Annotated in this window: 59 protein-coding genes and 1 tRNA gene (1 of these 60 cut by a window edge); 24 read left to right on the plus strand and 36 right to left on the minus strand. The window is 63.4% G+C overall.

The features are described from left to right. The 10 genes from ACP150_RS09715 to ACP150_RS09760 form a co-directional block, all read right to left on the minus strand. Window positions 1-923: the 5' portion of a c-type cytochrome gene (locus ACP150_RS09715; protein WP_424966408.1), read on the minus strand. 379 nt of this gene lie to the left of the window's left edge; only the first 923 of its 1,302 coding nucleotides appear in the window; its start codon is at window positions 921-923; its stop codon lies beyond the left edge, outside the window. Between the two features lie 4 nt (window positions 924-927). Next, window positions 928-2,136: a formate dehydrogenase subunit gamma gene (locus ACP150_RS09720; protein ID WP_424966573.1), complete on the minus strand. Its 1,209-nt coding sequence runs from the start codon at window positions 2,134-2,136 to the stop codon at window positions 928-930. A 162-nt stretch (window positions 2,137-2,298) separates the two neighbouring features. Then, window positions 2,299-3,192, minus strand: coding sequence for a hypothetical protein (locus ACP150_RS09725; RefSeq protein WP_424966409.1), 894 nt, complete (start codon window positions 3,190-3,192; stop codon window positions 2,299-2,301). Between the two features lie 208 nt (window positions 3,193-3,400). Further along, window positions 3,401-4,339, minus strand: a complete 939-nt coding sequence (locus tag ACP150_RS09730) for a hypothetical protein (RefSeq protein WP_424966410.1) — start codon at window positions 4,337-4,339, stop codon at window positions 3,401-3,403. Between the two features lie 134 nt (window positions 4,340-4,473). Next, window positions 4,474-5,067, minus strand: coding sequence for a formate dehydrogenase FDH3 subunit beta (gene fdh3B, locus ACP150_RS09735; protein ID WP_424966411.1), 594 nt, complete (start codon window positions 5,065-5,067; stop codon window positions 4,474-4,476). Between the two features lie 12 nt (window positions 5,068-5,079). Continuing rightward, window positions 5,080-8,055 (minus strand): formate dehydrogenase subunit alpha, encoded by a 2,976-nt coding sequence (locus ACP150_RS09740; protein ID WP_424966412.1) that lies wholly within the window; start codon window positions 8,053-8,055, stop codon window positions 5,080-5,082. Window positions 8,056-8,203: 148 nt separating this feature from the next. Then, the gene (locus ACP150_RS09745; RefSeq protein ID WP_424966413.1) at window positions 8,204-8,401 is read right to left on the minus strand and encodes a ubiquinol-cytochrome c reductase iron-sulfur subunit N-terminal domain-containing protein; all 198 of its coding nucleotides are present in this window, start codon (window positions 8,399-8,401) and stop codon (window positions 8,204-8,206) included. Between the two features lie 83 nt (window positions 8,402-8,484). Continuing rightward, the gene (locus tag ACP150_RS09750) at window positions 8,485-9,093 is read right to left on the minus strand and encodes a TorD/DmsD family molecular chaperone (RefSeq protein ID WP_424966574.1); all 609 of its coding nucleotides are present in this window, start codon (window positions 9,091-9,093) and stop codon (window positions 8,485-8,487) included. Window positions 9,094-9,136: 43 nt separating this feature from the next. Further along, a complete protein-coding gene (locus ACP150_RS09755; RefSeq protein WP_424966414.1) occupies window positions 9,137-9,790 on the minus strand; it encodes a DUF3306 domain-containing protein in 654 nt (217 codons plus the stop codon). Next, window positions 9,787-10,353, minus strand: coding sequence for a DUF3305 domain-containing protein (locus ACP150_RS09760; RefSeq protein ID WP_424966415.1), 567 nt, complete (start codon window positions 10,351-10,353; stop codon window positions 9,787-9,789). The genes ACP150_RS09755 and ACP150_RS09760 overlap by 4 nt, the downstream gene beginning before the upstream one ends. A 354-nt stretch (window positions 10,354-10,707) precedes the next feature. Here ACP150_RS09760 and ACP150_RS09765 point away from each other — a divergent pair, with 354 nt between their 5' ends. Next, window positions 10,708-12,669, plus strand: a complete 1,962-nt coding sequence (locus ACP150_RS09765) for a 4Fe-4S binding protein (RefSeq protein WP_424966416.1) — start codon at window positions 10,708-10,710, stop codon at window positions 12,667-12,669. Here the strand turns inward: ACP150_RS09765 and ACP150_RS09770 are convergent. Further along, window positions 12,663-13,430, minus strand: a complete 768-nt coding sequence (locus ACP150_RS09770) for a hypothetical protein (protein WP_424966417.1) — start codon at window positions 13,428-13,430, stop codon at window positions 12,663-12,665. The genes ACP150_RS09765 and ACP150_RS09770 overlap by 7 nt on opposite strands. A 102-nt stretch (window positions 13,431-13,532) precedes the next feature. On the opposite strand from ACP150_RS09770, the gene ACP150_RS09775 reads away from it, so the two are divergent. The 6 genes from ACP150_RS09775 (at window position 13,533) to ACP150_RS09800 (ending at window position 17,994) form a co-directional block, all read left to right on the plus strand. Further along, window positions 13,533-13,730 (plus strand): DUF6494 family protein, encoded by a 198-nt coding sequence (locus tag ACP150_RS09775; RefSeq protein ID WP_424966418.1) that lies wholly within the window; start codon window positions 13,533-13,535, stop codon window positions 13,728-13,730. Further along, window positions 13,727-14,803: an Mrp/NBP35 family ATP-binding protein gene (locus ACP150_RS09780; RefSeq protein WP_424966419.1), complete on the plus strand. Its 1,077-nt coding sequence runs from the start codon at window positions 13,727-13,729 to the stop codon at window positions 14,801-14,803. Before ACP150_RS09775 ends, ACP150_RS09780 begins: the two co-directional genes overlap by 4 nt. Continuing rightward, entirely contained in the window at window positions 14,800-15,534 is a 735-nt protein-coding gene (locus ACP150_RS09785) for a DUF4444 domain-containing protein (protein WP_424966420.1), read from the plus strand. The genes ACP150_RS09780 and ACP150_RS09785 overlap by 4 nt, the downstream gene beginning before the upstream one ends. After that, window positions 15,531-16,010, plus strand: coding sequence for a DUF6505 family protein (locus ACP150_RS09790; RefSeq protein WP_424966421.1), 480 nt, complete (start codon window positions 15,531-15,533; stop codon window positions 16,008-16,010). The genes ACP150_RS09785 and ACP150_RS09790 overlap by 4 nt, the downstream gene beginning before the upstream one ends. Before the next feature lie 191 nt (window positions 16,011-16,201). Further along, window positions 16,202-16,831, plus strand: a complete 630-nt coding sequence (locus tag ACP150_RS09795) for a Crp/Fnr family transcriptional regulator (RefSeq protein WP_424966422.1) — start codon at window positions 16,202-16,204, stop codon at window positions 16,829-16,831. A gap of 56 nt (window positions 16,832-16,887) precedes the next feature. Further along, window positions 16,888-17,994: a CaiB/BaiF CoA transferase family protein gene (locus ACP150_RS09800; RefSeq protein WP_424966423.1), complete on the plus strand. Its 1,107-nt coding sequence runs from the start codon at window positions 16,888-16,890 to the stop codon at window positions 17,992-17,994. Here the strand turns inward: ACP150_RS09800 and ACP150_RS09805 are convergent. The 5 genes from ACP150_RS09805 to fliF all read right to left on the minus strand — a co-directional run bounded on the left by ACP150_RS09805 (window position 17,991) and on the right by fliF (window position 22,585). After that, window positions 17,991-19,220, minus strand: coding sequence for a Coenzyme F420 hydrogenase/dehydrogenase, beta subunit C-terminal domain (locus tag ACP150_RS09805; RefSeq protein ID WP_424966424.1), 1,230 nt, complete (start codon window positions 19,218-19,220; stop codon window positions 17,991-17,993). The genes ACP150_RS09800 and ACP150_RS09805 overlap by 4 nt on opposite strands. Before the next feature lie 76 nt (window positions 19,221-19,296). Continuing rightward, entirely contained in the window at window positions 19,297-20,031 is a 735-nt protein-coding gene (fliP, locus tag ACP150_RS09810; protein WP_424966425.1) for a flagellar type III secretion system pore protein FliP, read from the minus strand. A gap of 2 nt (window positions 20,032-20,033) precedes the next feature. Beyond that, window positions 20,034-20,303, minus strand: a complete 270-nt coding sequence (locus ACP150_RS09815; RefSeq protein ID WP_424966426.1) for a FliM/FliN family flagellar motor switch protein — start codon at window positions 20,301-20,303, stop codon at window positions 20,034-20,036. Then, complete coding sequence (locus ACP150_RS09820; protein ID WP_424966427.1) at window positions 20,296-20,904, minus strand: hypothetical protein; 609 nt, start codon at window positions 20,902-20,904, stop codon at window positions 20,296-20,298. The genes ACP150_RS09815 and ACP150_RS09820 overlap by 8 nt, the downstream gene beginning before the upstream one ends. A 1-nt stretch (window position 20,905) precedes the next feature. Further along, window positions 20,906-22,585 carry a flagellar basal-body MS-ring/collar protein FliF gene (gene fliF / locus ACP150_RS09825; RefSeq protein WP_424966428.1) on the minus strand — a complete coding sequence of 560 codons (1,680 nt, stop codon included), beginning with the start codon at window positions 22,583-22,585 and terminating at the stop codon, window positions 20,906-20,908. Window positions 22,586-22,705: 120 nt separating this feature from the next. On the opposite strand from fliF, the gene ACP150_RS09830 reads away from it, so the two are divergent. From ACP150_RS09830 to ACP150_RS09870, 9 genes are read left to right on the plus strand one after another with little or no spacing between them, the layout of a single operon-like run. Then, a complete protein-coding gene (locus ACP150_RS09830; protein ID WP_424966429.1) occupies window positions 22,706-23,206 on the plus strand; it encodes a flagellar basal body-associated FliL family protein in 501 nt (166 codons plus the stop codon). A gap of 9 nt (window positions 23,207-23,215) precedes the next feature. Next, window positions 23,216-23,665: a hypothetical protein gene (locus ACP150_RS09835; RefSeq protein ID WP_424966430.1), complete on the plus strand. Its 450-nt coding sequence runs from the start codon at window positions 23,216-23,218 to the stop codon at window positions 23,663-23,665. Further along, entirely contained in the window at window positions 23,665-24,270 is a 606-nt protein-coding gene (locus ACP150_RS09840; RefSeq protein ID WP_424966431.1) for a MotE family protein, read from the plus strand. Before ACP150_RS09835 ends, ACP150_RS09840 begins: the two co-directional genes overlap by 1 nt. Before the next feature lie 44 nt (window positions 24,271-24,314). Then, window positions 24,315-25,184, plus strand: coding sequence for a flagellar motor stator protein MotA (motA, locus tag ACP150_RS09845; protein WP_424966432.1), 870 nt, complete (start codon window positions 24,315-24,317; stop codon window positions 25,182-25,184). Next, window positions 25,181-27,037, plus strand: a complete 1,857-nt coding sequence (locus ACP150_RS09850) for a hypothetical protein (RefSeq protein ID WP_424966433.1) — start codon at window positions 25,181-25,183, stop codon at window positions 27,035-27,037. Before motA ends, ACP150_RS09850 begins: the two co-directional genes overlap by 4 nt. 11 nt (window positions 27,038-27,048) lie before the next feature. After that, window positions 27,049-29,157: a flagellar biosynthesis protein FlhA gene (gene flhA, locus ACP150_RS09855; RefSeq protein ID WP_424966434.1), complete on the plus strand. Its 2,109-nt coding sequence runs from the start codon at window positions 27,049-27,051 to the stop codon at window positions 29,155-29,157. Beyond that, window positions 29,154-29,927 carry a flagellar biosynthetic protein FliR gene (locus tag ACP150_RS09860; RefSeq protein WP_424966435.1) on the plus strand — a complete coding sequence of 258 codons (774 nt, stop codon included), beginning with the start codon at window positions 29,154-29,156 and terminating at the stop codon, window positions 29,925-29,927. Before flhA ends, ACP150_RS09860 begins: the two co-directional genes overlap by 4 nt. Further along, entirely contained in the window at window positions 29,924-31,009 is a 1,086-nt protein-coding gene (flhB, locus tag ACP150_RS09865) for a flagellar type III secretion system protein FlhB (RefSeq protein WP_424966436.1), read from the plus strand. The genes ACP150_RS09860 and flhB overlap by 4 nt, the downstream gene beginning before the upstream one ends. Further along, window positions 31,006-31,401, plus strand: a complete 396-nt coding sequence (locus ACP150_RS09870) for a hypothetical protein (RefSeq protein WP_424966437.1) — start codon at window positions 31,006-31,008, stop codon at window positions 31,399-31,401. Before flhB ends, ACP150_RS09870 begins: the two co-directional genes overlap by 4 nt. On the opposite strand, the gene ACP150_RS09875 is transcribed toward ACP150_RS09870, so the two are convergent. Genes ACP150_RS09875 through ACP150_RS09915 form a run of 9 tightly spaced genes read right to left on the minus strand, consistent with a single transcriptional unit; the run spans window position 31,386 to window position 35,930 of the window. Continuing rightward, window positions 31,386-31,880, minus strand: coding sequence for a flagellar basal body-associated FliL family protein (locus ACP150_RS09875; protein ID WP_424966438.1), 495 nt, complete (start codon window positions 31,878-31,880; stop codon window positions 31,386-31,388). The genes ACP150_RS09870 and ACP150_RS09875 overlap by 16 nt on opposite strands. Window positions 31,881-31,888: 8 nt before the next feature. Continuing rightward, window positions 31,889-32,617: a flagellar basal body L-ring protein FlgH gene (flgH, locus tag ACP150_RS09880; protein WP_424966439.1), complete on the minus strand. Its 729-nt coding sequence runs from the start codon at window positions 32,615-32,617 to the stop codon at window positions 31,889-31,891. Window positions 32,618-32,633: 16 nt separating this feature from the next. Continuing rightward, entirely contained in the window at window positions 32,634-33,059 is a 426-nt protein-coding gene (gene flgA / locus ACP150_RS09885) for a flagellar basal body P-ring formation chaperone FlgA (RefSeq protein ID WP_424966440.1), read from the minus strand. Beyond that, a complete protein-coding gene (gene flgG, locus ACP150_RS09890; RefSeq protein ID WP_424966441.1) occupies window positions 33,056-33,841 on the minus strand; it encodes a flagellar basal-body rod protein FlgG in 786 nt (261 codons plus the stop codon). The genes flgA and flgG overlap by 4 nt, the downstream gene beginning before the upstream one ends. Window positions 33,842-33,862: 21 nt before the next feature. Beyond that, window positions 33,863-34,579 carry a flagellar hook-basal body complex protein gene (locus ACP150_RS09895; protein WP_424966442.1) on the minus strand — a complete coding sequence of 239 codons (717 nt, stop codon included), beginning with the start codon at window positions 34,577-34,579 and terminating at the stop codon, window positions 33,863-33,865. A gap of 9 nt (window positions 34,580-34,588) precedes the next feature. Next, a complete protein-coding gene (locus ACP150_RS09900; RefSeq protein ID WP_424966444.1) occupies window positions 34,589-34,855 on the minus strand; it encodes a flagellar biosynthetic protein FliQ in 267 nt (88 codons plus the stop codon). Beyond that, on the minus strand, window positions 34,855-35,133 hold the full coding sequence (gene fliE, locus ACP150_RS09905) for a flagellar hook-basal body complex protein FliE (RefSeq protein ID WP_424966445.1): 279 nt from the start codon (window positions 35,131-35,133) through the stop codon (window positions 34,855-34,857). The genes ACP150_RS09900 and fliE overlap by 1 nt, the downstream gene beginning before the upstream one ends. Before the next feature lie 14 nt (window positions 35,134-35,147). Continuing rightward, a complete protein-coding gene (gene flgC, locus ACP150_RS09910) occupies window positions 35,148-35,540 on the minus strand; it encodes a flagellar basal body rod protein FlgC (RefSeq protein ID WP_424966446.1) in 393 nt (130 codons plus the stop codon). Window positions 35,541-35,546: 6 nt separating this feature from the next. Beyond that, on the minus strand, window positions 35,547-35,930 hold the full coding sequence (locus ACP150_RS09915) for a FlgB family protein (protein WP_424966447.1): 384 nt from the start codon (window positions 35,928-35,930) through the stop codon (window positions 35,547-35,549). A 94-nt stretch (window positions 35,931-36,024) separates the two neighbouring features. Between ACP150_RS09915 and ACP150_RS09920 the strand changes: the two genes are divergently transcribed. Beyond that, window positions 36,025-37,362, plus strand: a complete 1,338-nt coding sequence (locus ACP150_RS09920) for a FliI/YscN family ATPase (RefSeq protein ID WP_424966448.1) — start codon at window positions 36,025-36,027, stop codon at window positions 37,360-37,362. On the opposite strand, the gene ACP150_RS09925 is transcribed toward ACP150_RS09920, so the two are convergent. The 4 genes from ACP150_RS09925 to ACP150_RS09940 all read right to left on the minus strand — a co-directional run bounded on the left by ACP150_RS09925 (window position 37,359) and on the right by ACP150_RS09940 (window position 41,462). After that, window positions 37,359-38,108 (minus strand): peptidase, encoded by a 750-nt coding sequence (locus tag ACP150_RS09925; protein WP_424966449.1) that lies wholly within the window; start codon window positions 38,106-38,108, stop codon window positions 37,359-37,361. The two genes, ACP150_RS09920 and ACP150_RS09925, sit on opposite strands and share 4 nt — an antisense overlap. A 127-nt stretch (window positions 38,109-38,235) precedes the next feature. Then, window positions 38,236-39,084 carry a transglutaminase family protein gene (locus ACP150_RS09930; protein ID WP_424966450.1) on the minus strand — a complete coding sequence of 283 codons (849 nt, stop codon included), beginning with the start codon at window positions 39,082-39,084 and terminating at the stop codon, window positions 38,236-38,238. A gap of 4 nt (window positions 39,085-39,088) precedes the next feature. Beyond that, complete coding sequence (locus ACP150_RS09935; protein WP_424966451.1) at window positions 39,089-40,030, minus strand: alpha-E domain-containing protein; 942 nt, start codon at window positions 40,028-40,030, stop codon at window positions 39,089-39,091. 4 nt (window positions 40,031-40,034) lie between these two features. After that, the gene (locus ACP150_RS09940; RefSeq protein ID WP_424966452.1) at window positions 40,035-41,462 is read right to left on the minus strand and encodes a circularly permuted type 2 ATP-grasp protein; all 1,428 of its coding nucleotides are present in this window, start codon (window positions 41,460-41,462) and stop codon (window positions 40,035-40,037) included. Between the two features lie 166 nt (window positions 41,463-41,628). Between ACP150_RS09940 and ACP150_RS09945 the strand changes: the two genes are divergently transcribed. Both ACP150_RS09945 and ACP150_RS09950 read left to right on the plus strand, forming a co-directional pair. Continuing rightward, window positions 41,629-42,678: a glycosyltransferase family 4 protein gene (locus tag ACP150_RS09945; RefSeq protein ID WP_424966453.1), complete on the plus strand. Its 1,050-nt coding sequence runs from the start codon at window positions 41,629-41,631 to the stop codon at window positions 42,676-42,678. A 75-nt stretch (window positions 42,679-42,753) separates the two neighbouring features. After that, window positions 42,754-43,776, plus strand: coding sequence for an aspartate-semialdehyde dehydrogenase (locus tag ACP150_RS09950; protein WP_424966454.1), 1,023 nt, complete (start codon window positions 42,754-42,756; stop codon window positions 43,774-43,776). 91 nt (window positions 43,777-43,867) lie between these two features. On the opposite strand, the gene ACP150_RS09955 is transcribed toward ACP150_RS09950, so the two are convergent. The 3 genes from ACP150_RS09955 to ACP150_RS09965 form a co-directional block, all read right to left on the minus strand. Next, complete coding sequence (locus tag ACP150_RS09955; RefSeq protein ID WP_424966455.1) at window positions 43,868-44,179, minus strand: P-II family nitrogen regulator; 312 nt, start codon at window positions 44,177-44,179, stop codon at window positions 43,868-43,870. Between the two features lie 4 nt (window positions 44,180-44,183). Next, entirely contained in the window at window positions 44,184-45,173 is a 990-nt protein-coding gene (locus ACP150_RS09960; protein WP_424966456.1) for a sodium-dependent bicarbonate transport family permease, read from the minus strand. A 146-nt stretch (window positions 45,174-45,319) separates the two neighbouring features. Continuing rightward, window positions 45,320-45,970: a carbonic anhydrase gene (locus tag ACP150_RS09965; protein ID WP_424966457.1), complete on the minus strand. Its 651-nt coding sequence runs from the start codon at window positions 45,968-45,970 to the stop codon at window positions 45,320-45,322. A 145-nt stretch (window positions 45,971-46,115) separates the two neighbouring features. Between ACP150_RS09965 and ACP150_RS09970 the strand changes: the two genes are divergently transcribed. From ACP150_RS09970 to ACP150_RS09980, 3 genes are all read left to right on the plus strand, one after another. Further along, complete coding sequence (locus ACP150_RS09970) at window positions 46,116-46,538, plus strand: hypothetical protein (RefSeq protein WP_424966458.1); 423 nt, start codon at window positions 46,116-46,118, stop codon at window positions 46,536-46,538. Between the two features lie 192 nt (window positions 46,539-46,730). After that, the gene (locus tag ACP150_RS09975) at window positions 46,731-48,122 is read left to right on the plus strand and encodes a leucyl aminopeptidase family protein (RefSeq protein ID WP_424966459.1); all 1,392 of its coding nucleotides are present in this window, start codon (window positions 46,731-46,733) and stop codon (window positions 48,120-48,122) included. Continuing rightward, window positions 48,119-48,967 carry a C40 family peptidase gene (locus ACP150_RS09980; protein WP_424966460.1) on the plus strand — a complete coding sequence of 283 codons (849 nt, stop codon included), beginning with the start codon at window positions 48,119-48,121 and terminating at the stop codon, window positions 48,965-48,967. The genes ACP150_RS09975 and ACP150_RS09980 overlap by 4 nt, the downstream gene beginning before the upstream one ends. 10 nt (window positions 48,968-48,977) lie before the next feature. On the opposite strand, the gene ACP150_RS09985 is transcribed toward ACP150_RS09980, so the two are convergent. Then, window positions 48,978-49,325 (minus strand): DUF2794 domain-containing protein, encoded by a 348-nt coding sequence (locus ACP150_RS09985; protein WP_424966461.1) that lies wholly within the window; start codon window positions 49,323-49,325, stop codon window positions 48,978-48,980. Window positions 49,326-49,717: 392 nt separating this feature from the next. Between ACP150_RS09985 and paaI the strand changes: the two genes are divergently transcribed. Beyond that, window positions 49,718-50,158 (plus strand): hydroxyphenylacetyl-CoA thioesterase PaaI, encoded by a 441-nt coding sequence (gene paaI / locus ACP150_RS09990; protein ID WP_424966462.1) that lies wholly within the window; start codon window positions 49,718-49,720, stop codon window positions 50,156-50,158. Between the two features lie 114 nt (window positions 50,159-50,272). Here the strand turns inward: paaI and ACP150_RS09995 are convergent, their stop codons facing one another. The 3 genes from ACP150_RS09995 to dapF all read right to left on the minus strand — a co-directional run bounded on the left by ACP150_RS09995 (window position 50,273) and on the right by dapF (window position 54,200). Then, window positions 50,273-51,937 (minus strand): Y-family DNA polymerase, encoded by a 1,665-nt coding sequence (locus tag ACP150_RS09995; RefSeq protein WP_424966463.1) that lies wholly within the window; start codon window positions 51,935-51,937, stop codon window positions 50,273-50,275. A 170-nt stretch (window positions 51,938-52,107) separates the two neighbouring features. Then, complete coding sequence (gene mtaB / locus ACP150_RS10000) at window positions 52,108-53,361, minus strand: tRNA (N(6)-L-threonylcarbamoyladenosine(37)-C(2))-methylthiotransferase MtaB (protein WP_424966464.1); 1,254 nt, start codon at window positions 53,359-53,361, stop codon at window positions 52,108-52,110. Next, the gene (dapF, locus tag ACP150_RS10005) at window positions 53,358-54,200 is read right to left on the minus strand and encodes a diaminopimelate epimerase (RefSeq protein WP_424966465.1); all 843 of its coding nucleotides are present in this window, start codon (window positions 54,198-54,200) and stop codon (window positions 53,358-53,360) included. Before dapF ends, mtaB begins: the two co-directional genes overlap by 4 nt. A gap of 96 nt (window positions 54,201-54,296) precedes the next feature. Between dapF and ACP150_RS10010 the strand changes: the two genes are divergently transcribed. Continuing rightward, window positions 54,297-54,372, plus strand: a tRNA-Lys gene (locus tag ACP150_RS10010). The last annotated feature ends 193 nt before the right edge of the window (window positions 54,373-54,565 follow it).

Genomic DNA, 54,565 nt, shown 5'->3' on the forward strand with positions numbered 1-54,565 from the left:
TCCGAGGGGCGGTCCGTGGGCCAGCTGTAAAGCGCCTCGTCGAGCCCGCCCGCCAGAAGGTTCTCGCCATCGGGCGAGAAGCTCAGCGCCCAGATCGGACCGCGCGTCGTGGCGCGAAAGTCCGAGCCGATGGACCAGTCTGCCGTGTTCAGCAGCGAGATGTAGCCTTCGCCATCGCCCATCGCCAGCAGGCTGCCATCGCGTGATTGCGCCAATGCAAGGATCGGACGGCGGCCCAGGGTGATATCGGCGATCTCGGTCCCGCTGGCCAGATCGAGGACCCGGGTGACCCCATCGACGGAGCCATAGGCGAGCCAGCCCGCCGCCTCGTTCACGACCATCCGATTGATCCCGAAGCCGTGGCGCAGCAGGATCCGTTTCTCGGTTCCCTCGACCACGTCCCAGGCGCGCAAGGTCCCGTCGATAGAGGCCGAGAGCAGCGTCGCGCCCCCCTCGATCCAGGCCACGGCGTTTACTCCGGCATCATGCCCGCTCAGCACGCGGGGTGCGGCCCCGTCGCGGGACCAAAGCGTGATTGTCCCGTCCCAGCTCGCCGAGGCGATGACGCGCCCGTCCGGGCTGACCGCCAGGTCCGACACCTTGCCCAGATGACGCCCGAGCTCTTCGGTCGTGCCCGTCTCGAGATCCCAGAGCAGCACGGCGAAATCGTCCCCCGCAGAGACCAGGGTCTGATCATCGACAAAGGCCACGGTTTTGACCGCCGCCTCATGGCCATCCAGCCAACGCGGCTCGCGCGCCTGCCAGAGCCCGACCGCGTTGTCGAAGCTGGCCGTGGCAACCGTCCCGGAGGGGGACACCGCCACCCCCATGATCGGGCCGCCATGCCCCTTGAGCGTATAGAATTCCCCAGCCGGGGCGAGGCCCGGCCAGAGTGCGCAACACAGCGCGATCCACAGCCGCATCGGGCTACTCGGCAGGGGCCGCCGACGGGGATTTTGGCGCGGCCGCTTCCTTGGCCTTCACCTCGTCCACCCAGAGGGAGTGGTGCTCGCGCGCCCACTGCTCTTCGACCTGGCCGGAGCCCATGGCGTCATAGGCGCCCTCCATCCCGACGGACCCGATATAGATATGGGCGAGGATGATCGCCATCATCACGAAGGCGACGATGGAGTGCCAGAGCTGCGCGTATTGCATCTCTTCATGGGGTGCGAGCTGCTCCGGCAGGATGCCGAACCCGAGCATTTCCGGGACGCCCGTGCTGTTCAGCACCGCGAAGGTCTTGGCGAACATCGGCATCTCGAAGGGAAAGAGCAGCGACAGACCAGAGATCGAGATCGATCCACCCAGCAGGATCACGGACCAGAAGATCACCTTCTGGCCGGCATTGAACTTCTTGGCGGGCGGGTGAACGCCCTTCTTGAAGATCCCGCCGCCCACGGCGATCCATTTCAGGTCGGTCTTGTTGGGGATGTTCTCTTTGATCCAGAGCACGAGGATCATCAGGATCGCCAGCATGAAGGCCCATGAGATGTTGTTATGTACCCATTTCGAGGCCCCGGCGAGCACGGCAAAGCTGTCCTTGCCGAAGACCGGGATCAGGTAGAGCCGCCCGAATAGCGAGACGAGGCCGGTGATCCCCAGCACGATGAAGCTGCCCGCGAGGAGCCAGTGGGCAAAGCGCTCGATCGATGCAAAGCGCTGGATCGTTCGCCCGGTCTTGGTCCCGTCGATGGTGATCCGACCGCGCAGTAGAAAGAAGAGGGCGAGCGCGCCAAGGGTCCCCAGGAGCAGGTAGCCGCCATATTTCAGCAGAGGGCCCTGACGGAACTCCAGCCACCACATGCCGCGATCCTGGATCAGGACGCCCGTGGCCGGGCCCCGGGCCGAAACGGTCACATCCGCCGTGCCGTAGCGCAGGGCGAGATACACATCGCTATCCGACGCCCCGCCCAGCGTGCCCAGCTGCGTGGCCATGTCGGCGGCATTGTTGCCCGTACTGTCCAATCGGTAGGAAAGGTCGACATTCTCGCCGCGTTGCCGGGCCAGAATGTCTTCCAGCGTGGGGGCTCCGCCCGTGGAGGAGCGGTCCGGCTCGGTTGCGGTTGGGGTGTCCTGGGCTGGTGCCATGCTAACAAGGGTCAGCGACAGCACGAGCGCAAGCAAGCTGCGTAAAATCATCGTGGCCTCCCATTTTGATGCGGTTCTGAGCCGCAAATATGTACTGAAGAGTAGGTTTTTTGAGCCGACTGTCCATCGAATTCCGGTCGCGACTATAGGCGCTCGGGCTGGGGGGCGTTAGGGGGCAGCCGCCGCGAAAGACGCGACTTTGGTGCCGGGTCAGTCGCGCATGGAATCCTTGATCCGCACGACTTCCTTGTAGGCGGTGGCGGCCTTCTGGAATTCACCGCGGGCCTCGTGAAACTGGGCGAGAGCCTCGGTGAAGCGCGCGACCCAGATCGGATAGCCGATGCTTTGCGCGATACGCTGACCCTCGGTGAGGGCCGCGCTGGCGTAGTCCATCTCGCCGCGCTTGTGCTGTGCGATGCCAAGCTGGTGCAAAAGCTGACAGATGGCACGCTGATCGCCGTCGGTCCGCGCAACATCGAGCCCCTCTTCCAGATGGGGCAGCGCCTCCACCGGGCGATCCAGGGCGATATAGGCGGCGCTCAGGACCTCATGGGTATAGGGCAGGATCACGCGGCTCTTGAACTGCCTGGCAAGGGCAAGCGCCTGCTCGGCACGGGCGGCGGCCTCGTCGTATTGCGTTTCGTAATGCAGGGCGCGGGCGTAGTTATGCTCCACCCGGGCGCGCTCGGCGCCCTTGGCAAGGTTCAGGGCATTCTCCAGCGCATGCCGGGATTCCTCGACCCGCCCGCGATAGCGTTGAATGGTCGATTGCGTAATGTAGAGATCCACCATGGTTTCGTCCGGGATCGTGTCATCCACGAGCTCGAACCCCCTGCGGACCATCCGGCTCGCGAAATCCCTGCGCCCGGCGCTGTAATGCACGACGCCGAGCAGAGAGAAGACATCCACCAGGAGATGCTTGGCGATCTGCCGGTCCATTCCCTGCTTGGCCTGCAGGCAGTAGGAGGCGGTCTTCTCGAAATCACCGCGCCACTTGGCCTGCCATGCCAGCGTGCGCAACGCGCTGCACCGGGCAAGCAGGTCACCGCTCGTCTGTTGCTCAACGAGCGCCAGCGCCTGACGCGCCAGCTCCTCGCTGCGCACGCGGTCTGTCCATCTGCATTCCCAGGCGAGCCGGGTCAGCAATCTGGGATCGGGTACGCGTGCCTCAGAGGGCACACGATCGGTGCGTTGCATAGGGACCTATTTTCGGTACGGTGTTCTCCTATGACAATAATGAAGCAATCCGCGAAAAATCCATTGAAAAAATCAAATACTGCCAGAGATTTTTTTCATGAATGCGATCGGCATTTTAGGAATCCGACGCTGCGGCGGCTTTGAGAACCCGCGTCCACTGCTTGTCATACAGGAAAAGCCAGTCCTGCGGTGAGCTGCGCAGGAAGGCTTCGAGCCCGGATGCGATATCCTGTGTCGTGGTCTCGATGCTTTGCGGCGTGAGGGGGGCCGCAAGCTCCAGCGAGATGGTGGTCTCGGTCTGCACGGCCATGGCCGGGAGGATCGGGCTCTTGAGCTTGCCGGCAAACCGCGCAGGCCACCCTGCCATGCTTACGGGCTGGCCGAAAACCTCCACGCGCACGCGATCGCGGGTCTTGTCATAGGACACCCCGTCCGGGGGTGGGCGCTGGATCCGGTCGACGACACCGACCACAAGCATCCCTGATTTCAATGCCTTGAGGACCGCCCGCGCGACGGAGGCCTCGGGCGTGCGGCGCACGTCGATGCAGTCGCATCCCAGATGGACATAGTAGCTGTGCTGGGTCTCGGCGCGCGCGTCCTTCTTGCTCTCGCGTACGAGCATCAGGGTGGGATAGCGTGCCGCGAGCCCTCGGACCATCGCGATCGAGGCCTGACAATGGGGCATGACCAGCACCGCGCCCCGCCCTTTGCCGAGGGCAGCGTCCAGCTTGGCGGCCTCGGGGATCTCGAGCATCGCGTCGAGCGCCTCGGTCTCGCCATTGCGCAGCATCTCCATCCGTTCGAGACCCAGCTGCATGCGGTTGACCCAGGCGTGGTGCATCGCGGTGGGGTTCGGATTGCCGAGGATCCGGGCCAACGCGGTGTTGGTGGGTTTCATCGGGGCCCCGGGCAGGTGGTAGGCGATCCGCAACATCAACCCGAACCCGCCATAGCCCGCCCGTTCGACCCAATGGGGCGCGTTGCGCATCCGGCGCAATCCGCCATCGAAGAGAAACCAGATCCGGTCTTTGAAACGGGTAAAACTCAGTGCCACGGAGAAAGTCCTGCGTCGGGGGCCGCTCTAGATGTGGCCTGCCGCGCGCGGGCTGTAAAGCCCCGCATTGGCCAAAGAAAAACGCCCCGCGCGGTGAGCCCGGGGCGTTTCATCAGATCGTGATCAGAGGAGCGTCAGCCGCCCTTCTGCTCATAGGCCGTGCCCCAGCCCCATGCGCCGGAGCCGAAGCCACGGGCCACCACGCGCTCGCGGTAGATGCCCGAGACGACGTCGCCGTCACCGGCCAGCAGCGCCTTGGTGGAGCACATCTCGGCGCAGATCGGCAGCTTGCCTTCCGCGACGCGGTTGCGCCCATACTTGGCGAACTCGGCGGTGGAGTGGGTTTCTTCCGGGCCACCGGCGCAGAAGGTGCACTTGTCCATCTTGCCGCGGGATCCGAAATTGCCCGCTTGCGGGTACTGCGGCGCGCCAAAGGGGCACGCGTAGAAACAGTAGCCGCAGCCGATGCACAGATCCTTGGAGTGCAGCACCACACCGTCATCGGTCTGGTAGAAGCAGTCCACAGGGCACACGGCCATGCAGGGCGCGTCGGAACAATGCATGCAGGCCACGGAGATCGACCGTTCGCCGGGCTGACCATCATTGATGGTCACCACGCGGCGACGATTGATGCCCCAGGGCACCTCGTGCTCGTTCTTACACGCTGTGACGCAGGCATTACACTCAATGCAGCGTTCAGCGTCGCAAAGGAACTTTGCTCTTGCCATAGGTCGCTCTCCTTACGCCGACCAGATTTTGCAGAGAGTGGCTTTCGTCTCTTGCATCTGGGTTACGCTGTCATAGCCATAGGTTTGGGCGGTGTTGGTGCTTTCCCCAAGGACATAGGGGTCCGCGCCATCGGGGTATTTGGACCGCAGGTCCTCGCCCTCGAGATGCCCGCCGAAGTGGAAGGGCATGAACGCCACACCGGAGCCGACCCGTTCGGTGACCATGGCCATAACCTTGACCTTGCCGCCCTCGGGGCCTTCGACCCAGACCTGTGCCCCGTCCCGAATGCCGAGATTGTTGGCATCGCGCGGGTTGATCTCGACGAACATGTCCTGCTGAAGCTCTGCAAGCCAGGGGTTCGACCGGGTCTCGTCACCGCCACCCTCATACTCGACCAGACGGCCGGAGGTGAGGATGATCGGATAGTCCTTGGAGTAGTCGTTCTTCTGGATCGACGCGTACATGGTGGGCAGACGGTAGAATTTCCGGTCCTCATAGGTCGGATAATCCGCCACCAGGTCACGACGGTTGGTGTAGAGCGGCTCGCGGTGAACCGGCACCGGATCCGGGAAGGTCCAGACGACCGCACGGGCTTTGGCGTTCCCGAAGGGCGCACACTCATGCTTGATCGCGACCCGCTGGATGCCGCCCGACAGGTCGGTTTTCCAGTTCACCTTGGCCACCTTGTCGTCGTAGTCGGACGGGAAGGGCGACATGCCCGCCTCGCCGACTTCGGCGGTGTAGTCGGCAAAGCCTTCGACGCCCGCAGCCTTGGCGATATACGCCCGCTCGTTGGGTGTCAGGTCACCATCCCAGCCCAGATCCTTGAGCATCTGATAGGTGAACTCGGGATATCCGTCCTGGATCTCCGAGCCCGCCGAGTAGACGCCTTCGGCCAGCAGGTTGTCGCCATCCCGCTCGACGCCGAACCGGGCGCGGAAGGTCAGACCCCCCTCGGAAACCGGCTTGGACATGTCATAGAGGTTCGGGGTGCCCGGATGCTTCATCTCCGGCGTGCCCCAGCATGGCCACGGCATACCGTAGTAATCGCCATCCGCGGGACCACCCACAGCCTGCAGCGTCGTCTTGTCGAACGTATGCTGGTTGGCCATGTGCAGCTTGATCCGCTCCGGCGACTGGCCCGTGTAGCCCACGGTCCACATGCCTGCGTTGAACTCGCGCGTGACACTCTCGATGTTCGGCGTGTTCTCGTCGTCCATCTCGATATTGCGGAAGAACCGGTCGGCGAAGCCGAACTTGTTCGCGAAGAGGCCGATGATCTCGTGATCGGTCTTGGACTCGAAGAGCGGGTCCATGATCTTGTCACGCCACTGGATCGACCGGTTGGATGCGGTGACCGAGCCATAGGTCTCGAACTGCGTGGCTGCCGGCAGCAGGTACACGCCATCCTCGCGATCATGCAGAACCGCAGAGACCGTCGGGAACGGGTCCACCACGACAAGCATGTCGAGTTTCTCCATCGCCGTCTTCATCTCTTTCATACGGGTCTGGGAGTTCGGGGCGTGGCCCCAGAGCACCATGGCCCGCACGTTGTTCGGCTGATCCATGTTCTCGGGATCTTCAAGGATACCGTCGATCCAGCGGGACACCGGAATGCCCGTCAGGTTCATCAGGTTCTTGTCCTTGCCATCGGCCGCCTTGACCGTCTGGAACTGACCCTTGAGCCAATCGATATCCTCGCCCCAGACCCGTGCCCAATGGGCCCAGGAGCCGGCTGCAAGGCCGTAATAGCCCGGCAGGGTGTGGCTGAGAACGCCGAGATCCGTCGCGCCCTGCACGTTGTCATGGCCGCGGAAGATGTTGGTGCCGCCACCGGAGGTGCCCATGTTGCCCAGCGCAAGCTGGAGCACGCAATAGGCACGGGTGTTGTTGTTACCCGTGGTGTGCTGGGTGCCCCCCATGCACCAGATCACGGTGCCGGGACGGTTATTGGCGAGGGTCCGGGCCACGCGCTGCAGCTGGCTGCCGGGCACGTCAGTGACACGCTCGACTTCCTCGGGCGTCCACTTGGCCACTTCTTCCTTGATCTGGTCCATCCCCCAGACGCGGGTGCGGATGAACTCCTTGTCCTCCCAGCCGTTCTCGAAGATGTGCCACAGGATACCCCAGACGAGCGCCACGTCCGAACCGGGACGCATGCGGACATACTCGTCGGCATGGGCCGCGGTGCGCGTGAAGCGCGGGTCGCAGACGATGACGGGGGCGTTGTTCTGCTCCTTGGCCTTCAAAAGGTGCAACAGCGAGACGGGGTGCGCCTCGGCAGGGTTGCCGCCGATGATGAAGATGGCCTTGGACTTGTGGATGTCGTTGTAGCTGTTGGTCATGGCGCCGTAGCCCCATGTGTTCGCAACACCCGCAACGGTGGTGGAGTGACAGATCCGCGCCTGGTGATCCACGTTGTTCGTGCCCCAGTAGGCCGCGAACTTGCGGAACAGGTACGCCTGTTCGTTGTTATGCTTGGCCGAGCCGAGCCAGTAGACGCTGTCCGGACCGCTTTCGTCCCGGATCTGCATCATGCCGTCGCCGATCTCGTTGATCGCCTGTTCCCAGCTGATGCGCTTCCACTCACCACCCTCTTTTTTCATCGGGTACTTGAGGCGGCGCTCGCCATGGGCGTGCTCGCGCACCGCGGCGCCCTTGGCGCAGTGGGCCCCGAGGTTGAACGGGCTGTCCCATCCGGGTTCCTGACCCGTCCAGACACCGTTCTGCACTTCGGCGATCACGGTACAGCCGACCGAGCAGTGGGTGCAGACGGACTTGACGGTCTCGACGGCCCCTTTCACGGCGGTAGCTGCATCTGCTTTCGTTACTGTCCCTCCGGTTGCGCCGATCGCAGCGAGGCCACCAATGGCCAGGCCGGATGTGCGCAGGAAGCTACGTCTGTCGACGGTCTTCTCCGCGAGGTTTGACAGGAGCGTCGTCCGCTGGGGGCGTCGCGCAACCCCGTTGGTCTTTTTCCTGAGCATTTTCGTTCTCCTTGCTCGCGCCACGCGGTCTGCACGTGAGCTTGCTTGGGTTGGCTTTGGCTCCAGTCAGTCGGGCGTCACGCAACCAGTCGCTGGAACGGTTTTTGGCCTCCGACCGAGAAACCCCGGGCGGCAGCAGATGTCGCGCCTAGAAGCGCGCGCTGTCGAGATAGGCGCGGGTATGCGCCGTATCGCGCAGGCCTTCGCCAGCAGCGTCGGGCGTTGCCGCCTCGGCGGCATCGGGCGCGAGCGCCACGGCAGCCGCAGCAGCGGGAACCGAGGTCGACGCGAGCTTCAGGAAGTCGCGGCGGCTGGCGGTTTCGCCGGCTTTGCTTTGCTTGGACATGTGTCTCCTCCGTGTGTCCTGGCTGGGGTGACGGCCCCGGCTGGGTGGTCTGGCTTGGGCAAACGCCCTGGCTGGGAGCCTTGTCAGTCGCTTGTCATGCGAAAGGCTTCGGATTCGATGGCCATGAAGGCCTTGCCGGTGGCGCCGACGGCGGCATAGAGCACCGAGTTCTTGGCAGCCTCGAGATCGGCAAAGAAATGACCGGCCCAGAGGCCGATATGCTTGTTGTAAAACTCTTTCTGTTTCGCCACCGGGGCCGGTTCGCCGAAACGCCCGGTGATCAGCCCGGCCATGATCTCCATCATGGAGGCGATGTTGTCCTCGGGTTCGTAAACATTCGGTGCACGGGTGATCTGCAGCGCCGCCATGTCCCCGCGCAGGGTCGCCAGCGGCTTTTCATTCAGGAACCCGGTCAGGTAGTAGCTCGCATAGGGCAAAAGCTCGCCGCGCCCGAGCCCGATGAACAGGGCGTTGAACTCGCTCTCGACCGCGCGGGCCGAGGTGACCTTGGCGATCCGCGACAGGGCCCCGATCGCCTGACCGAGCTCGCTGTCATCCCCCGACAGGCTCGCGGCCTGCTTGAGCAGCGCGGCATTGGGCGGACCCGCCAGCAACACTCCGAGAAAGTCGTAGAGATCCGCGCGCAGCTTGTCTTCTTCGGCAATCTGCAGGCTCTGGGCAGTGGCGGTCATCGGTGTCCTCTCGGCGTCATCTGTCATGTCTTGCTCTCTGCGCTCACGTATCAAACTGAAAACGCAGACGCCGCCGCGAGGGCGGTGTTTCTGTCGATGAAGTCACGCCGGGATCCGTGTCTGTCCCGGCAACTGTATCAGCAGGTTCCGAAGGGGCCTCTGCGACGAAGGTCGTAGATCCGGGCGTTTCGGTCTCGGAATCAGGGGTTTCCGCAGGGATCGCCTGCGACATTTCCACCGGTGGGGGCGCGTCGGCCTCTGCCTCCGGGTCGATCTCGCCATTGGCGATGGCCTCTTTGCGGGCCATTTCCTCGACATGTCTCAGCATGCCCTTGCCGACCTGATAGGCGGTCTGCATGTTTTCGACGACCATCGCGCTATCGGTGAAATCCTCACCGTAATCCAGCAGCCCGTCCACATTGGCCAGAAGCGGGTTGCTCAGCCAAAGCTTGCGCAGGGCGCGGCGGCGGATCCGGTCCGGCACGGCCGACTGCATGAAGGCCGAGAAGTCATCGCCGGGCTGCAGGGTGTCCGGATCCGGCAGGCCAAGCTCTTGCAGGACGACCTCATCGGGCTGCTCTTCCATCGCGGCCTTTTCGGCGGCGCGCTCGGAGCGGAGTTCCTCCGCGACCTCGGCCTCGGTCTCGGCGGCAACGCGGGCCTTGCGCCGCGACCAGAAATCCCCGGTATCGCTCAATGGACCCGCCCGGCCCGGCGGGGCGCGCGGTAGACATCCGAGAGCTGCTGGATCCGGGAATCGCCCTTGCCATCCTCGCTCAGGTCGATGCGCTTCTTGTCCCGGCGGCGCTTCACGAAGACCTCGTCCTCGTGATGGGCGCTGATAAAGTCGCGGATCATGGCGATCAGGGCAGGCGGGGTCGGAACCCGCTCGACAATCTCTTCGCCGCTATCGGTGTAATCCTGAGCCTCGTAGGGCGAGGCGGTCACGAGCAGCAGGTCAAGCTCATGCTCGGCCTCGGGATCCTCGGTCGCGCGCATGATCACATAAATCGACGGCTCGTCCACATTCAGGCCGGTCTGATACGCTTCGGTGTCCGTGCGCCACAGCTCAAGCGGCAGGGTGGCGGCATGATACTCGACACTCTCGCCTTCGCGGCGCATCTCGCGCCAGTCGGCCTCCGGCGCACCGGGCAGCACGGCAACAGCGCGCCAGGACCACTTGGCCCACCGGGTGACCCCCGGCACTCGCCGTACAACCACTCCGAGGGGAATGGTGAGCGATCGCTCCGATGTGTCCATGAGTCCTCCCGACTCCGAGGGCGTTTTCTTGTTGCGGTTTTTCTGCGCCCTCGCCTCTAGGATGAAACGATTTCGGGGTAACTGCAAAGCAAAAAACCGGCATCGCGACCTCGCGGAGGTCAGGGCGCGCAGGACTTTGGTCGATGTTTTTGCGCAAGAAACTGGTTTTGCTGGAAAAGATGATTGTTGTATATGGGTTTAGCGCGCGACGCCGACAGCGGCCTGGCTGCGTGCTGTTTGCATTGTGCAAAGGTCTCGGTCTGATTCGCCTTTACCATCCCGGGAATTCGTGACTTTGTGAGGCCGTTCGAGCCGCCAAACCGGGCGCGTTCGCGGGAGGAGGGGGAAGGCGGCATGCCCAAGACGCTGTTATTATGCGATTGTCTCGGCACGCAAACGGTGGATGCCGATGCGCTCTCCGAGGCGACCGGGATGGCCTGCAGCAAGGTGCATACCGGGCTCTGCATGCATCAGACGGAGGCTCTGGCCACCGCGATTGCCACCGGTGAGACGGCTGTGGCCTGCGCCCAGGAGACCCAGCTTTTCGAGGAACTGGCCGAGGATCTCGGGGTCGAGGCCCCTCTGACCTTCGATTTGCGGGACCGTGCAGGCTGGTCTGAGCAGGGCGCGGAGGCTGGCCCCAAGATGGCCGCGCTGGTCGCGGATGCGTTGATCGAAGCCCCGGCGACCCCGGCAGTGGACATCTCCAGTGCGGGCCAATGTCTGATCCTCGGTCGCCCGGAGGTTGCGCTGGCCGCAGCTGAGCAATTGGCCGAGCATCTGAGTGTCACGGTCCTGCTGGAGACGGCTGAGGATCTGCCGCTGCATCGGGGCTTTGATGTTGTCGTTGGCAAGCTGCGCAGTGCGACGGGCTCGCTGGGTCAGTTCGCGATCACGCTGGATGCCCTTCAACAGGTGCAGCCGGGCGGGCGCGGGGCCTTTGCCCTGACGCCACCGCAAGACGGGGCGCGCACCGAGTGCGATCTGGTCCTCGATTTGCGCGGCGGCGCGTCGCTCTTTCCTGCACCGGAAAAGCGCGACGGCTATCTGCGCGCGGATCCGGGTGCGCCGAACCTGGTGGCGGGGGCCGTGCTGGCCGCAAGCCACATGGTCGGAACCTACGAAAAGCCGCTCCATGTCGGGCTGAGCCAACCGCTCTGCGCCCATTCCCGTGCCGGGCAGGAGGCGTGCCGCAACTGTCTCGACATTTGCCCCACGGGCGCAATCAGCCCGGATGGCGATCACGTCACCATTGATCCGATGATCTGCGCGGGCTGCGGGGCCTGTGCCGCGCTCTGCCCCTCCGGCGCGATCACGGCGCAGGATCCGCCGGTGCCGTACCTAATGCGGCGCGTGGGGGCGATGGTGCAGGCCTATACCAAAGCGGGCGGAACCGCGCCGCGGCTTCTGGTCCATGATGCCGGGCACGGGGCCGAGATGATCGCGCTCTCGGCGCGGTTCGGACGCGGGTTGCCTGCGGATGTGATCCCGATGTCGCTGGAAAAGGTGTCAGGCTTTGGCCATGCCGAAGCGCTCGGTGCGCTGGCCAGCGGTTTTGCGGCGGTCGATGTCCTGATCGCGCCGACGACCGAGCGCGAGGCGCTGGATCGCGAGGTGGCGCTGGCCAATGCGCTGAGCGACACCTCGCGGATGGGGCTGATCGATGTGGCCGATCCCGATGCGTTGTCCGATCACCTCTATGGCGCCGATGTCGCCCCCAACGCGGTCCAGCCGGTGCTGCCCATGGGCGACCGGCGGCAGATCACGCGGCTCGCAGCCAAGGCCCTGCATGGATCCGAGAGTGATGCGGTCCTGTCCCTGCCGGAAAACGCACCTTACGGGGCCGTGCTGGTCGATACCAACAGCTGCACCCTGTGCCTGTCTTGTGTCTCGCTCTGCCCCTCGGGGGCGCTGACGGACAATCCGGACATGCCGCAGCTCAAGTTTCAGGAGGATGCCTGCCTGCAATGCGGTCTCTGCGCCGATATCTGTCCGGAAAAGGCGATCGCGTTGGAGCCGCAGTTCAATCTGGGCGACAGCGCCCTGAGCGAAGTGGTCAAGCATGAAGAAGAGCCCGCCGCCTGCATCGAATGCGGTGCGCTGTTCGGGGTGAAATCGACCATCGAGAAGATCGTCGAAAAGCTCGAGGGCAAGCACCACATGTTCGCCAATTCAGACGCCGCAAAGATGATCCGGATGTGCGACGACTGCCGGGTCAATGCCCAGTTCCACAGTCAGAACAATCCCTTCGCGGGCAATGAACGCCCCAAGCCCCGGACCACGGCGGACTATTACAGCGACCGCAAGGATCACTGATGCCGGATCGGAGCCCCCAGATCGGCTGGCGCCATGGTGGCGACATAAGCCAGGATCTCGTCGAGTTCCTCGAGGGTCATGCTCAGCGGGTGGATCGGCGAGGGCAGGCCCGGATCGAAGGGCGCGGTGACCTCCGCGATCTGGGTGAAGGCCGGGTGCGGGTTGAGGACGTAGAAGGTCTCGAACCGCTCCTGCCAGTTGGGGAAGCTCCGCAGGAGGCCGAAGGACGGCGTGGAGCCGATGCTGTTATGGCGGTTTTGCGGCCCGATCACGTGGCAGCGCCCGCAATGGACCAGCGACAGGCTGATCCCCTCGGTGGTGTCGCGGCTCAGATCACGGGCCACGGCCTCGACCGGGCGGTCCGCGGCGGCGGTGAACCCCGCGCGCCCCTCGGGCGCAAAGCTCGCAATCGTGCGCTTGCCGACATCGGAGGTCAGCCAATCCGCGAACCGCGCCGCATGGGCGTCGCCTTCGGGGACCGTCAGCGACCAGGTCTCATCGCCCGAGGCGATCACGTCCTGCGCGCCCGCCGCCCCGCCGGGCACAAGCTGCGCTGCGCCCGTCTCGGCGGTCTCGGACAGGGTCACGCGGGTGTTGGTTTTCATGGAAAACCGCGGCAGCAGAAACTTGATCAGACCGGCCTCGACCAGTGCCGGATCCGCATGGAGCGTGAACCGCTTCTCTTGGGCGCTGGCGCTTGCCGCCGCCCCAACTATCCAGAACAAAAGCACAAAACACCGTGCTTGTGTGCGGGTCAGCATCCGGAACCTCCCGTTATGGCTGCGCGGAGTGCCAGCCTAGACGGGCACTGAGCGATCCGTCAACAACAGGGCCGTCACCGGCCAAAGCAAAGGACCGAAGCCATGAGCGATGACTTCAACATGACGATGCGCAAGTTTCTCAAACAGGTGGGCGTGACCTCGCAGCAGGCCATCGAGGAGGCGATGCGCAACGCCGAAGACACCGCTGGCAAAAGCTTCGAGGCCAAGATGGTCCTGACGATCGAAGGCGTTGACCTAGAACATACGGTGACGGGCACAATCGAAGGACCGAGCACATGACACTGACACGGGATGATGTTCTGGACACGCTCAAGCAGGTCAAGGATCCGCTGGGCGGTGGCGATCTGGTCTCGGCCGGCATGGTGCGCGCGCTGACCGTGGACAGCGGGGCGGTCCGCTTCGTGATCGAGGTGGATCCCAAACGCGCCGCCGAGATCGAACCCGCACGGCTCGAGGCGGAAGAAAAGCTCAAGGCGCTGGCCGGGGTTGCCAGTGTCTCGGCGGTGATGACGGCTCATTCCGCGCCCGCTGCGCCGCCGGACCTCAAGCCGCGCAATGCGGCCAAGACCTCCGAGCCGAAGGGCCCGCAGAAGATCCCCGGGATCGACCGGATTGTCGCCATCGCGAGCGGCAAGGGCGGGGTGGGCAAATCCACCGTGGCTGCCAATCTCGCCACGGCGCTGGCCGCCGAAGGGCGCCGGGTCGGGTTGCTGGATGCCGATGTCTACGGACCCAGCCAGCCGCGTATGCTGGGGGTCTCCGGCCGCCCGGCAAGCCCGGATGGCAAGACGATCCTGCCCATGCGGAACCATGGCGTCACGATGATGTCGCTGGGTCTGATGATGGGCGAGGACGAGGCCGTGGTTTGGCGCGGACCGATGTTGATGGGGGCGCTGCAGCAGATGCTGAGCCAGGTGCAGTGGGGCGCGCTCGACGTGCTTCTGGTGGATCTGCCGCCCGGGACCGGCGATGTGCAGATGACCCTGGCCCAGAAGGCCGATGTCACCGGGGCAATCGTCGTCTCGACGCCGCAGGACATCGCCCTGCTCGACGCCCGCAAGGGGATCGATATGTTCAACAAGCTGGGCACGCCGATCCTCGGGATGATCGAGAACATGAGCACACATATCTGCTCGAAATGCGGCCATGAAGAGCACGTCTTCGGCCATGGCGGTGTCGGTGCCGAGGCTGCCAAGCTGGGCGTGCCGGTCATGGCAGAGATCCCGCTGGATATGTCGATCCGCATGGCTGCCGATGGCGGCGCGCCGATCGTTGTTTCGACCCCCCACGGGCCCCAGGCCGAAGCCTTTCGCAAGGTGGCACGCCAGTTGATCGCAGACGGAAACGCATGAACGCGCCGACGCCCAGCTTCCCGCCGCTCTTTGTCGGCATGCCTGTCGCCGCGCAGGCCGACCCGTTTGCCAAGGCGATTGCCGAGGCGACCTTGGGCTGCGACTCCGGCCTTATCGTCTATGCCGAGGGCAGTGACCGGCTGCGGGCGGCGATCGTCTTTGCACCTGAGAGCTCGCTGGATCAGGCGATGGCGATCCTTCCGGCCTGCGGGGTCGGGTTCCAGAACGCGCTGGGGGCCCTCGCTCCCCCCGAGGTCGCGGTCCACTTGGATTGGGATGGCCGCGTTTTCGTAAATGGCGCGCGCTGCGGCGGGTTGCAGGTGGCCGCGTCCCATCAGGAGGGCGATGCGGAACCCGACTGGATCGTGGTCGGCCTCGAGATCCCCTTTCTGCCTGAGAACCCGGATTCGCCCGGCGCCACGCCGGATTCCACCTCGCTCTATGAGGAAGGCTGCGCCGAGGTCGATCAGACCCTCTTGCTGGAGGCGTGGGCCCGGCACACGTTGGTCTGGATCAGCCGCCTTGAGGAGGATGGCGTGCGCGCCCTGCATGGGGAATGGCGGGGGCTTGCGCGCAATCTCGGCGAGGATGTGACCGTCCACTTGGGCGATGACACCCATGAGGGCACCTTTCTGGGTGTCGATGAGCATTTCGGAATGCTGCTGCGGGTCGGGGATGTCACCACATCTCTGCCTTTGCGCAGCGTCCTTTCCACAGGAGACGCCCCGTGAAACTGGCCAGAGCGATCCACTTCGATGAGAGCGACCAGCGTGTCTATCACTCCCCCGCGCGCACCGGCGAATGGTGTCTGAGCGGGGGGTTCGAATTCTCGAACTGGGGTGAGGCGGATCTGGTGGGCAAGGCGCGGCAGGCCTTTGCCAATGGCTGGCTGGGGCTCGAGACCTTTGGGCGGGTGACCTTCGTGGCCGTCACACAGGTCGAGCAGGCCGAGATCGACGGGCTCGAGACGGCGCTCGCCCAGCACTTCGTGGACCTCTATGGCGCGCCTTCTCTCGAAGCAGCGCGCAGCGTTGCGGCCGAAGAGATCGCGCAAATGATCGAGCTCTGCGAAGATCACGACCCCAACACGTTGTTGACCGTGGCGCGGGACCTCAGCGAGAGCGGCGTGCGCGAAGCCTATCGGGTGATCAAACCGGATGCGGCCGGTCTCGATCAGTTTGCAATCCACGGATCTCTCGACGATTGATTATGCTGCGGCGCGGCATGCTGTCTCACGACCAATGTCGTGGTTCGACAAATCCACAAAATTGATACAGGTCAAGGGAACTTTGCACATGCAGCATTTATAATGTTGCTGTCCCCAATAGAGGCCTGTCCATGTCCTTCGTATCTGCTCTGCAACTTGCCCGCTTCCTTCCAGGGGCGGAATGGCAAGGATTGACGGATGCATGTCTGCAGGACCTTGCCCAACTCGCCTCGATCCAGAGTTTCGCACAAGATGACGTTCTGGGTGATGGAACTTATATTGTTTCCGAAGGGCTTATCGGTGTCATGCGTGGCGCGGATGCGGATCGGAGCGCGGTCACAGCACTTTATCTGGTCGGCGATCTGGTCGATCTGCACCCCGGGCCTTTCGATGCGATGGACCGTCTGGTCGCGCTGCGGCCCACCCGCGCGGTGGTGTTCTCCGCTCAGGGCTTTGATGCTGCGATGCAGCGTCACAAGGAGCTGGCCCTGATTGCCTGTGCCAATCTCAAGCGGCAGTCCTTCAACCTGCGGGAGCACGCCGCCGAGCTCTATATCAAGGCGCCGGACCAACGGCTTGCGGCGTTCCTTCTCTGGCTCGAAGAGGTGACTGGGGCCAGCGAGGCCAGCCTTGGCTTCGATCTGCCCATGCGGCGCTACGATCTGGCACGCTATCTGGGCATGCAGCCGGAAACTCTCAGCCGCAAGATCAAGGCGCTGGTCTCCGAGGGGGCCATTTCGCAGCGCTCGCCGAGCCGTCTGGTGATCGAAAGCCGATCCGCCCTGGAAACGCTCGCAGCAGGCCTGCGCCGGGTCGCCTGACAGACGCGCTTGCGCTCGGGCAGGCCTGCGCTACCCTCGGATGTGAGGGGGCCATCATGACACCATTGAACGGTTTGAAAGTCGTTGAGCTTGCACGGATTCTGGCGGGGCCCTGGATCGGGCAGAGCCTTGCGGATCTCGGCGCCGATGTCACCAAGGTCGAGGCACCGTCGGGGGATGACACCCGCCAATGGGGGCCACCCTTTGTCGAGCGGGATGGGGACCGGAGTGCCGCTTATTTCTACAGTGCGAATCGGGGCAAACGGAGCGTCGTCGCTGATTTTCGGACGCCCGAGGGGCTCGCGAAGGTGCGGGCGCTGGTGGCGGAGGCGGATATCCTGATCGAGAACTTCAAGGTCGGAGGTCTCGCGAAATACCAGCTCGATTACGCGTCCTTGGCCGAGTTGAACCCGCGACTGATCTATTGCTCCATCACCGGGTTTGGGCAGGACGGGCCCTATGCGCACCGTGCGGGCTACGACTTCATGATCCAGGGCATGAGCGGTCTGATGTCGATCACCGGCGAGGCCAACGGGATGCCGCAAAAGGTCGGCGTGGCAGTGACGGATATTGTGACTGGGCTTTACGGGACCATCGGGGTTTTGGCGGCGGTGGAACAACGGCACCGCACCGGGCGCGGGCAGCATGTGGATATGTCCCTGCTCGATTGCGCGACGGCGCTTCTGGCCAATCAGGCAATGAACCAGCTTGTAACCGGTCAGCCGCCGGTGCGGCAGGGCAATGCCCATCCGAATATCACACCGTATCAGGTTTTTGCGACTTCGGATGGCCATGTGATCATTGCCGTGGGCAATGATGGCCAGTTCGAAAGGCTCTGCACGGTGCTCGATCTGCCGGGGACGGCTGCGGACCCGCGCTTTGCATCAAATGCGGCGCGGGTGGCCCACCGGGAGGTCTTGACCGAGCTTCTGTCCGGTCGGATTGCGCGGTGGGGCTCCGATCCGCTGCTGACAGCGCTGGAGGCGCAGGGCGTTCCCGCCGGCCCCATCAATCGATTGGATCAGGTGTTCGCGGATCCACAGGTTCTGGCGCGCGGTTTGGAAATCTCCCCCGAAGGAGTTCCCGGCGTGCGCGGGCCGTGGCGGTTCTCGGACGCGGATCTGGCACTCGACCGTTCCGCGCCGGTCTTGCCCTGCGGCTAGTCCTTGTGGGTTTCGCCGGTTTCGGGTGTCAGGTCATAGGGGGCGGCGAGGTCCCACACATGTTTCGGGATCATGTAGCGCATGCGTTTTCGGTGGGCGCGCCGGAGATGAAGGATGCTCTCGACCGCTTTCATCTCGACTCGGGCGCGGGCGAATTCGAGCCCTTTGGGGCCGATCCGGGGCATGAGCCAGCCGACAATCCCGCGCGCCCAATCTGGCATCTTGCGCAAGGGCAATCCGCCTGCGGCTCGGGCCGTGTTCTGCGCGAACCCTTTCACAGAGCCTGCACGCTTACCAGACGACCCGGGTTCCGCCAGTCGCACCTCATCGCCTAGGGCGGCAAGCAACTCCTCGCCCCGTTTGTTGCGCGCGATAACCCATTGGTCGCCCTCGCCCCCCATATACCCGACCGTGATGTCCGCGAGCGAATTGGTGTAATCGACGCATGTGCGGCAGGTCATCGGAAAGAAGTTCGATGGCAGATCAGAAAGTGGCAGTTTCAGAAACGGGATGTCCCGCTCGGTGCCATCGTCGAAGCGCAGCTCCACATGGTAATCTGCGCGGAACTCGAGATATGTGATCCGCTCAGGTTGGTCCGAAAGCCGTGCGAGAAATTCGTGGAAGTTCTCGGTCGTCGTGTTGTCGGAGCATGGGGTGCCGATGACGTAAAGAGCATCGAGGCCCAGGTCCCGCTCTATCGACCTGAGGGCGTAGACCTGACACGGGATGCCGACGACTGCGAGCCGGGTCAGGCCCTGCTCCGCGGCGGGTTCCAGAAGTGACAATAAGGGCGCGTAGCCCATGCGCATCCCGCGAAGATGGTGGACCTCCGCCGGGTCTGTGACGATTACGGGTTGCGGGCGCCATGTGTCGTCCGGGTGCGGGCCGACCCCGAGGATCGCATCCACCTTGCCGGTCTCCAACAGTTTTTGAGCCAGCCGCGTGGTGAGCCCCGTCCATTGGGCTCCGGGTTTGGGGTCCCTCAACGCGGCTCTGTACATGGCGCGGAACGGACCGAAGAAGGCTTCATCCGCGCGCTTTGCATCGCGGGCCCGTCCGTGGACCTGAAGTTCCATGGTCGGGTAGTCGGGTTTGATGAATTGGCAGGCGGCACCGCATTGGCCCGCGCGTTTGCCACGGGACAAACCGCAATCCGTGCAGAGGCTCCGGGGCAGCGCCGGGCCCGGAGTAGGCGCCCAAATGGCGGGAGGCGTGGAATCGAGCATGTAAGATCCGTGTCTGTCTGAGAGTTCAGACTGCCGGAACGACAATGAATGTCAACCTAAGTTTACACTTGGCGCGTCACATATAGCTGCGCAGTAAGGCCTCTGAGATCAAGGTCCACCCATCTGCCACAACGAAGAAGGCCAGTTTGAAAGGCAGAGAGACGATGGCCGGAGGGACCATCATCATGCCCATGGACATCAGGATCGCGGCCACGATCAGATCGATGATCAGGAAGGGCAGGAAGATGAGGAAGCCGATCTGAAATGCTTTCTCGATCTCGCTCAGCAGGAACGAGGGCACTAGAACAGACAGGGGAGGCTCGCTGGGGTCAAAGGGCGCGACACCGGGCGTCTCCATCCTCAGATTTCCGAGACGTTCCAGTGTCTCCACTTCGGTACGGGCTTGCATGAAGCGGACAAAGGGCTCGATCCCGCGCTGAAACCCGGTCTCCCAATCGAGCTCCCCATCCACCAGAGGCTGGATCCCGACATTCCAGGCTTCGCGAAAAACCGGGTCCATCACGAAATAGGTCAGAAACAGCGCCAGACTGATGATCAGCATGTTGGGCGGAGACTGTTGCAGCCCGATGCCTTGCCGCAAGATGGACAAGACCGTGACCATGAAGGGAAAGCAGGTGATCATGATTGCGAGCCCCGGCGCGATGCTGAGCACCGTGATCAGGGCAATGATCTGGAATGTGCGCGCCGAAAGGGACGTCTCATCCCCGAGATTGATCGCCAGTTCCTGCGCGGAGGCACCGGTTGCCAGGCCCAGCACCGCCAGGACGCTCAGGATCAGGCAAAACCGCATGGTCAGACGACGCGCTCCGGGGAGATCACCTCGGTCAGGCGCACGGAGAGACGATGGCTTTCGGTATCCTCTTCGAGGACCCCGCGCGCGATCAGGTGCGAGCCGACATAAAGCTCCACCGGATCTTCGATTTTCTTGTCGAGCAAAAGCACCGCGTCCTTTTCGAGCGCGAGAAGCTCCCGAACGGTTGGGTGGGCCTGCCCCACCGAAACGCTCAGAGCGATCGGAACGCCTACCAGCGGGCTGTCGGCGCGTGCGGGAAGATCATCCATGGGCCTGCTCCGTTTCCAGGTTGGCATAGAAGGCGCTTGCCGCGTTTTTGATCTGGGTCAGCAGACCCGAGGCATCCACATCATGGATCTCATGCCCGAGACAGAACCGAACCTGCCCCTGACTGAAGGACGACTCCGTCCGCAGCACAACCGGCAAGCGGTCCTGGCCCGCGAGGAGGCGCTTCATCATGTCCTCGTCCTCGGGCGCGCATATCAGATCGACGGTTGCTTGGCTTTGCGCTTCGATGATGGGCAACAGAAGTTCTTCAAGCAATTCCTTATAGTTGGACTGCATCAACTCCGGAACGACCTGCCGTACGAGTGTTTCGACGAGAGGCTTCAGCGAGAGGCAAACCTGCCGCCGGGCCTCGAGGAATGTGAAGGACAGTTCCTCGAGATTTCGCGCAAACTCAGCGGAGATATGCGTGTGCTCCATCTCGCTGGACTTCAGGGCATCATCCCAACCGGCCTGATACCCGGATTCGTAGCCCGCAAGCCGGGAGCTTTCCAGGTCGCCATTCTGAGCGGCTTGGCTCGCAGCCGCCGTGTGATGGGTCGATTGGGGCGTGTCGAGGAAGTCCTCGAGAGACAAGACATTCATGTTAGCGTACCTCCTCGCTGTCATTGATCCACGAGCTTAGGATTTCGATCGTTTCGCTTTCGCGATCCTTGATGAGTTGGCGCAGCCGGGTCACCGGATCGAGCTCCTGTTCCGGCGCGGCCAGAGCGGCGGCGTTGGTCGACTGGAGGTCCGGACTGTCGCTGACCTCCCCCGTCAGGACCCGGGGCGCCTCCGCGCTTGCGGTCGAGGCGGGGGCTGCGATTGCGGGTGCGGCCGTATAGGTCGGGCCACCGGCAGCGCGCGCAGCTGCGCGGCTTTCCGGAGCCGGGGCAGGGAGCCCTGTTTCAGGAGTAGCGGCGAGTTGCGCGGGTGCGTTTGCAGGTCGCAGGATGGGGCGGATTACAAAAAGCCCGAGAAACAGGGTGACCAGAGCCAGTGCCCCCATCTGCACCAAGGACATGATGTCGAGCTGCGGAGGCGCGAACCACGCAGGCTGTTCCAGAGGTGGCCCCACGGGAGCCCCCGGCATCTCCATGGATTTGATCGTGATCACATCGCCGCGGGTTTCGTCGAACCCTACGGTCGACTTGACCAGATCCTCAAGCGCGATCAATTCAGCCTCAGGGCGCGGCGCGAACGAAACCTCTCCATCCTCGCCGACGGTCTGCATGCCGTTGACGAGCACGGCGACCGTCACGCGTTTGACGGCACCGGGATTGCGCTCAATCTCGCGCTTTGTCTCCGAAACCTCGTAGTTCACGCGCTCGCGCGTTTCGGTTTCGTTCTGGGAATCATTCGCCGAATTTGAAGTAGCGTCCCCATCGGGGAGGTTGCTGGACACGGACACGGCACCCTCGGCATCTCGACTGCTTTGCAGAAGGCTTTCAGTAACTTCCGTGCTCACCGCAACAGCGCCATCAGGATCAACGGTGCGTTCGAAGATGCGTTCCCGGTCCAGTTCCGTGTCGAGATTGACCTCGACAATCGCGTTGCCGGGGCCGACTCGCGCTTCGAGCAGCCGTTCAATCCGCAGTTTCAACGCGTCTGATCGCGTCGCCTGCTCAGCCGCGGCGGAAACCGGACCGTCACCGGTCAGCATCGTGCCACTGACCGCGTCGATGATGGACACGTTTTCAGGTGTCATTCCGGCCACCGCCGAGGAGACAAGATACCGAAGCGCGTCCGCTTGCCCGGCGCTGAGGGCGCCGCGCGCGGGGGTCAGGAAGACCGAGGCGGTTGGCGCCTTGCGGGCCTCGAACGGGCGCGCGCTCGCTGCAGAGACATGGACTCGCGCGGTGCGGATTGACGGGCTGGATGCGATGGTCCGCGCAAGCTCGCCTTCTTTGGCGCGCCAATATGTTGCGTCGAACATCTGGGATGTCGTTCCGAACCCGCTGATATTGTCGAGCAACTCGTATCCGCCGCCTCCAGCCGCGGGGAGTCCTTCATTCGCAAGCGCGATTCGCAGCAGGTCCTGCTGGGCGCGATCCACGTAGATTCCATTGCCGCGCACCTCGAATGGTACGCCGCGTTGCTCGAGATTCGCGACGACTTCTCCCGCCGCCGCAGGCTCAAGCCCCGAATAAAGAAGCGCGTAATCTGGGGCCATAGCTGTTCTTGACAGGGCAATAAGCGCCCCGAACACACCAATAACCGCAGCCGCAGCAATCATCTGGTTCCGCAAACCGATCCCGGTCCAGGTTGCGCGCAATTGCTCCATGACTGTTCTTTCCCTTCTGACCTTCTGGTCGTCGCTGAACTCAAGCTAGAGCAGTCGGTCTTAATAATCGGTTAGTGCTGTTGGGCTAATCCAAAAGGAGAACGAAGCGGGAAAGGTTCCATGGCGGACGAGGCACAGACAGACACGGAAGAGACAGAAGACGCCCCCAAGAAAAAGGGCGGAAAGCTGTTTCTGATCATAGGGTTGGTTCTATTGCTTGCGGGCGGTGGCGGCGCGTTCTTTGCGGTGTATTCGGGAATGATTCTCGCACCGGCTGAACATGCGGAGGATGCGGCTCCGGAAGTGAAGGATGACGCGCCGGATGTCGCCTTTGTTCCGCTGGATCCGCTCGTCGTGTCGCTTGGCGCGGATGGGAGCAACTCGTATCTGCGGTTCACAGCCGAGCTCGAAGTCGAAAGTCGCTACGAGTCCGAGGTCTCGCATCTGCGTCCGCGCGTGCTCGACGTGCTGAATGGCTACCTTCGTGCGCTGCAGGCTCAGGACATCGAAGCGCCGGCCGCGTTGATGCGCTTGCGGTCGCAGATGCTGCATCGGGTTCAGATCGTGACCGGTGAAGGCCGCGTGCGGGATCTTCTCGTCACTGAATTTGTACTGAACTGAGGGGCCGCAATGACTTTGATCGCCGATATTTTCCTTGCTGCCGGAGCTCTTGGCGCAGCGATCTACTGCCTCGTGCTGTCGCGGAGGCTTGCGCGCTTCTCTGATCTCGAGAAAGGCATGGGCGGTGCCATTGCCGTGTTGTCGGTTCAGGTCGACGACATGACGAAGGCCTTGTCCAAAGCGCAAGGCACCGCAAGTACCGCGCAAACGGATCTTGATGCGGTCTCTGCACGGGCGGAGGCGGCGGCTCAACGGCTCGAGCTCTTATTGGCATCCATGCACGATCTTCCAGCACCAGTTCCGCCGGCTCCTGCTGCGAGCGCGCCCGCGGCCCCGACCGCCCAGGCTCAGGTTACCGCGCCCCCCGTGTCAGCGACGCAGGCGCCAGAATCTGGCTCTGAACCTGCGGATGCGGCGATCCAGTGGCGCACGCGTCGCCCCGTTGGAGGCGCAATGTGATGACGAAAACACCCCCCTCACGCCGTACCCTCAGCCGGCCTTTGATCGTTGTGGCTTTGATGCTCGTTGGCTCGGCGGCAATTCGTATCACCGAAGGGATCGGCCCGGTCATGGCAGACTCCAAAACGGCCATGGCAGCGGAAGACTATGAAATCGCCAGTTGCCCGACTGAGCCTGAACTGGACCTTCTGCAAAAATCGCTTCTGTCGCGTGAAGCCGAGCTTATGGAGCAGGCCAAAACAGTTGTCGCGCGAGAGGCGGCCGTCCGTGCCGCTGAGGAAGACATGGCTAAGCTACGTGCCGAACTTGATGCTGGCCAATCTGCCCTTGCTCAGGCCGAAGCGGACTTTGCGGCGCGCGTGAAGAAGGTCGAGAAGGCCAGCGAGACCGACATATTGCAGCTGATCGCGGTCTATGAGGCGATGAAGCCGAAAGACGCGGCCAAAGTCTTCGAGGCCATGTCGCCTGAATTTGCATCAGGCTTCCTACGCGAGATGCCGCCTGACACGGCTGCCTCCATCCTCGCAGGTCTGTCTCCAGATTTCGCCTATTCCGTCAGTGTTCTCATGGCCGGTCATAGCGCCGGGATGAGCGCGTCCAACTAACCTGAGCGCCGCATAGCGGCATCCGACCTGAAAAGGGTAAGACTGTGATTGGTATTATCGGTATCGTTGTCATCTTCGTCATGGTCTTTGGCGGGTATCTCGCCGCGGGCGGGAAAATGGGGATCATCCTAAAGTCGCTGCCCTTCGAGATGACGATGATCGGCGGTGCCGCGGTCGGCGCCTTTGTCATCAGCAACGATATGGGAGGGATCAAGCACACCCTGAAAGACCTCAAGAAAGTCTTCAAGGGACCGCGCTGGGCACCGGAAGACTATCGCGACCTTTTGTGTTTGCTGTTCGAGTTGATTCGCCTTGCGCGGCAAAACCCTGTGGGGTTGGAAGAACACATCGAGAACCCGCCGGAATCCAATATTTTTTCGAAGTACCCGAAAATCTTGGAAGATCGTGAAGCCATCGATCTGATCGCAGATACCATGCGCAGCGCATCGATGAACTATGACGATCCCCATCAAGTCGAAGAAGTGCTCGACAAGAGAATTGACGCAAATCTCGAGCATGCGCTGCACTCGAGCCATGCACTTCAGACTGTGGCTGACGGGCTGCCTGCCCTCGGGATCGTTGCGGCGGTTCTCGGCGTGATCAAAACGATGGGATCCATTGATCAACCCCCTGAGATTCTCGGCAAGCTGATCGGCGGCGCCCTCGTCGGTACATTCCTTGGGGTGTTTCTTGCCTATGGCCTAGTGGGGCCGTTCTCTACCAAGGTGAAAACGGTTGTTGAGGAAGATTCCCATTTCTACCTTCTCATTCGAGAGGTGCTCGTGGCGAACCTCCATAAACACGCCGTCAACAACTGTATCGAAGTCGGGCGCCAAAACACTCCGAGCCACATCCGACCTTCGTTCAGCGATCTTGAAGAAGCGCTCAAGCAGTTGAAGCAGGAGGCGGCATGATCCGCTTCGTCGCAGTTCTTCTGGCGACGACGCTCGCCACGCCGTTGCTGGCCGCGAACATCCGGTCAGGAGAGCACGCGGATTTTTCTCGTCTGGTTATTCAGTTTGATGAAGCGACCGACTGGGAGTTGGGGCGCTCAGATACAGGATATGTCATGCGATCAGCGGGGCTTGGGACCCCGATGGATTTGACGGAGGTGTTCAGGCTCATTCCGCGCACGCGGATCTCTCGTGTGCGGCACGACCCCTCGGCATCACAGTTTTGGCTTGATCTGGCATGTGATTGCCATGCGGATGCTTTCGAGCTCCGCGAGGGGCGCGTTGTGATCGACGTGAAAGCCGGGGCCGCGCCGGACACAGCAAGATTTGAAGAACCGCTCAAATCCCGCACGATTGCGGAGAAAATGGACGCAAAGCCACCCGTTTCGGAGGTCCCCTCACCTGCTCCCAAGGCTGAGATACCTCCGCCTCTGCCCGTCAACCTTGATCGCGATCTGTTCCGTTCCGAACTTGTTGAAGGGCTGTCGAAGGCCATGACGCAAGGGTTGATTTCGCCGGGGTTCTCTTTGGAGGAAGCTGCCAAGAAACCAGTAGATGAGCCAAATCCGGAGTCTACCGCAAGTTCCGATCCCGAAGAGGAGGTTGCGCCAAACTCGGTTGGCCGCACGACGCTGACGCAGGTTGAACTTGATCGCTTACGGCGGTTTTTGTCGGATCCCGAGCGCAACACGTCGCAATGCGCCAAGTTCCAGGATTTGGAGTTTACGCTCGACAACATCGATCCCCTCAGCGGTGTGCGTACAGAACGCGCGCGCCTCTACGATCCCATGGGCCGCCTGTCACAGAGGTCGGCGTTTGATCTGGCTATTGCATATCTCTCTCTCGGTTTCGGTGCCGAAGCTCTCGAGATTCTCGAGCTTGTGGACCAGCAGGACACCCGTACGCCGGCGTTCAAAGCGATCGGTGCCATCCTCGAACAACAACCCATCACCTCTGCGAACCCGTTCTGGGGCCAGATCGAATGCCGTGGCGGCTACGTGATCTGGGAAGTGCTGTCCCGCGAAACCGCCAGCCGGCTTGACGAAGAGCATCTTCGCGGGATCCAGCTGCACTTTCTGGAGTTACCAAAACAGCTACGTCGACGGATCGGGCCAGAACTCGGCGTCAAACTTGCCGAAGCGGGCTATGTGGAAGTGGCTCAGGTTATTCGAAACAGTCTCGTGCGTGCAGAGACCAATGAGTTCGCGGCGCTCCGAAGCATTGATGCTTCCATGGCTCTGGAAATCAAAGAAACCCAGCATGGTGTTCAACATCTAGAAGAACTGGTTCTTCAAGACACGGCCGACGCGCCAACAGCTCTTCTGAGGTTGTTCGATGCCTATAGCCGCAATGGATTGGAACCTCCTGAGAAGTTCATGGCGTTGATCTCCAGCTACAGTTTCGAGCTTCAGGGAACCTCTACCGGTGCTCAACTCGCACTGCGCGAGATTGAGTTTCTTATCCGTGCGGGCCAGCTCAACGATGCCTTGGATGTCATGGACCGGTTTCAAAACAGCGAGAGGAAGCTGAGTGACCAGGAGCTGGATCTTTTTCTGGATCTTGCATCCGAGACCGGAACCGAAATCGCATTCGGTCGCTTTGCACTTGCCCTTGCAAACCGGCTGGAAGCACGCACCGCAAGCGCTGAGGTTTTTGGGGCCGTCGTTACAAGGCTCATAGATAGCGGGCTTCTCGAAGTCGCCGAAACACTGCTGGATCGCAGCAGTTTGCGCGACCGCACTGTCGTGGACGAACTTAGAACCCGTCTGTCAGATCGAAAAACCGGGGTGCTCGTCACACTCGACGCCGGGTAGGAGGAATTCCTGTGAGTGCAGAAAGCCTTGCAGCGCAAAAAGGAGAAGGACGAAAGATCGTACAACCGACGATCTTCTTTGTCGTTCTTCTGATGGGCATCATCATCATGATGATCCTCCCAATGCCATCTTTCGTCCTTGATGTCGGGCTGGCGCTCTCCTTCGCTCTCGCCATTCTGATCTTCACGGTGACGCTTTTCATCCAGAGACCTTTGGACTTCTCTGCGTTTCCCACCGTTTTGCTCGCATCACTGATGCTACGCCTTTCGCTGAACGTGTCCTCCACCAAGCTGATTATCGGCAACGGTCATGAAGGGACCGGTGCCGCAGGTGGCGTGATCGAAGGTTTCGCCAATTTCGTTATGGGCGGCAGTGTTTTCCTCGGCCTCGTCGTCTTCCTGGTCCTGCTGATCGTGAATTTCATCGTCATCACGAAGGGCGCGTCCCGGATGGCCGAAGTGGGTGCGCGATTTGCTTTGGACGGGATGCCCGGCAAACAACTTGCGATCGACGCGGATATGTCCGCCGGGGCGATCGATCATGCGGAGGCCAAGCAAAGGCGCGAAACCGAGCAGGCCGAAACGACGTTCTTCGGATCGCTGGACGGGGCGTCAAAATTCGTAAAAGGGGACGCGATCGCGGGTCTCCTGATCACAGCTCTCAACCTTGTCATGGGCCTGATCATCGGGACGACCCTGCATGATATGCCCTTTGGTGAAGCGTTCCGGAGCTATTCGATCCTGACGGTCGGCGATGGCTTGGTGACGCAGATACCGGCTGTTATCATTTCTATCGCAGCCGCGCTCCTACTGGCGAAAGGGGGGTCATCGGAAAAGGCCGACATTGCGATCACGGCGCAGTTTGGCAAGCATCCCGCAGCCCTGGCAACTGTCGCCTTCATGATGTTTCTGTTTGCACTTGTCCCTGGCCTGCCATTTGTGCCGTTCATGCTTGGGGCCGTCCTTCTGGGGGTGGCAGCGCTTCTGCTCTATCGCTCCGAGGATGCGGCGGAACCCGAGAACGCTCTCGAAGCCCCGGCCGAAGACTCGGTCAAGCCGGAGACCATGGGGGATGTGCTCGACGTGGATGATATCCATGTCACCTTCTCGACCGATCTCGTCTCGGCAATTCTGGATTCAGCCGGGGGACTGGACAGCCGTATTCAAAGCATGCGGAACCATATTGCGACCGAGTTTGGTGTCATTCTGCCGGAGATCCGGTTGACAGATGATCCGACGCTTCCGGCCTCTTCCTATGCGATCCACATGCATGGCGTAGAGGAGGCACAAGGCGTTCTGCACCCGGGACGCATTCTTCTGCTTCTCCCCGAGGAAGGGTTCGGCGAGCCGACCGAGATGGATGTCAAAGAGCCGGTCTATGGGGCGCCTGCGCGCTGGATCGACGAAAAAGACAGGGAGGAGATGTCGCTTCTCGGAATGACCACAGTGGCGGCAACCGAGGTCCTGGCAACCCACCTGCTCGAAGTGATGAAGGCGAACCTCGCACGATTGATGAGCCTGAAGGCGTTGCGCCGTTTGATCTCGGAATTGACCAATACCGCGGATCCGGCCCGGAACGAAGGCAATCGCATGCTCATCGAAGAGCTCATTCCGGAGCGGGTGACGAATGACACTCTGATCGCGATCCTGCGGCTCCTCTTGGAAGAGCGGGTGTCCATCCGCAACCTTCCGCTCATCCTCGAGGCCATTGCCGAAGCCAAGCAAATCAGCAGCTCAATCGACGGCATTCATGAGTATGTTCGCCAGCGTCTGGCCTTTCAGATCGTCGCGGGGATCAAGCGGCCGGATGGCTCTATTCCCCTGATCCAGCTGGCCCCGGACTGGGAACCGATATTCGCCGCGAACTCGGTGGGGCGTGAGGATGGAGCATCCGATGTCGCGCTTCCCCCTGATCTTTTCCAGACGCTTGTCCAGAACGCGACCGAGAAGGTTCTGAAAGCCAGCGAAACTGGCGTCAGCCCGGCCATCGTCACCTCGGTGCGCCGCAGGCGGTTCCTGTCCACCGTTCTTGCGAGCAAAAGTGTTCAGGTCCCGGTGCTGTCTTTCGAGGAACTTGGCAAAACCAGCCGCCCGGCGCTCGTGGGCGTGATTGGCGTATGACAGCCGCTCTGTTGGATCTGGTCGGAGAGGCCTTCCCGATCCTCGTCCTTGCCGTTCTGAGGATCGGGGCCGCGATGGCGTTCCTGCCGGCATTCGGAGAGCGCGCTGTACCGGTGCGCATCAAGCTGGTGCTGACATTGGCGTTAGTGACCCTTGTCTTCCCGGTCTTGCTGGCGACCCCGTTTGAGCCCATCTCGGGGCCAGGAGACTGGGTCACCCGCGGCAGCGCCGAAGTTCTGAGCGGGATTTTCCTCGGGTTCACGTTCCGGTTGATGGTCTTTGCTTTGCAGGTTGCTGGCTCCATTGCGGCCCAATCGACCTCCCTTGCGCAGGTATTCGGTGGGGGGGTCACACCGGATCCGCAGCCGGCCCTTGGCAATATCTTCCTGATGTCCGGCCTCGCTCTGGCGGCACTTTCGGGGTTCCACGTCCACCTCACCGAGGCGTTCTTGCTGTCATTCTCGCTTTTGCCTCTGGGGACCCTACCGAACCCGACGACCCTAAGCGCCTGGGCGATCTCCGATGTCAGTCGCATGTTCGTGATCGGATTCTCGCTCTCGGCGCCCTTCGTTGCCGCGGCAATGCTCTACAATCTCGCTCTGGGCGCCATCAATCGTGCCATGCCGCAACTCATGGTGGCATTCGTGGGCGCACCGGCACTTACGGCTGGGGGCCTCGCCCTCGCCGCCTTGAGCGTGCCATTCCTGTTGGCCCATTGGTGGGAGCTGTTTGAAGCATCGCTCTTTGCGCCCTTTGGACCGGTGAGATGAGCGAAGAGGATCCCGATGACAAGCCGTTCGAGGCCTCTGAGAAGAAGCTCCTCGATGCGCGCAAGAAAGGGGAGCTGGTCAAGTCCACCGACTTGATCGCAGCCGGAAGCTATGGCGGGCTGACCCTTGGGCTTCTGGCCATCGGTGCGGGGACACTGTCCCAGGCCGCAGGGACAATGCAGGCGCTTTTGCGCAACGCGGATACTCTGTCGACAGAGCTTTTCTCAGGAGGGGGCACGACCGTCTCGCTGTCGCTGATTATTGGCACGGTTGGTGCCCTCGGTCTGTGGTTTCTCATCCCCATGGCGGGTGCGCTTATGAGCATATTGTTGCAGCGCGCGCTCGTTTTCGCCCCAACCAAGCTCGAGCCAAAGCTGAACCGGATCTCCATCCTGTCGAATGCCAAGAACAAGTTCGGGCGCGACGGTTTGTTCGAGTTCCTGAAAAGCGCGATCAAGCTGGTCATCTTCACCATCTTGCTCAGCCTTCTTCTCCTCTGGGAACTTGACGAGATCGTCGCGCTCGCCGCGCAACCCATCAGCGCGATCATCGTGTTCATCTTCTTTCTTTTGCTGGAGTTTCTCGCCCTCACTCTGGTCGTCACAGCGGTGATCGGGGCTGTCGATTACCTCTGGCAGCGCGCGTCGCATCTCAGAAAGAACCGCATGTCCCGGCAGGAGATGATGGACGAAGCGAAAGCGTCCGAGGGTGACCCCCAATCCAAGCAATACAGGCGACAGCGCGCGGTCGAGATTGCGACGCAGCAGATGTTGGCGGATGTGCCAGACTCTAGTGTCGTGGTCGTTAACCCGACCCATTATGCAGTGGCCCTGAAATGGGACCGGTTCTCTCCGCATGCCCCGATTGTCGTGGCTTCGGGGGTGGACCATGTCGCGGCCGCCATTCGCGAGCGCGCACAGGAGGCGGGTGTCCCGATCCATCGCGATCCACCGACAGCGCGCGCGCTTCATGCAACCTGCAAGCTCGGCGACGAAATCCCGCGCGAGCAATTCAAGGCCGTGGCGGCAGCCATCCGATTTGCCGAGGCCATGCGCAAGAAAGCCAAAGGACGGCCCCAATGACCCCGGACGAGTTGCGTGATCTTGCAAAGCTTGCAGAGCTGAAAAAGCAGATAGAGCTTGGTCGGATGCAGCCGGAATTGAGCCTGCGTCAGGCCATCTCTCGCGATATCGCGAGCCTTCGGGAGCGGCTCTCTGCTCCGCCCGCGGATCCCTCGGACCCTGTTCTCATGCTGCAGGATACGGCCCATAAAGACCTGCTGGAGCAGAAGCTCAAGCAGCGCCTTGTGCATCTCAGCCAGGTGGAGGCCAGGATCGCACAAATCTCACCGGCCCTGGCACAGGCGAGCGCCCGCAAGGATGTCGCTGAAACACTGTTGGATCGGGCCGAGAAGGATCAGCGCAAATCCCGGGAGGACGCCCGGATTGCGCTCTCCAATCAGATGACGTCCTGACGCACGATGTCCATCACGAGGACATCCTTGATGTCTTCGCCGATCATTGACCGGGCCGCTTCGCGCAAGGCGACGCGCAGTGTCTTGAGTGTGAAGCTCTCGGTGAAAACACCGTCGAAGCCGCCGGAATTCGAATGGTCGAACAGAACCGCCAGCAGCGCGTCGCGGATCCGGGGCTCGCGTGCATAGATGTCCGCACGGACGCCATTTGTGACCTCCAGCGTGATCGACATCACGACCAGCGACGCCACTCGTCCATCCCGCACAACCGGTACGACGAACTGGTTGTTCAGCTTGACGTATTCGTAATTGGCGTTCTGGTCGTAGGTTTCCTCGGTCGTGAGCTTGGGCAGCTCTTCCTCGACCTCAGCCGTGTCCGGTTCTGGCGGAGGGGGCGGCGGCGGACGGAGGAAATAGCCAGCCGCACCCCCTCCAGCGAGGCCGATGATCAACAGGATAACTGGAAGAAGCTTCGCCATGGTCGACCTCAGAAGGGCAGGATGATGTCTGCGATCTGCTGGCCATAGCGTGGCTGCTGCACATCGGTGATCTGTCCACGACCGCCATAGGAGATCCGGGCGGAGGCAATCTTGTCATAGGTGATCTCGTTCTGACGCGAGATATCCTCAGGCCGTACAAACCCGGTGACGATGAGCTCTCGCAGCTCGAAATTCACGCGCACTTCCTGCGTGCCCTGGATCTGGAACACGCCGTTCGGCATGACACCGATCACGGTGGCCGCGACCCGCAGGGTCAGTTTCTCACGGCGCTTTACCGATCCGTCCCCTTCGGAACTGCTGCTTGAGTTCGTGCTGACGGCGGAGCCAAGGCTTGCGCCTTCGGGCAGGTCCTCGTTGATCCGTTCGGGCAGGCCGAAGAAGCTGTCGATGCCGAGGCTTTCGCTGCCGGCTCGCGAACGTTCGGTACTGTTCGAGATCTCGGCCCGCTCATCTATTTCAATCACAACCGTCAGGATATCGCCGTTCTGTCCGGCTCGGCGGTCTCCGAGCAGAGAATTGCGCGTCCCGCTCCAGAGCGAGGCAGAATCCGGCGCACGCAGCAAGACGCGGTCATTTGGCAGCGGGGCGGACACCATGGCCTGGTACTCGCTCCCGCCAGAGGTCGAAGTGAAATCCGGCGCCTTGCCCACATCGCCAATCCGCGCACAAGCGGTCAGCATGGAGAGGCAGACGATCAGGCCTGTCGTGATCCGCATCGGAGATCCTTTCCGCTCAGGGCGCTTTGACGGTGGCTTCACCCGGGCCAGTGACGGTCGCAAAGACCGTGGTCCGGGAGGAAATGTTGAGCACGCGGATCGTCTCTCCGAGGCCTGCGCGCCCCAGGGCGCGACCTTCGGTGCTGATCCGCATGACGGGCGTGGCATAGACCAGCGACACCAGCGCATTGCGCTCCACCAGCGCGGGCAAGCCAATCTGATCCAACCGGATCGGGCGCCCTGCATAGAGAACCACGCGCGTTTCCTTGCCGAGCGCTTCGGCCGCGGAGGACACCGCGCCCGGCGTGGCACCCGGGACGATCTTGAAGTCGTCTGCGGTCAGCACGGCCTGCGCGCGAATGGTGCGCGCGGCGACCAGCGTGTCTGCCACAACCGGTGTCGAGGCGAGGGCGGCAAGAAGAGTGACGATCAACCGGGTCATCGGATCTGCGACGTTGCGCCCATCATCTGGTCGGCGGCACTCATCACCTTGGAGTTCAGCTCATACCCGCGTTGGGCCTCGATCAGTTCGGTCACCTCGCGGACAGCGTCCACCGAGGAGGCTTCGAGATAGCCTTGCCGGAACGTGCCGAGCCCATCCTCACCGGGTGTCCCCACAAGGGGGGGGCCAGAGGCGTTCGATTCCATGAACAGGTTGCTGCCGATCGCCTCAAGACCCTTGGCATTGGTGAAGCCGGCCAGCGAGAACTGCCCCAGCAACTCAGGCTCGACCGTGTCGCGGAAATAGGCGTAGACCTCGCCTTCGCCGTCCACGGAGATGCGGGTGGTGCCCTCGGGGATGACGATTTCGGGGACGACCGAATAGCCATCCGAGGTCACGATCAGGCCTTCGGCGGAGCGTTTTAGCGCCCCGTCCCGGGTGTAGGCCGAGGCACCGGAGGGCAATGTAACTTCAAGATAGCCCTTGCCTTCAATGGCGAGGTCCAGATCACCGCCGGTCTGACTGAGCGTACCCTGGGCCAGTTCGACGGTCACGGCTGCAGCCCGGACACCCAGGCCCAGCTGAACACCGGTCGGCAGGGCGGTCCCGTCCGAGGCGTTGATCGTTCCGGGTTGTTTGACCTGCTGATAGTGCAGATCCGCGAACTCAGCCCGACGGGCGTTGTACCCGGTCGTGTTCATGTTCGCGAGATTGTTCGAGATCACCTCGACCCGCATCTGCTGGGCGCTCATCCCGGTCGCTGCAATTTTCAGAGCACGCATTCTGCCTCTCTTTCCGGCCGCCTATCGGCCCAGGGTCTGGATCACTGTTTTCACCCGGTCGTCTTCCTTCTCGAGAAAGGACTTCGCGGATTCGTAGCGTCGCTGCACTTCGATCATGCGGGCGACCTCAACGATGGGGTTGACGTTGGAGCCTTCGACAAAGCCCTGATGCACCGTGGCGTTCTCGGCCGGGGCAACCTCGCCATTTGGAATAAAGGATACGCCCTTGGCCCGCTCCATCAGCTCGGGCTCCACGGGCACGACCATTCCGATATTGGTCAGGGGGCGGCCATCCGCGCTCAGCGTGCCGTCCGCCGCAAGCGCGATGGAGCGGGCATCGGGTGGGATGAAGACCGGGGCGCCGCCAGCATCCAGCAGTGCATAGCCATCCGGCGTCACCAGCTCGCCATTTGCATTCGGCTCGAACGCGCCGGCCCGCGTCAGGCGCACGCCTTCGGGGGCGGCGATCTGAAAGAAGCCTTCGCCTTCGATTGCCATGTCGAAGGTGCCACCGGTCTCGCGCAGCACCCCTTGGGAGAAATTCGTGTTCTTCGCGCCCGTATCGGTCATCGAGATCGACGGCTGTCCCAGACCGGTCGTCTGGACAAACTCGGAGAATACGAGGCCCTCGCCGCGATAGCCGGTGGTCGAGATATTCGCGATATTGTTCGCGATAATCGCCATTTCCCGTTTCAGGCCGCTCTGGCGCGCGAGGGTTGTATATTGCGTACTGTCCATGCGCGCCTCCTAGAACAACGCGATTGTCGGGATGATTTCCGCGTGGAAGAAATCGGTCAGGGTCTCGGTCATGAAGCTCATGCTGACCCAGAACACCGCCAGCATCAGGGCGGCCTTGGGCACGAATGTGAGGGTCATCTCCTGCACCGAGGTCAGCGCCTGAAACAGGCCCACGATCACACCTGTGACCAAGGCCACGGTGAGGATCGGCGCGGACATCAGGACCGAAATCCAGAGCCCTTGCCGCAAGGTGTCAAAGAAGATGATCTCGGTCATCAGACGGGCATCCGCAGAATTTCCTGATAGGCCTCGACGACCTTGTTCCGGACGGTCACGGCGGTCTCGACGGCCAGTTCGGTCTGGGCGAGGGCCTCAACCAGGGCGTGGGGGTCTGCGCCGCCGGTCATGGCGGCCTGGGCTGCGGCCTCCCCCTCCTGGATGGTCTGGGCAAAGCTGCGTGCGGCGCCGAGAAAATCGGGGCCGGAGCCTTGCGGTGCCATGGCATCCTTGGAGCGGGTGTATAATTGGGCAGCGGTGCTGGAGGTGATGTCCATTCTGTCCTCGGGGCTTAGCGTTTCAGGAGTTCAAGCAGGGAGCGCGACATCTGCCGCGCGTTGTCAAAGCTGCGAAGATTGGCCTCGTAGCTGCGTTGCGCCTCGCGCGCGTCGGCCACCTCGACCATGACGTCGACATTCGAGCCGTTGTAATGGCCCGTCTCATCCGCGAGCGGGTGGGCGGGGTCATAGATCTTGCGCAGGGCGCTATCGTCGAGCGAGATGCGCGCCATTTTCACGCCATCGCTGCCATCGAACCCGTTGAGCATCTGAACGAATTCGGACTGCTTGCGCTGATATCCGGGCGTGTCGGCATTCGCGATGTTCTGGGACACCACGTTCAGGCGATGGGCCTGCGCGATCAGGCCCGTGGCGGAAACGGAGAGGGATTTCAGAAGGTCACTCATGATCGATCACCCCCGACCCAGACTGGTGCGCAGGATATTCATCGAGCTGCGATAAACAGAGAGCGCCAGCTCGTGCTGATGCCGGTTCTCGGCCATGCGCACCATCTCATGCTCAAGCGACACGGAGTTTCCATTCGGGGCAATGGGCGTGTCGGTGATGTCATACAGGGTGAGATCGAGATCGCGGTGGACGCCAAAAGCATGGCCGTCTCGCGTGGTGCGCATTCCCGAGGACGAGATCTCGCGAAAGCTCTCGGCAAAGCTGCGCAGGTCCTGCGAGCGGTAGCCCGGCGTGTCCGCGTGGGCAATGTTTCGAGCGATGGCACCGTGGCGCTCGGTGGCGTGGGCCGCCATTGCGCTCGCAGTGTTAAGGATCGTCAAATTTTTCATATCGGGGCTTCTCCCTCGATGGCTTCAACCAACGCTTAACCCCGATTCCTTTAGAAACAGTAAGTGAACATTCCCCGGCACAGAAAGGCCGCCCATGCAGACCGACTTCTCCAGCCTCGCCGCGACGATCGACGGTCACAGCTTCCATCGGATCTCTGGACATGTCTCCGCATTGCGCGAGGCGGTGGTCGAGGTGACGGGCCTGAACCGCCACGCCTGCCTCGGGGATCGCGTGCTGCTCACCGGGGCCGATGGCTCGCAGGTCGGGGGCGAGGTGGTGACGCTCTCGAGCTCTCATATCGAGGTCTTGCCCGAGGCGCGGATGCAGGGGTTTGCCCTGCATGATCGCGCCTATTTCCAGGGGCGCAGCGAGGTGCGTCCCTCCGAGGACTGGATTGGCAAGGTGATCGATCCGTTCGGGCGCTGTTATGATGGCAGCACGCCCGCGCCGGGGCCCAAGCCCTATCCCCTGCGGGGGGTGCCGCCCTCGGCCATCACGCGCAAGGCGCTTGGGGCGCGGCTTGAGACCGGAACGGCCGTCTTCAACACCTTTCTGCCGATCGTGCGAGGGCAACGTCTGGGCCTCTTTGCCGGGTCGGGGGTCGGAAAATCCACGCTATTGGGGAAACTTACGCGAAGTGTCTCTGCGGATATCGCTGTCGTGGCCCTGATCGGCGAGCGGGGGCGCGAGGTTCGCGAGTTCGTGGACAAAACCCTTGGGGAGGCCGGGATGAAGCGCGCGATCGTGGTCGCCGCAACCTCCGATCAGGCCCCGTTGCTCAAGCGTCGTGCGGCCTGGCTCGCCATGTCCATCGCGGAATATTTCCGCGATCTGGGCGGGCATGTTCTGTTCCTCACGGACTCGGTGACGCGGTTTGCCGAGGCCCATCGCGAGGTGGCCCTGACCGCGGGCGAGGCACCGAGCATGCGGGGTTTTCCGCCGTCCACCGGACAGATGATCATGGACCTTGCAGAGCGGGCCGGGCCCGGTCCCGAGGGGGTCGGGGACATCACCGGGATCTTCAGTGTTCTGGTTGCGGGGTCGGATATGGATGAGCCTGTCGCGGATATTCTGCGCGGCGTGCTCGACGGCCATGTGGTGCTGTCCCGCGAGATTGCCGAGCGCGGGCGATTCCCCGCGGTCGATGTCCTGCAATCGGTCTCGCGGAGCCTGCCGGAGGCCGCGACCAACGAGGAAAATGGGCTGCTGTTGCAGGCCCGCCGGACCATGGGCGTTTACCAAAGATCGAAGCTGATGATCCAGTCCGGACTCTACAGCCAGGGCAGCGATCCGGAAATCGACGCGGCGATCATCGCCCATGCGGAGCTGGAGCGCTTTCTTGCCCGGGTCGAAACTGGATCCATCGCCGATAGCTATGACATCCTGCGCCGCCTCTTCCCGCCGCAGCCGGGGGGCGCAGGGCTCGTCTAGGTCTCGCGGCTGTCATCCATGCGGTAATTGGGCAGGCTGTCGAAGGCCATCTTCAAGGCCTCGCCCCATCCGCTAGAGATCGTCTGGAAATAGCTGTCCTCGCGGGTGATCCGCGCGGCATAGCCCAGTTTCAGCGCGTCCGTCTCGATCACCTGCACATCGAGCGGCAGATCCACGGACAGGTTCGCCTTGATGGTCGAATCGAAACTCACCAGCAGAAGCTTGATCGCGTCCTCGAAACTCATCTCGGGATCAAAGGCGCGCACAAGGATCGGGCGGCCATATTTTGTCTCGCCAATCTGAAAGAACGGGGTGTCCTCGCTGGCCTCGATGAAGTTCCCCTCCGGGTAGATCATGAAGAGCCGGGGCGGGCTGCCCTTGATCTGACCGCCCACGAGAATCGTCGCGTTGAACGTGCTGTCTGCCCGCGCGCCCGTATCGGCGTTGGACTGGATCACCTCGCGCAGGGTCGCGCCGACCATGCGGGCCACCTGGAACATCGATGGGGCCTCGAACACGGATGGCGTCCGCTCACCGGGGGCCTTCATCCGTTCATCGAGCAGGCTGATCACCGCCTGGGTCGTTGCGAGATTTCCCGCCGTCATCAGGGTGATCACGCGCTCTCCGGGTTGTTCCCAGCTGACCATCTTGCGGAAGGTGGAGATATTGTCCACGCCCGCATTGGTGCGCGTGTCCGACATGAACACCATGCCCTGGGCCATCCGGAGCCCCACACAATACGTCATCTTCTCTTCCCACCTACGCGCGCCCCGGACCCGTCCATTGGCCCGAGGATGTGCAAACCCTGTCTCGCATACTGGCCTTTGGCGGGCCTGTCACCCGCAATGAGGTCGCAAGGCCCCGCCGCCTGATCTATTGCGCCTGGTTCTGGGCCTGGCTCTGGCTCTGCGCCTGCCCGGTGCGCTGGGCCTGGACCTGCAGCGCGACGGACAGCTTTTCGGTCCCGTCACCGAACCGCATACCCGAAACGGGTGCGGCATCGGCATAATCGAGACCTGTCGCCACCCGGACATAGCGCGCATCGGGGCAGATCTCGTTGGACACATCGAAGCCGATCCAGCCGATCCCGTCCACATGGACCTCGGCCCAGGCATGAGTGGCGTCCTGCTCAACCCGGTCTTCCATCATCAGATAGCCCGAGACATAGCGCGCGGGCATCCCCAGGGCGCGGGCCGCGGTGACAAAGACATGGGCATGGTCCTGACAGACCCCCTTGCCGGCCGCGATCACCTCTTCGACCGTGCTGCCGGCATGGGTCTCGCCGGGCTGATAGGTGACCGCCTGCCCGATATGGGCCGAGAGCGCATGCATCTGGTCCAAGGGCGTGCCCTGGCCCTCGAACTCCCGCAGCAGCTTGCGCAGTCCCGGCCCCTCCTTGGTCAGGGGGGTGGGGCGCTGGAACATCCAGAGCGGCATGTAGCCCGAATGCCTGCCGGTCACCCCGTTGGTATCGGTCACATCCACCTCGCCCTCGCAGTGGATCGTGACCTGCGTGACGTCCTGATCAAAGCTGATCAGATGGGTCTCGTTCATATGCGCGTCTTCATAGACAACCTGGGATTGGGCGCCTTCCAGCGACATGGTCCAGTTCAGCACTTTCTGCGTGTCGCGGGATTTCGGCGTCAGGCGCACCTGCTGCAGGCCATAGGCCACCGGCGTGTCATAGGTATAGGTCGTCCGGTGGGTGATCTTCAAAAGCATGAGTTTATCCGTAAAAGCGGTAGTCCTGCTCGATCTGTTGACCGAGCATCGCATTGAAGCGCAGGAAGTCCTGGAGGAATTCGTGCAGCCCTCCCTCGAAGATGATGTCGACCGTGCTCGCCTTGATCCGCGCACAGACCGCGTCGGCGGTGTCGTGACAGGCATGGCGGTCGCCGTAATCGGTCTCGAGATAGCCGAGATTGTCCCGCAGCTTGCTATAGCAGAAGGCCAGTGACCGCGGCATCCGCTTGTCGAGCATGAGGAACTCGGCGATGTCCACGGGGCTGCCATCGGGGCCGTATTCATGCCGGAAGGCACCCTCGCCCGATACCGAGCGCAGGATCGTCTCCCATTGGACATTGTCGAGCGAGCTGCCCACGAAATTCGCTGAAGGCAGCAGGACATAGTATTTCACATCGAGGATCCGCGCGGTGTTGTCCGCCCGTTCCAGAAAGGTGCCGATTCGCGCGAAGTCATAGATGTCATTGCGCATCATCGTGCCGTGCAGCGCGCCGCGCACGAAGGCGCTGCGCTGGCGGATCGTGCCGAGCACATCGGGCAGATCGCGGGCCGGGACCTTGCGCGCGAGCAGTTTCTTGAGCGTCAGGTAACACTCGTTGACCGCCTCCCAGACCTCGCGCGTGAGCGCGGTGCGCACCATGCGGGCATTGTCCCGCGCGGCCGAGATCACCGACAGCACGCTCGACGGGTTGTCCTTGTCGCGCAGCAGGAAATCGATGGCATTCGAGCCCTCGAACTCCTCGTATTTCTCAAGATAGGCGTCCCGCGCCCCTGCCGTGGCGAGGATCGAGGCCCATTCGTTTTCCGCCGCACCCGAGCGCGTCAGGGCGATCCGGTGCCCGGCATCCACCAGCCGCGCGATGTTTTCCGAGCGTTCGAGATAGCGAAACATCCAGAACAGCCCGCCTGCCGTTTTTCCCAGCATGGCCTTACTCCTCCAGCACCCAGGTGTCCTTGGTGCCGCCTCCCTGACTGGAATTGACGACCAGCGACCCTTTCTGCAGGGCCACGCGGGTTAGCCCGCCCGGCGTGATATGCACTTTCTTGGGCGAAACGAGCACGAAGGGCCGCAGATCCACATGGCGCGGCGCGAGCCCGGATTTGGCAAAGATCGGCACCGTGGACAGGCTCAGCGTGGGCTGCGCGATATAGTTGTCCGGGCGCGCCTTGAGCTTGTCGCGGAAGGCGGCGATCTCTTTCTTGCTGGCCGCGGGACCCACGAGCATGCCGTAGCCGCCCGACCCGTGGACTTCCTTGACCACCAGATCCGCGAGATTGTCGAGCACATAGGACAGCGCCTCGGGCTCGTTGCAGCGATGGGTGGGCACGTTCTTCAGGATGGCCTTCTCGCCGGTATAGAACTCGACGATTTCGGGCATGTAGGAATAGATCGCCTTGTCGTCGGCAATCCCGGTGCCCGGGGCATTGGCGATGGTGATGCCACCCGCCCGGTAGACATCCATGATCCCCGGCACGCCCAGCAGGCTATCTGGGTTGAAGTTCAGCGGGTCGAGGAAATCGTCATCCACCCGGCGGTAGAGCACATCGATCGGCGTATAGCCCTGCGTGGTCCGCATGGCCACGCGCCCATCCACCACCTTGAGGTCATGGCCCTCCACCAGCTCCGCGCCCATCTTGTCGGCGAGAAACGCGTGTTCGTAATAGGCCGAGTTGTGGATCCCCGGGGTCAGCACGCCCACCACCGGACGCCCCGTGCAGGCCGGGGGCATGCAATCGCTCAGTGAACGGCGCAGGTTCTGGGGGTATTCCGAGACCGAGCGGACGGAGTTCCGGGCAAAGAGCTCCGGGAACATCTGCAGCATCGTCTCGCGGTTTTCGAGCATGTAGGAGACGCCCGAGGGCGTGCGGGCATTGTCCTCGAGGACGTAGAACTCATCCTCGCCGGTCCGAACGAGGTCGATGCCGACGATATGGGTGTAGACATTGCCCGGTGGAGTCATGCCGATCATTTGCGGCAGGAAGGCTTCGTTCCGGGCGATCATCTCGGCGGGGACGCGGCCTGCGCGGATGATCTCCTGCCGGTGATAGATGTCATAGAGAAAGGCGTTGATCGCCCGCACCCGCTGTTCGATGCCCTTAGCCAGCCGGGACCACTCGCGGGCCGAAATGATGCGCGGAACAATATCGAAGGGGATGAGCCGTTCGGCGGCCTCTTCGCGCCCATAGACGTTGAAGGTGATGCCCGTCAGGCGAAAGACGTCCTCGGCCTCGCGGGCCTTCTTGCGTAATCGCGCCGGGTCTTCGCTCCCGAACCAGCTGTCAAAATCTGAGTAGGGCGCGCGCACATGGCCGTCGCCCAGACCGGTCATTTCGTCAAAGGGCTTTGTAACTGTCATAAAAGTGAGGCTAACCTATTCCGTCTAACCTGCAATAGCCCTGTTAACGGGTGTTAACTGCCGGGAGGCTCCGCTCGCTGCGGTGCCCGGAAAGCGGGCAGTTCATGTCTGGCCCCCGCAGGCTCCGGCGGTTTGCAATGGCGGTGCCGGTGACCTAGGAGGGGGTATGTCCAGCACGCCCCGCCTTGCCGATCTTGATGTCATCGCGCCGAACCTCAAACGGCGGCTGTCGGGGGTCACCTCGACGATCATCCGTCTGGTGCCCTTGCAGGCGCGCGAGATCGGGATCGCGGCCACGGGGCCGGGCCTGCCGGAGCACGTGCCCCACGTGCCGCTGACAGCGCTCTTTGCCCTGCCGCGGGATCGCTGGCGGGTCTGGCATGCCCGGCGCAATACCGAGATGCTGCTGGGTCTCGTGCTGCGCCACGTGTTTCGACGCAAGCTGCGGCTCCTCTTCACGACGGCCTCGCAGCGCGCCCATTCCGGCTACACCAAATGGCTGATCCGGCAGATGGACCATGTGGTGGCGGTGTCGCAGAAATCCGCGGCTTATCTGGAACGTGAGGCGACGGTGATCCTGCATGGCATCAACCTGCAGGAGTTCACGCCGCCCGAGGACAAGGCCGCCCTGCGTCGCGCGCTCGGGATGGATCCCGACGCGGTTCTGATCGGCTGTATCGGGCGGATCCGCGCGCAGAAGGGCACGGATGTCTTCGTGGACGCTATGCTGGCGCTTCTGCCGGATCGGCCCGAGGCACAAGCCATCGTTCTGGGGCGGGCCACCGAGAAACACGTCTCTTTCCTCGCCGATCTGAAGGCGCGGATCGCGGCGGCAGGCCTGTCAGATCGCATTCATTTCCCCGACGAGGTGCCTCCAGACCAGGTCGCCAGGTGGTATCAAGCGCTCGACCTCTTCGTGGCACCCCAAAGGTGGGAGGGGTTCGGCCTCACCCCGATCGAGGCGATGGCCTGCGCCGTGCCCGTGGTGGCCACGGATGTGGGGGCGTTCTCCGAACTGCTCGATCCGCCGGATGTGGGAATTCTGGTGCCGCGAGATGATCTCGCGGCCCTCACAGCGGCCACGGCAGAGATGCTGTCCCGGGATCTCGCAGCCGAAGGGGCCGCCGGCCGCGCCCGGGTCGAAGCGGCCTTCAGTATCGAACGCGAGGCCAAGGCCCTGATCGCGGTCTACCGGGATTTGCTCGCCCGCGCGTGAGCTGCGACTTTGCCCCCCTTTCCCATCGCGTTCCCTTGGGATAGAGAGCGCGCTGACACCCAAAGGAGACCCAAAATGGGCTATAAAGTCGTCGTCGTTGGGGCCACGGGCAATGTGGGCCGCGAAATGCTGAACATCCTGGCCGAGCGCCAGTTCCCGGTGGACGAGATTGCCGTTCTGGCATCCCGCCGTTCCCTGGGGACGGAGGTGAGCTTTGGCGACACAACTTTGAAGACCCAGGATCTCGCCACGTTCGATTTCACCGGCTGGGACATGGCGCTCTTTGCCGTGGGGTCTGCGGCGACCAAGGACTATGCGCCCAAGGCCGCGGCGGTAGGCTGTGTCGTGATCGATAACAGCTCGCTCTATCGCTACGACCCGCAGATCCCGCTGGTCGTGCCGGAGGTGAACCCCGAGGCCGTAGAGCAATACGCCAACAAGAACATCATCGCGAACCCGAACTGTTCGACCGCGCAGATGGTGGTGGCGCTCAAGCCGCTCCATGACCGCGCGAAGATCAAGCGGGTGGTCGTGTCGACCTATCAATCCGTGTCCGGCGCGGGCAAGGAGGGGATGGACGAGCTCTGGGATCAGACCAAGGCTGTCTACAACCCGACCGATGATGTGAAGGTCAACAAGTTCCAAAAGCAGATCGCCTTCAACGTGATCCCGCATATCGACGTGTTCCTCGATGACGGCTCCACCAAAGAAGAGTGGAAGATGGTCGCCGAGACCAAGAAGATCGTTGATCCCAAGATCAAGGTGACCGCGACCTGTGTACGCGTGCCGGTCTTCGTCGGGCATTCCGAATCGATCAATATCGAGTTCGAAGAGTTCATCGACGAGGACGAGGTCCGCGATATCCTGCGCGAGGCCCCGGGCATCATGGTGGTCGATAAGCGCGAGGATGGCGGCTACACCACGCCCATCGAATGCGTGGGCGATTTCGCGACCTTCATCAGCCGGATCCGTCAGGACAGCACGATCGACAACGGCATCAACCTGTGGTGCGTGTCGGACAACCTGCGCAAAGGGGCGGCCCTGAACGCGGTCCAGATCGCCGAAACGCTGGGCAAGCGGGTCCTCAAGAAGGGCTAGGTTCGGCAGACCCAACCGGTGAACACGAAAAAGGCGCGGGCATCCCTGGATTCCTGCGCCTTTGCTGTGTTCGGGGTCGCCGTAGGGCGGGTCAGAACCGCTCCGCCCGCAGGACCTCGCAATCGCTGACCGTGACCACGCCGATATGGCGGTCCACGACCTTGAAAGCAGCGTCGAGCAGCGCGTCCAGCCGGTCCGGCCGAATGATGCAGACCACCTGGATCATGCCCCCCGCCCGGCTCACCTGACCTTCGCGGCTCCAGAGGCCCGAGCGCCCGGATCCGCCAAGCACCGGCAGGATCGAGAACCCGGTCACGCCCGCACCGGTCAGCGCGTCTGTCAGGCGCCGTTCCATCGGGGCCTCGATGATGATCGCGACCCGCTTGGCCTTGTGTGTTTCCATGTGATTACCCCCCAGAAAGCGCCGAGGCGACGGCGACGTAGATCGGGATACCAAGTGTCAGGTTGAACGGAAAGGTCACCCCGAGCGACAGCGTCAGATAGATCGACGGGTTCGCCTCGGGCAGGGCGACCCGCATGGCCGCCGGCACCGCGATATAGGAGGCCGAGGCCGCCAGCGTCGTGAAGAGCACCACGCCCCCGGTCGACAGACCCAGCAGCAACCCGGTGCACAGGCCGAGCGTCGCCCCCACCAGCGGCATGATCACACCGAAGGCAAAGACCGGGGCGGTCATCACACCGCGCGCCTGTCGCAGGCCCCGTCCGGCCACCAGCCCCATATCCAAGAGGAACAGGCAAAGCACCCCCTGGAAGGGCGAGATAATGAAGCTCGAGATCTGGGTCAGCCCGTCTTCCCCGGTGATCCAGCCGATCAGGAAGGACCCGACCAGCAGCACGATGGAGCCGTTGAGCAGGATCTCGCGCCAGAGCTCCGCATCCATTCGGTCATCCTCCCCGCTCCCGGCGGTCGCGCGGCTCACGAGCCAGAGCGCGGCGAGGATGGCTGGTGCCTCCATCACGGCGGCCACGGCAACCATGTAGCCTTCGGACGCGATCCCCTGACTGTTCAGGACCGAGGTCGCGGCGACAAAGGTCACAATCGAGATCGAACCGTAATGGGCGGCCACCGCTGCGGCGTCGAGAATGCTGAGCTTTGTCATGAAGCGCAGCAGGGCGAAGGCGATAAAGGGAATCGCGAAGGACAAAATGCCGCCCGCGATCAGGGCGAGAATCAGGGTCGTATCGAGCCCGTGCGCCGCCACAGCCGCGCCGCCCTTGAAGCCGATCGCAAAGAGCAGGTAGATCGACATCCCCTTGGCCACGGCCTCGGGAATGGTCAGATCCGAGCGGGCGAAGGCCGCCCCGAGACCCAGGGCAAAGCACAGGATGATCGGCGAGCCCAGATTGTTGATCGCCAATGCAAAGATATTGTCCATGGGCACCCCGTTTTCCTCGCCGCCTCGCTGCGCCGCAGCAGAATATCCGCGATGAGGAAAAGAGACCAGCGCAAACGGTGTGCGCCCGTCTCGCGGGGGGTATGGCGCGGCCCCCCGTCAGGCCGGGGCACCGCGTATGTCTTGGGTCAGACGGCTTTGAAGACGCCCGGCTCGCCGTGATAGGCGTAGAGCGTGCCCTCGCCGATATCGTTCCAGAGCCCGTGCAGGGTCAGCTCCTCGCGCTCCACCGCTTCGCGGATATAGGGGAAGCTCATCAGGTTCTCGAGCGAGATCACAACACCTTCTTTTTCAAGGCTTTCTGCCTGTGCGTTGTTCTCGGGGCTGGTGTTGATGCGGTCATAGCCGGGGCGCAGAATGTCGAGCCAGCGTCCGATGAAACTGTCGCCTTCATCCATCTCGGGCGCGTGGCCGCTGCACATGTCGATGCAGCCCCGCACGCCGCCGCAATCGGAATGGCCCATGACGATGACATGGGCGACCTTCAGGTGCTTGACCGCGTATTCGATGGCCGCCGAGGTGCCGTGGTGATCGCCCGAAGGTTGATAGGGTGGGACAAGATTGGCGATGTTGCGGTGGATGAAAATCTCGCCGCTATCGGCGCCGAAGATATTCGTCACATGCACGCGGCTGTCGCAACACGCCACCAGCATGGCACGTGGGCGCTGGCCTTCTTCGGCCAGGCGTCGGTACCAGTATTTGTTCTCGTCATAGGTCGTTGCACGCCAGCCGTGATAGCGCTGGGCGAGATATGAGGGCAGGGGTTTTGCTGCAATCATGGGGGGCCTCCGGGGATCGTCTGACCTCCCGCATAGCGCGAGTTTCACTAAAAAACGATGGAGTAAATTGGCGCGGGGCAACGGAGTGTTCACTTTGGCCCGTCAGTCTCTTGCCCGTGGTGGACGACGAAAGAACGAGGGTAAGATGCAACAGTCAAGCGCATCGACGCAGCATGAATTGAGCGGGGAACCGAACGTGGTTGTCCTCGCCCCGCAGGAACCTGTGGTCCTGGATCAGGATCGTGTGGTGGAACTTTTCGTGGATCTGGGCGAGATCGGTGCACAGAGCACGGTCTCTTCGACGCTCAGCGATATCCGCGACCGGGTCGGCCTGTTGCCGATCGAATACGCGCGGGGGACCTGGGAAGGGCTCGAGGGGTTGGCGCAGGAAGTGGCCGCGCTTGCCGCCTCCATCGGCTTTATCTCCTGTGAGACAGCGGCCCAGCACGTGGCGGTCTGCGCCAAGGCCCATAGTGCCAATGACATCCCGCCTGTGATTGCGCGGCTCGACCGGGTCTGCGCCATGCCGCGCCCCACGGCCTGGGGATCGCAGGGAATTTCCGGCTAGGGCCTGTGCGTCCCGGGCCAAGGGCGCGGGCCGGCCGAAGTCCCGTGCTCGGCAATTGAATTCACATCTTTCATGGCTGCCGCAGGCTTATGCCCGCCGCGGCCCGGTATTTTGCGCTCTGATCTTGCAGCTGGGCGCGGACCCTCTAGGCTTGCCCCTATTGGCCCGTCCCCGGACCCCAGAGAGGTGCCCATGTCCGCGTTCACTTGCGAATTCGCACCGGAAGGTGCGCCCACCCGGCCGATCCATGTGATCGAGGCTGCTGATCTCGACACGTGGAGCGCTGGCCGCCCGGAGCCCGAGCGTGCCTGGATCACCGCGCAGGGGTTCAAGGCCACGTTGGGCACGCATCTGGTGCTGCCCAATCCGGATGGCACCGCCGGTGATGTGGTCGCAGGCTATGGCAGCGCATCGGACCGGGCGCGCATGCGCTTTGCCCTCGGCCCGCTGGCCCTGTCCCTGCCTGCGGGTGACTACCATTTCGAAGGGCTGACCGACCCGCAGGCGCTGGCCGAAGAGACCCTGGGCTGGCTTCTGTCGGGCTACAGGTTCACGCGCTATGCCGGAAAGGCACCGACCCCGTCCCGCCTGCGCCCGTCCCCCGAGCTGGATGCCGCGCGGGTTCTGGCCATGGCCGAGGGCGAGGGGCTGACCCGCGACCTGATCAACACGCCGTCCAACGATATGGGGCCCGACGAGCTCGAAGCGGCGGCGCGCAGGCTCGCCGACACCCATGAGGCCACCTGCGAGGTGACCTTGGACGAGGATCTGCTCGGCGCCAATTTCCCCATGATCCACGCGGTGGGCCGCGCCTCGGCGCGCCGGCCCCGGCTCATCGATTTGCGTTGGGGCACCGAGGGGCCCGCGCTGACGCTTGTGGGCAAGGGGGTCTGCTTTGACACCGGCGGGCTGAACCTCAAGCCTGGCGGATCCATGGCCCTGATGAAGAAGGACATGGGGGGCTCGGCCACGGTGCTGGGGCTCGCGCATATGATCATGGCGCTGGGTCTGCCCCTGCGGCTGCGGGTCCTGATCCCGGCGGTGGAGAACGCGGTGTCCGGCACTGCCTTTCGGCCCGGCGATGTCCTGACCTCACGCAAGGGACTTTCGGTGGAGATCAACAACACGGATGCCGAGGGGCGTCTCGTGCTGGCCGATGCGCTCGCGCTGGCGGATGAGGAGGCCCCGAACCTGATCCTGTCCATGGCGACACTGACCGGCGCGGCCCGGGTGGCGGTGGGCCCTGATCTGGCGCCGTTCTATGCGACGGCCCCGGAACAGGCGGCAGCGCTGCAGGAGGCTGCGGGGCGTGTGGCCGATCCGGTCTGGCAACTGCCTTTCCATGCGCCCTATGAGAAGATGATCGAACCGGGCATCGCCGATCTCGACAACGCGCCGGCCGGGGGTTTTGCCGGGTCGATCACCGCTGCCCTTTTCCTGCGCCGCTTCGTGGAGGCGACGCCCTATATCCATTTCGACATCTATGGCTGGCAGCCCAGCGCTGCACCGGCCCGCCCCAAGGGCGGCGTGGGACAGGGCGCGCGCGCCGTGCTCGAGGCCCTGCCGGAGCTTCTGGGCCTATGACCGTGGCAGAGGCACCCGACACCCTGGACCGTCGCCGCACAGGCTTTGACGGCGAGACCGCGCTCGAGACCCTGCGCGGTCAGGTCGACGCCGCCCGCTTCGTGCCCGGGCGTCCCGCCCGTGTGACCGTGCCCGAGACCCCCCTGACCCGCAGGCCGACCGGGGGCGCGGACAAGGCGCTGCTCTTTGGCGAGCCGGTAACCGTGATCTCCGAGAGCGCGGAGCATGCCTTCGTGCAGTCCGGTTGGGATGGCTATGTGGGCTATGTGACGCCCGACGCGCTTGGGGGCGCGGCCGAGACCACGCACCATCTGGTGGCGCGCGCCAGCCATCTCTATTCCGAGCCTCATTTCAAATCCCGGCCGCTGCAGACCCTGTCTCTGGGCAGTGCCCTGGCTGGGGCCCGCATCTGCGACGGGTTTCTCGAAACCCCGGACGGGTTCGTCCCGGTGCAGCATGTTGCCGAGCGCGATATACCCAAACCGATCCTCGAGACTGCTCTGAGCCTTGTGGACACGCCCTATCTCTGGGCCGGGAACAGTGCGGCGGGGACCGATTGCTCGGGCCTTGTGCAGCTGGCCTTCCGTCTGGCGGGGCATGCCTGCCCCCGCGACAGTGACCAGCAGGCTGCCGAGATCGGGGTCGGTCTGCCGGAGGGGGCGGCGCTGCAGGCCGAAGACGTGATCTGCTGGCACGGCCATGTGGGTTTGATGCTCGATGCGGATCGGTTGCTCCATGCCAATATCCACCATATGGCCGTCGCGGTCGAACCGCTTGCGGCGGCGCTCAAGCGCATCAGTGCCTATGAATACGGGGAAGTGACGACCATCCGCCGCCTCGCGTGACGCGGCGCGCCTAGTCGACGGCGCGGATCAGCTTTTTTTCCAGAACGCGGAGCACGGTCTTCAACTCGTGCCCCCGTTTCAGGATCTGCCCATCCATGCCGATCACCGCATAGGATCCCTGCTTCTGGGCCAGTTTCGGGCGCTTCTCGATCCGGTAGAGCGGATGTTCCGCGGTGCGCCGGAACACCGAGAAGACGGCGACATGACGTTGGCAGGAAATTCCGTAATCCCGCCATTCTCCCGCCGCCACCATGCGTCCATAGAGCGACAGGATCACCCCCAGCTCGCGCCGGTCGAATGCGACCTGCTCCGGGATGGGGTCGGGTTTGCGGAACGGGATCGGGGTTTGAATGACCATGTCCCGGATGGTGAGCCGGAACGCACCGCAAATCAAGGGCGGTTGCACGGGGCCTGGCCTCATTCTCGCCGCGAAATCACCTCAGTGCTTCCTCACACCGCCCGCACCCGCGCCATCTGCACCAGCGATAGTCAATGCATCGAGAGTGGTGACGCTCTTGTCCCTCGGAGTAGGCGATCGTCATTGCCCCCACCCAGATTACCACTCCGGGGGGACTGAATACTCCAGACGCCCCGTCCTCACAGGCGGGGCGTTTTCCCGTGCGGAGGGGCGGTGTGGCCGTGCGGAGGGGCGGTGTGGCCGTGCGGAGGGGCGGTGTGGCCGCGCGGGGTTGCGCGGCATGGATGGGTCGGATCACATGGTCGGGTCGAGACGCGATCTGGAGGGCCGAGATGGATCCGCAAACCCTTGCCGAGGCGAGCGCCGCCGCGATGTTGGACGAGGATGCCGCGAGCCGGGGCATGGGCATCGCGCTGGTGCAGGTGCGCCCGGGGGCGGCGCGTTGCCACCTCATGGTGCGGGCTGACCACCTGAACGGACACGGGATCTGCCACGGAGGCGTGATTTTCACCCTGGCGGATACGGCCTTCGCTGTGGCCTGTAACAGCTACAATCAGCGGGTGGTGGCGCAGCATAACAGCATTTCCTACCTCGCGCCGGCGCGGTCGGGGGAGGAACTGATCGCCGAAGCGGTGGAGGTATCGCGCAGCGGGCGCTCGGGGATCTATGACGTGACGGTGACCCAGGGGGAGACTGTGGTCGCGGTCTTTCGCGGTGCGTCGCGACAGGTGCAGGGCCAGCATGTGCCCGCGGAAGCAGCGCAGAGCCGATAGCGGCTCTGAGCTTGGGTCTTCCGCGGGGATCTCACCATCCCGCCGGTCGGCCATCCCCGCGGGGCAGGGGCAGGCTGTCTTGCTTTCTCTCAGGGTCTCCCCGCACCCTCTCTTTCACGCGAAGCGCCCCTGACAGAACCAGCCCGAAGACAGTCCCGCCCCATGGGCATAATACAGCCACAGCCGCTGGCCCACCGACGTCTCCACCCGCCAGTAATCCCGCACGCCGCTGCGCCAATTGGGATCATCCAGCCACCATTCCGGCGCCAGCCGCTCCGGCCCGCAGGCATTGTCCAGCTTGAAATCCTGCCCCCGCCAGCGAAACCGCGTGGGGGGGATCGCCTGATCCGGGGCCTGTACCGGTTCGGGCCGGAACAGGGTCAAGGGCCGCGGCGCATGCATCTGCGGCCAGTCCCCCGCATGGGGCGCACTCCAGGCGGCGGCCTGAATGCTGGCGGTCTTTTCCGGAATATGGCTGTCCGCCGGATGCCAGCGGGTGATCGCCTCCAGCCCGATCCGCGCCCCCAGCGTACCGATCAGATCATCCAGAGCGGTGCTGTCCTGCGCGCTCTGTGCGCCGCGCGCGGCCTCCACATGCCCGCTATGCTGTACCGCATGCACGGGCTCGGTCTGCACCGCCTCCAGGCGGATCACATCGATGCCGAACCCCGCATCGGCCTCATCCAGCTTGCGAAACAACAAGGGCCGCAACCGCGCCGGATCCGCCGAGGGCCGCGCCAGCCCCAGATCGAAGCTCTGGCGCGTGTGATCGCAGCGCAGCAGCTCCAGACGGATCCGCCGCGCCCCGCGCCCGGCCTTGGCCAGGCGCGCGCCCAGCGGCGGCAGCAAGCGGTCGATCCCGGCCTCCAGATCCTCGCGCAACCCGATAGGCTCCGGCAGGGTCAGCCGCACGGCACAGACCAGATCCGGCGCTGCGGGCGAAACCGGCTCCGGCTCCCGCCCCAGAGCCTGATCGAGCCGCCGACCGACCTCCAGCCCAAAGCGTCGGGCCAGGGCAGCCCGTGGCAACCCGGCCAGATCGTCGATCCGGCGCAACCCGACCCGGGACAACCCGTCCAGAGTATCGGCGGGCAGGCGCAGGGCGGCCACGGGCAGGGGCGCCAGAGCCTGCCGGGTCTGGCCCGGCGGGGCAATGCGCTCCACCGGGATGGTGGAGAGGGCCCGCCCCGCCTGCGGAGCATCCCCGCCCCGCGTCCAATGGCGCCGCTTGCGCGCGCGCGACCGCGTGGCCCGCGCCTCCTGATCGATGGCATCGCCGCTGCGCATGGATCCGGCCCGCGCCCCGGCGTAATGGGCCAGCGCCCAGGCCGCGCCCACCGTATCTGCCAGCCCGATCCGCAGACTCAGCCCCATATCGGCGCAATCCTGATCCAGCAGGGCGACCACCCCGGCCTCTCCCCCGAACAGATGGGCACAGCCCGACAGGTCGATCACCAGCGTGTTGTCCTCCTGGGCCGCGACCCAGGGCGATACCTTGCCCGCCCAGCGGCGCAGGGCATCGAGAAACCCGGCCTCGCCCACCGGATCGGCCGCCCGGGTCACCAGCCCGGGACAGATCGCCTGGGCATCCCGCAGGGCCTGCCCGACCTGCAACCCTTCCCCGCTCGCCCCCGCAGAGAGGGAGGCCAGCACCTGCGCCGCCCCACGGGTCGCGACGGTCGCAAAGGGTCCGGGCTCCGCCAGACGGAGATGGCGGAGGGCACGTTCGGCCCCCAGACGGGGAAACCACAGGGCAAGAATACGGCGTGGGGACGGCATGGGCAGCTCATATCGTTCTCACTTTGTTCTCATCTTAGGGCGAGTCGCGGCCAGAGTCGATCCACCCGCGCACCCAACGGCCCGATGCGCCACGCCCCAACTTAAGTCTGAAAATATCCCCGCCGGAGGCTCCCAGCCGTGCCGCCCGCACGTCGGCCCGGATCAGATCGCTAGGCGGCCAGTTGGCGCCCGGCCACCCCGTGGATCCTGGCAGAGACGATCTGCCCCTCAGGCTGATCCTCCGAGAACTGCACCTCGGTGAACTGCTCGGTGCGGCCCATGCGCGGGTTCTCCAGCAGGACCTGATGGGTCCGCCCCACCTGTGCGGCCAGATGCTCTGCCACCTGAGCGTCGCCTGCCTTGCGCAGTTCGGCCGCCCGGGCCTTGATGACCGGCCCCGCCACTGCAGGCATCCGCGCCGCCGGCGTGCCGGGACGGGGCGAATAGGGAAACACATGCAACCAGGTCAGATGGCAGTCGCGCACCAGGCGCAGGGAATTGGCGAACATCGCGTCGGTCTCGGTCGGGAACCCGGCGATGATATCCGCGCCAAAGGTCATCTCGGGCCGCAGCCGCAACGCGTCTTCGCAGAAGGCGATCGCGTCATCGCGCAGATGCCGCCGCTTCATCCGCTTGAGGATCATGTCATCCCCGGCCTGCAGGCTGAGATGCAGATGGGGCATCAGCCGCGTCTCGGTGGCGATGGCCAGCATCAGGTTCTCATCCGCCTCGATGCTGTCGATCGAACTGATCCGCAGCCGGGGCAGATCCGGCACCAGCCGCAGGATCCGCATGACCAGATCCCCCAGACGCGGCGCCCCGGGCAGATCCGCCCCCCAACTTGTCAGGTCCACACCGGTCAGAACCACCTCATTATAGCCCCGATCCACCAGCCGCTTGATCTGGTCGACCACCACGCCCGCGGGCACTGAGCGCGAATTGCCCCGGCCATAGGGAATGATGCAGAACGTACAGCGATGATCGCAGCCATTCTGGACCTGAACATAGGCGCGACTGCGCGTGCCGAACCCGTCGATCAGATGCCCGGCAGTTTCGGTGACCGACATGATGTCATCCACGCGCACGGCTTCGGTCTCGCCGATCAGATCCGGCGCAAGCCCGGCCCAGGTCTCTGCCTGCATCTTCTCGGTATTGCCGATCACATGGGTGACCTCGGGCATGGCGGCAAAGGTCTCGGGCTCGGTCTGTGCCGCGCAGCCCGTCACGATCAGCGGCGCATCGGGGTTTTCCCGGCGCAGCTTGCGGATCTCCTGCCGCGCCTTGCGCACGGCTTCGGAGGTCACGGCGCAGGTGTTGACCACCAACGCATCGCGCACCCCGGCAGCCTCTGCCAGCTCTTTCATGGCCTCGGTCTCATAGGCGTTGAGCCGACAGCCCAGGGTGGTGAACCGCGGCGCACTCATAGGGCGGCCATGAATTGCGGGGTCAGAACCCCCGAGAACACGGTCATGGTGGGGCCGGTCATCCAGACCCCATCCTCGCGCCAGTCGATCCAGAGCGTCCCGCCATCGAGATCGATCCGCGTCTTGCGCCCGGTCAGGCCCCGCCGGGCGGCCGCCACGCCGGTCGCGCAAGAGGAGGACCCCGAAGCCAGCGTGATCCCCACGCCCCGTTCCCAGACCCGCATCCGCAAATGGTCGGGGCCGATCACCTGCGCGACCTGCACATTGGTGCGCTCCGGGTAGAGCGGATGATGCTCATAGCGGGGTCCGAAGGTCTCCAGCGGGATCGCCTCGGCATCCTCGACAAAGAAGGTGCAATGCGGATTGCCCATGCCCGTGGCCACGGGCGCGCCCTCGATGGGCAGCTCCAGCGTGTCCATCGCCTCGGCCAGCGGGATCTCGGACCAGAGGGTCTGGGGCTGGCCCATGTTGACCCGGGTCTGGCCGCCACCGGCCTCTTCGGCCAGCAAAAGCCCCCGGTCCGTCGACAGCCGCAACGCGCTGGCCCCGGTCTCGTCCAGCATCATCCGCGCGATGCAGCGCGTGGCATTCCCGCAGGCCGCCGAGGTCGAGCCATCGGCATTGTAGAAGGTCAGATGCGCATCCACGCCCTCGCCCGGGGTCACGACCGCAAGCTGGTCAAACCCGACCCCACGATGGCGATCGGCCAGCGCTGCCACCAGTGCCGCCGGCACGGCATGGCCCTGGGCACGACTGTCGATGACGACAAAGTCGTTGCCGAGCCCATGCATCTTGTAGAAGGGCAAAGAGGTCTGATCCTGCGTGGTCATGGCGGCCATATACGCGCGAACTGCGACATAATCCAGAAGGCGCAGAAAACTCTACATTCCACCCTTGACCCCTCCGGGCCCGATGGCTAAACGGGCCGCCAGAGTGGGCCGTTAGCTCAGTTGGTAGAGCAACTGACTTTTAATCAGTGGGTCGCAGGTTCGAATCCTGCACGGCTCACCACTGTTTCCAAAGAATGAGAGTCGCAGGCCTCGGGGTTTCGCGCTTGCGTGCCGGGTCAGAAACGCTGGCGTGTCACCGGCTGCGACCAGAGGGCAGCGTGTTGCGTGCCAAGGGGACGGGCAAGGCGGCGCGCGTCAATGCGCTCGCGAGACCGGCTGGTAAAGGGGTATGATCGGGCGTCTCGGGTCCCGAA

The organism is Dinoroseobacter sp. S375 (genome assembly GCF_049800775.1).
Taxonomy (GTDB): domain Bacteria; phylum Pseudomonadota; class Alphaproteobacteria; order Rhodobacterales; family Rhodobacteraceae; genus Dinoroseobacter.

Coding starts and splice junctions, on each gene's coding strand:
- fdh3B (WP_424966411.1), bottom strand. CDS start 5,067: ATGGCAAGAGCAAAGTTCCTTTGCGACGCTGAACGCTGCATTGAGTGT.
- ACP150_RS09740 (WP_424966412.1), bottom strand. CDS start 8,055: ATGCTCAGGAAAAAGACCAACGGGGTTGCGCGACGCCCCCAGCGGACG.
- ACP150_RS09745 (WP_424966413.1), bottom strand. CDS start 8,401: ATGTCCAAGCAAAGCAAAGCCGGCGAAACCGCCAGCCGCCGCGACTTC.
- ACP150_RS09750 (WP_424966574.1), bottom strand. CDS start 9,093: ATGACCGCCACTGCCCAGAGCCTGCAGATTGCCGAAGAAGACAAGCTG.
- ACP150_RS09760 (WP_424966415.1), bottom strand. CDS start 10,353: ATGGACACATCGGAGCGATCGCTCACCATTCCCCTCGGAGTGGTTGTA.
- ACP150_RS09765 (WP_424966416.1), top strand. CDS start 10,708: ATGCCCAAGACGCTGTTATTATGCGATTGTCTCGGCACGCAAACGGTG.
- ACP150_RS09770 (WP_424966417.1), bottom strand. CDS start 13,430: ATGCTGACCCGCACACAAGCACGGTGTTTTGTGCTTTTGTTCTGGATA.
- ACP150_RS09775 (WP_424966418.1), top strand. CDS start 13,533: ATGAGCGATGACTTCAACATGACGATGCGCAAGTTTCTCAAACAGGTG.
- ACP150_RS09780 (WP_424966419.1), top strand. CDS start 13,727: ATGACACTGACACGGGATGATGTTCTGGACACGCTCAAGCAGGTCAAG.
- ACP150_RS09785 (WP_424966420.1), top strand. CDS start 14,800: ATGAACGCGCCGACGCCCAGCTTCCCGCCGCTCTTTGTCGGCATGCCT.
- ACP150_RS09800 (WP_424966423.1), top strand. CDS start 16,888: ATGACACCATTGAACGGTTTGAAAGTCGTTGAGCTTGCACGGATTCTG.
- ACP150_RS09805 (WP_424966424.1), bottom strand. CDS start 19,220: ATGCTCGATTCCACGCCTCCCGCCATTTGGGCGCCTACTCCGGGCCCG.
- fliP (WP_424966425.1), bottom strand. CDS start 20,031: ATGCGGTTTTGCCTGATCCTGAGCGTCCTGGCGGTGCTGGGCCTGGCA.
- ACP150_RS09815 (WP_424966426.1), bottom strand. CDS start 20,303: ATGGATGATCTTCCCGCACGCGCCGACAGCCCGCTGGTAGGCGTTCCG.
- ACP150_RS09820 (WP_424966427.1), bottom strand. CDS start 20,904: ATGAATGTCTTGTCTCTCGAGGACTTCCTCGACACGCCCCAATCGACC.
- fliF (WP_424966428.1), bottom strand. CDS start 22,585: ATGGAGCAATTGCGCGCAACCTGGACCGGGATCGGTTTGCGGAACCAG.
- ACP150_RS09830 (WP_424966429.1), top strand. CDS start 22,706: ATGGCGGACGAGGCACAGACAGACACGGAAGAGACAGAAGACGCCCCC.
- ACP150_RS09835 (WP_424966430.1), top strand. CDS start 23,216: ATGACTTTGATCGCCGATATTTTCCTTGCTGCCGGAGCTCTTGGCGCA.
- ACP150_RS09840 (WP_424966431.1), top strand. CDS start 23,665: ATGACGAAAACACCCCCCTCACGCCGTACCCTCAGCCGGCCTTTGATC.
- ACP150_RS09850 (WP_424966433.1), top strand. CDS start 25,181: ATGATCCGCTTCGTCGCAGTTCTTCTGGCGACGACGCTCGCCACGCCG.
- ACP150_RS09860 (WP_424966435.1), top strand. CDS start 29,154: ATGACAGCCGCTCTGTTGGATCTGGTCGGAGAGGCCTTCCCGATCCTC.
- flhB (WP_424966436.1), top strand. CDS start 29,924: ATGAGCGAAGAGGATCCCGATGACAAGCCGTTCGAGGCCTCTGAGAAG.
- ACP150_RS09870 (WP_424966437.1), top strand. CDS start 31,006: ATGACCCCGGACGAGTTGCGTGATCTTGCAAAGCTTGCAGAGCTGAAA.
- ACP150_RS09875 (WP_424966438.1), bottom strand. CDS start 31,880: ATGGCGAAGCTTCTTCCAGTTATCCTGTTGATCATCGGCCTCGCTGGA.
- flgH (WP_424966439.1), bottom strand. CDS start 32,617: ATGCGGATCACGACAGGCCTGATCGTCTGCCTCTCCATGCTGACCGCT.
- flgA (WP_424966440.1), bottom strand. CDS start 33,059: ATGACCCGGTTGATCGTCACTCTTCTTGCCGCCCTCGCCTCGACACCG.
- flgG (WP_424966441.1), bottom strand. CDS start 33,841: ATGCGTGCTCTGAAAATTGCAGCGACCGGGATGAGCGCCCAGCAGATG.
- ACP150_RS09895 (WP_424966442.1), bottom strand. CDS start 34,579: ATGGACAGTACGCAATATACAACCCTCGCGCGCCAGAGCGGCCTGAAA.
- ACP150_RS09900 (WP_424966444.1), bottom strand. CDS start 34,855: ATGACCGAGATCATCTTCTTTGACACCTTGCGGCAAGGGCTCTGGATT.
- fliE (WP_424966445.1), bottom strand. CDS start 35,133: ATGGACATCACCTCCAGCACCGCTGCCCAATTATACACCCGCTCCAAG.
- flgC (WP_424966446.1), bottom strand. CDS start 35,540: ATGAGTGACCTTCTGAAATCCCTCTCCGTTTCCGCCACGGGCCTGATC.
- ACP150_RS09915 (WP_424966447.1), bottom strand. CDS start 35,930: ATGAAAAATTTGACGATCCTTAACACTGCGAGCGCAATGGCGGCCCAC.
- ACP150_RS09920 (WP_424966448.1), top strand. CDS start 36,025: ATGCAGACCGACTTCTCCAGCCTCGCCGCGACGATCGACGGTCACAGC.
- ACP150_RS09925 (WP_424966449.1), bottom strand. CDS start 38,108: ATGACGTATTGTGTGGGGCTCCGGATGGCCCAGGGCATGGTGTTCATG.
- ACP150_RS09930 (WP_424966450.1), bottom strand. CDS start 39,084: ATGCTTTTGAAGATCACCCACCGGACGACCTATACCTATGACACGCCG.
- ACP150_RS09935 (WP_424966451.1), bottom strand. CDS start 40,030: ATGCTGGGAAAAACGGCAGGCGGGCTGTTCTGGATGTTTCGCTATCTC.
- ACP150_RS09940 (WP_424966452.1), bottom strand. CDS start 41,462: ATGACAGTTACAAAGCCCTTTGACGAAATGACCGGTCTGGGCGACGGC.
- ACP150_RS09945 (WP_424966453.1), top strand. CDS start 41,629: ATGTCCAGCACGCCCCGCCTTGCCGATCTTGATGTCATCGCGCCGAAC.
- ACP150_RS09950 (WP_424966454.1), top strand. CDS start 42,754: ATGGGCTATAAAGTCGTCGTCGTTGGGGCCACGGGCAATGTGGGCCGC.
- ACP150_RS09955 (WP_424966455.1), bottom strand. CDS start 44,179: ATGGAAACACACAAGGCCAAGCGGGTCGCGATCATCATCGAGGCCCCG.
- ACP150_RS09960 (WP_424966456.1), bottom strand. CDS start 45,173: ATGGACAATATCTTTGCATTGGCGATCAACAATCTGGGCTCGCCGATC.
- ACP150_RS09965 (WP_424966457.1), bottom strand. CDS start 45,970: ATGATTGCAGCAAAACCCCTGCCCTCATATCTCGCCCAGCGCTATCAC.
- ACP150_RS09970 (WP_424966458.1), top strand. CDS start 46,116: ATGCAACAGTCAAGCGCATCGACGCAGCATGAATTGAGCGGGGAACCG.
- ACP150_RS09975 (WP_424966459.1), top strand. CDS start 46,731: ATGTCCGCGTTCACTTGCGAATTCGCACCGGAAGGTGCGCCCACCCGG.
- ACP150_RS09980 (WP_424966460.1), top strand. CDS start 48,119: ATGACCGTGGCAGAGGCACCCGACACCCTGGACCGTCGCCGCACAGGC.
- ACP150_RS09985 (WP_424966461.1), bottom strand. CDS start 49,325: ATGGTCATTCAAACCCCGATCCCGTTCCGCAAACCCGACCCCATCCCG.
- paaI (WP_424966462.1), top strand. CDS start 49,718: ATGGATCCGCAAACCCTTGCCGAGGCGAGCGCCGCCGCGATGTTGGAC.
- ACP150_RS09995 (WP_424966463.1), bottom strand. CDS start 51,937: ATGCCGTCCCCACGCCGTATTCTTGCCCTGTGGTTTCCCCGTCTGGGG.
- mtaB (WP_424966464.1), bottom strand. CDS start 53,361: ATGAGTGCGCCGCGGTTCACCACCCTGGGCTGTCGGCTCAACGCCTAT.
- dapF (WP_424966465.1), bottom strand. CDS start 54,200: ATGGCCGCCATGACCACGCAGGATCAGACCTCTTTGCCCTTCTACAAG.